Below are 54,990 nucleotides of genomic sequence, written 5' to 3'. Positions count from 1 at the left end.
TCCGTGGATCCGGATCTATCTTACTCGGACCTCTCAGGGGTTCGCATCGGCCCGCAGTCGGTGAATCAGGACACTGCTCAGGCATCGATTACTCAGACTGTCGCCGACGACTAACCCGCTGGCCACTCTCACGAGAAGCATACCCGGATTGATAGATTCACTGACGGAATGGTGGCCAGTGTTCCAACCACAGATTCACTGTGGCAGCCAGTTCATTGTCCTGTCACGACTGAGGATATCGAGAAAAATATATTTCTAATTTGACCGGAACATCCCCGGAAGCAAATATTCTATCTGAGAACTGGCAGCATAATCTTATGCTATCTAGTAACTGTGATTTATATATGGGTCATCTGTCGGATATACGCGTTCTGCATGTCGATGACGAGCCGGATTTCGCTGATTTAGTAGTTGACTTTCTCGAGCGGGAGGACGACGCACTTACTGTCGAAACTGCGACGAGCGCCAGCAGGGGGCTAGAGCGACTTGCTGACGAGGACTTCGACTGCATAATTTCTGACTACGATATGCCGGGCCAGAACGGTATCGAGTTCCTTGAAACCCTCCGTGAGACGAGGCCTGACCTGCCGTTTATACTGTTCACTGGCAAGGGCTCCGAAGAAGTCGCTGGCAATGCAATCTCCGCTGGTGTCACTGACTATCTACAAAAAGAGCCCGGTACTGACCAGTACACCGTGCTCGCAAATCGAGTGCGAAACGCCGTTGAGCGATACCGTGCCGAGCATGCACGCGAGCGTCAGCGTAAAGCCAGCGATACCGCACATGAAGGGATTAGCATCCTCAACGAGGACGGCGAGTACATTTACGTCAACCAAGCGTACGCGACTCTCTATGGCTATGCCACAGAGGAACTAATTGGCGAACACTGGGAATTGGTGTACCCTGACGACGAGGTCGCAGTCGTCCGGAACGACATTTTGCCGACGGTCGCTGATGCGGGTTCATGGAGCGGTGAAACAGTTGGGCTCCGAGCTGATGGCACTACCTTTCTCGAAGACCACCGCGTCGTCCAGACGGATTCTGGAGAGCTGATCTGCTCTGTTCGAGACCTCTCCGCGGAACAAGAGCTAGAGAACGAACTAACTCGACTTTCGACGCTCGTGGGGACGCTTAGCGACCCCGTCTACGTTCTCGATGAGACGGGTCGGTTCAAATATGTAAACGACGCGTTCATCGAGATGGTTGGGTACAACCGCGAGACGATTCTCGGAGCGACACCAGCACTGATTAAATCAGCGGACGCAGTCAAACGAGCAGAAACCTATCTCGGTCGGATTCTCTCATCGGACGGACCCGACAGTGTGCAGTTCGAGATTGAGATTCAGCCCAAAGACGGAGAGCCGATTCCCTGCGAGGACCACATGGGTGTCTTGCCCTACGAAGGCGATTGCTTCGAGGGGTCAGTCGGGATGTTGCGTGACATCTCCGAGCGTAAAGAGCGTGAACGGGAATTGAAACAGCGGAACCAACGCCTTGATGGGTTCGCCAGTGTTGTTTCCCACGATCTCCGGAATCCGCTCAACGTTGCTATCGGTGGAATAAATCTCGCACAGGCGGAGTGTGACAGCGAGCATTTAGAACGCGCCGAACGCGGTCTGAATCGAATGGAGGTCTTGATCGACGACCTCCTGACGCTGGCTCGTGGAGACGAGACGGTAACTGAACACGAACCGGTTGCCATCGCACAAATCCTCGAGGAGTGTTGGTCGAACGTCGAGACGGAGGACGCCACGCTCGTCGCCGATGTTGACTGTACAATTGAGGCGGACGAGAGTCGGCTAAAGCAGGTGTGTGAAAATCTTGTCCGTAATGCCATTGAACATGGTGGGGACGATGTGACCGTGACCGTCGGCGAGTTTGAGGAGGGAATCTATATCGAAGATGATGGACCGGGTATCCCAGAGGATGAATACGATGACGTATTCACTGCGGGATATTCAACGAGCGACGAGGGCACTGGATTCGGGTTGAGCATCGTCAAGCAAATTATTGATGCCCACGATTGGGAGCTACGACTCACAGACGGCTCCGACGGCGGTGCGCGTTTCGAAATCATCCCCAGTGAGTCCGTTCCTGAGTAGCTTGCTTGGAATCTACCATTGAGTCGGGTCTCTGATGCGTGACGCGTTCCATAATTCTCTGCAGTCGAAATAATCGAACTCACCAAGCCAGCCTATTATTTTCTGGCGCCCCTCTCTGTATCCACCACGCTGGTAGTATCCGTTTCTGAGGGTGTCACCAGATTCAACTGAGCTGGTATTGCTCTTGAATCGTCGGCGAGACCAGCTCGTAGTCGATATACTCGCCCGTAAACTCGGCGTTCCAGACGAACTGGTTGTTGATGGCATACTTATTCCTGATATCGGCTGGCAAGCACCACTGGAGACCGGTCTGGACGTCGACGATATCGATATCGTATGCGCCCGGCCCAGTATCGTTTCACAATAGTCCTGGTCGATGTGGAGCCACCCTGTCATAATTCAGAACTGGAGGCCTCTCAACGAGAGCTATCCCATACTATCTCTTTCAGCCGACCGCGCAGTGGTTTCGTTGGCTCTTTGACCTGCTCTTCCACCGCATCAGCCTGTTTTGCCTGTCCTTTCCACCAGTGCTTCTTTCCAACTATGACACATTCTCCTGTTCCCATCCGTGTCAGCTCACCGGCGGTGATCGGACGGCGATCCTCGGTCCGGGTGGTGTGACTCTGTGTCGTCTGGTATGAACCGCCGTTCTGGTTTTTCGACCGCGAGCGTGACTGCGATACTGTCTGTTCTCGCTCTTTCCCGATTTCTGATTGGATATACCGCGTCGTCTGTTCATCACCAGGTTGGAAGTACAGGCCCTGTGGGCAGTTTCCTAATACTGCTGCCGACTCCTCTCCATAGACGGCCTCGAGCTGGCCGACCGTCTGTGCCCCGACCATGACTCGTGCATCCTCACTTCGCCCCCGGGCTGCAAGGCCTGGTAACCCTTCTATCGGCGGAAGGGAGTCAATCTCGTCCAAAATAAAGTTCGTCGGTGTTGCCGAGGACCGCGCGATCCGAATCGTCCAATCCAGCATCACTTGATACATCGGAGCAGCTTTCCTCGCCATCGGTCCAGAGCGAATCAACAGCACTCGGCCGTTGGGATTTTCGACATACTCTCGAATGGAAAAATCACCATCAGTCTTGAATTGACCAGTAAATACATCCTCGACATTTTGTGTGAGTTCTGTATAGACGCTCTCTGGGCCGCCGTCATCTCCTGGCCTAATTCGCTGCGCTTCAGTACGAAGGTCATCGTACTTATTCAGCCGATTATATATTTCGTCTTTGGGCTCGTGCACCAGATCGTAGATATCGTCATGGCCGAGTTGGTCAATCGCATCTTGTTTTTCAGCTTCGCGATGGAGATATTTCAGACAGGCAGTAAACACGCTCTTTGCCTTGCGATGGAACGGATTCCTTCCATCTGGCTCTCCGAACACAGACTCGGCTACCTCTTGATAATCCTCCTCTTTTTCAACATCCCGAAAGAGGCTCCAGCGGACATCCGTCTCTTCTACCCCGACTCGAAGTACCTCAAATCCACGTTCTCGATAGAATTGTTCGAAGTCGGTTCCGGATTCGTGTATGATGACTGCTGTCTCCTCATCGTGGGGATACTGTTGTGCAAGGAGTTGCATCCCAGTCGTCTTTCCACTCCCCGTCTCACCGAGAACTGCTGTCGAAAGATCTTGGCGGAGTCTGGGCAGTGCCGGGATATCGCTTCTGATTGTATACTCACCCGAAGAGGCAGCTTTCTCTTCCATTGGAACGACAAATTCGTCGGATTCTCTGATATACTTGGGTTCTTTCAGATCAAAGATGTTGTCGCCCCAGCGTCGAGTGAGTGGTAGGCACGCTATCGCGACGCTGAATGCAGCATATGGCCCTAAAAAGAGGATATCAGGAATGCCCGCGAAACCGACGCCAGAGATAGATAGTCCGAGGACCTCGCCAAGGAATACCAGCGGGGCCATCACGTGTGCAAATAGCATTACAAGGATCGGCCAGACTTCTCCTTGCAATAACGCACCGACGAAGACGACACTCCCCAGCAGCGCATAACAGGGATAGATCCACCACCAGAGCCGAAACCGACGTAATTTCGGCTGGTCCCATTCGACGTACCACCATGGAATCAGCAACCGCGGCAGCACCTTTGTCAACAGAGTCTCGATGAACATCTCCCCAGGACTCTCTTGCCGTTTGCTAGTCCCAGTCTCAGATGTCATCGTAGTCCTCCTGTGCTTCAGTCACTTCGCGCTCTTGCTCCGCTGTAGCACTCCGTTCTTGAACACGCTCCCTGCTTCTGAGCCGTGTCTGCTCCCGAAACTGCTCTCGTGCCCGTTCTCGAAGGGCGGTTAAATCGTCTGTCTCCATGTGTAGGTCCCGCTTTTTGCCGATCGCAGCGGCGTGGGCGTGTGACTTCCCTGATTCTGGACGAGCGTGGACTCCGTAGACGTACTCGGCAGAGGGTTTCTCTGCTTTCCACTCGTTGAGCGTGGACCGAGTACACTGGTCAATTTCTGCTGCAGTGTAGCCTGCATCCGGATCAGGCGCAATGATGAACTGGCGCTGCATATCCGCCGTCTCAGACCGCCCGACGAACGCTTCAATTTCTTTTTTGCTCAGCTTGCGACCAGTCGAATCTCGAATCTCGACTGTCCGCTCTGCATCTTCACTGATGTAGGTGATGAGATTGCCGGCGCTCCCTGTCTGGAAGTCCGATTTTACGATCATTCGAAATCCCAATCCCGGTCATCAGATTCTGCTGCAGTACTGTCAGTGGCCTCAGATGGTGTGGTACTCTGTGTCTGGGCGCTTTCGATATCTCCGTCAAGTGCATCCATGTCCTCTCGGAGCCGTTCAGTACCGACATCGAGGGCGTGCTGTCGGCGCGGGTCGTCATACTCGTCTTTGACGAGTTCCCAGACTGCTATCGAGTAGACACCTGATTTTGCGACGAGGTCTTCCAATCCCTCTGTCGCTTCACTGACTTCATCACGTGCCTCGGCAACGAGCTCCTGAATGCGTTGTTCGGCCCGATGTTCACGCGCTTGTTCCTCGACAGCTTCGTCGTGGATGTGTTGATCGAGAACCTGTGCAATGTAGGTCGAGGCAGAGACATCTTCAGCCTCCGCTCGCCGCTCGATTTCACGCGCCACCTCGGCGTCAACGTAGGTCGTGAGCTGCTCATCTCGTCCCATCGCGTTACCACCTCCTGTCTTCTCGGAGGCTGTGGTTTTGACCAATGGGCAAGTTAAAGGTCTGCAGCACACCTCTTCTACCCACTCTCCGTCTGGCGGTTTTGTATGCAGTAGATAGGGGAAGTGCTGCAGATCGTGCAGTACGAGAATACAGTCCTTGGAGGGCTGCAAAGCGCGGTAAAGTCCAGCGCATACTCCCGGCTTTTCACCCTGATATGAAAGGCGTTATTGGACCACGGTGAAAGTGAACGACTCTTTGAGCGTGATATCCTACCCTCGACTTCCGCCACCAGCCCCGACCTGCACACCGGTTTCGGGCGTGTCGCCACTGTACCAGGAATCGTCGACACAGGAGTCATCGAGCACAGAGATTCGCCACTCGCCGGGTCGCTCCATCTTGATGAGGAACTGAACCTCGGTATCCGGATCACCATCCTCGTCCAGAAGGCCACACATCTCGAGTTCGTCTTTTGGAAGCGTTACCATTCCAGAGCCGCCGCGGACAGAGAGCTTGTTAATGCTTGGCATTAGTCTTTCACGGCCATCACCAGTGGATAGCCACACTCCTGCTGTTCGGTGGAGACTAGGGTAAAAACCACTCCCATTTTGACACCAATTAGTTGACAACTGTCAAAATGGGCTTGTGCTTTACTAGCCGTGCCAGCCGATACCGTGCTATGGTAACGTCCGTGACCTGCCTGAATTGTGGCGAGCCAGTCAATGCACAGTACGCACGCGTGTTCGGGAACGATGATGACGAGGTTCATGCTTGTCGGAACTGTGCGACACAGGGCGCTATCGCGAACGGCGCCGCCGTCGACGCCGATCGAGACGGCACGCGGTTGGTCCATCGACCTGGCGTCGACGAGCCCGTCGAAGCTACCTTCCACGAGACAGATTCGGAGGCGGACTGCACTGCTGAGGATCGCGTCACCCTCGCGGAGTTGCGGGAGCGGTCGGTGACCATGCAGGATTCGACAACTGAGCATACCGAAGACGACGCATTTGCCGCACTGATCGCTGAGTAGCCATCCCTGATGCATGATCTGACTATGAGTTCTCCACAACACAACGACGAATCTGACTACACGGAGAGTCCCACGGAGAGCAACGGAACTGCTCCGCCTGGAAACGACTGGGGGGAGCGGACCAAACAGAGTTGTCGGAACTACAGCGCACCGGGTCACTGGAAGACAGACGCGTACGAGATGCGGCGCTGTTTCGGCGTTCCTGAACTCGATGAGGAATCCGAGTACAAAGACAACCCGAAGGCGCGGATGTGCTATCCAAATCTGCTGCTTCACGAACGGGACCCGACCCGCTCGACGAACGACCCGGGCGGGGAGGTCGCCGTAATCCGGGGTCGGCGAGGGTCTGGCAAGTCGACGTTGCTGCGTGAGGCGAACATCCGAATCCTGAATGAAAATACAACGGAAAACGACGGTGGCGAGGTCACAGGCGAGTTCTCAGTCTGGCGCGGGACGCCGGAGCGGTCTGAGTGGTTAGACCTCCGGAAGTGGACGACGCTGTACCTCCCGAAACACGCCTCGATTGCGGCCTACTGGATGGATGAAGACCAGGACTTCGAGAGTGGTGAGCCGATTACCGAGGTTGACGACCTCGAGGATCTCGTCCGGGATGTCGTCTACTATGACAGCGTCCTGGATCTGCTCGAACAACTCGCGAGCGGGCCCGCAGGCACGTTTAACGTCGTCTATCCCGACCCATCATTCCAGGGCTGCACGGAACTCTCCCGGGAAACGTCTCGAGGGCAGTTCGACGAACTGCCGTACGTTCCAGAGTGGGAAGCCCGCGGGCAGGACGGCGTGACGCCGACCCCGACATCTCACTGGTGGTTTATGTTCCTCGTCGCGGCTGTGGACTACTCGGCGTACTACAAGTTCATGACGTTCTCGTTCGACGAGGGCGGGGACCTGATGCCACAGCGGGCCCGACAGGACCAGCATCGGCTGTACGACAAGGTCGAAGTCGCCCGGAGCTGCATCGCTGACTCACGGCGTGCTGGCCTGACCATTTTGATGGGAATCCATCGGAAAGAGAACGTGAAAGCCGATATCCTCAAGGAATTTGGACGATGGATTTGGATGCCTGACGGGAAACCAAACCCGAAATCGGGCGTCCGCTCAACGTATCCTCCCGGATTTGATGGGGTTGACATGCCGAGAGACACCGATCTAATGTCTTACCGGGATGTTGAGGACGGCATCGGGCTGTGTTTCACTGAGAATGAGAACACGCTCTTCCGGTGGGATAATGTCTCTACGGGCGAGTTTGGCGGGAAGAAACTCGTCATCCGACTCGGTGAGCCTGACGAGAAGCCAACATCCGAGGCGGCCGACGAGCCCGAGCCCGAGCTCGAGTACGATGATAGCATTTTCGGCGAGTGGGAGAATCAGACAGCCCACCGTTTGTACGTCAAAGACCCGGGCGATGGCTATGTCAACGTTGAAGCCGCCGAGATTGGGGAGGAACTGACCTCCCCGGTTGCGGATCTCAAGTTCGTCGAGGACTTCGTCGACGGAGATCGTCACCGGGAGGTCCGGATGCGAGACGAGAATGGCGACGAACTGGTTGTTGCTCGAATCCCAGCTGATTCGCTTCCAGACACCTCAGGTAGCAGACAGGAGGGGTCGGCGCGTGACCCGTAATCTCGGCAAACTGGTCAGAAAGCTAACGCCATTCGCACGCGTGCATAACTCTAGCTCAGACTACACACCCCCCGCGATGAGAGGGGGGCCCGGCCGGTACCCCTCTCCCCGCTGCTACCACTAATTTTTCTAACTGATGAGGACTATGTGGCGAAGATGTTGAGCAGACCGATCAAGAATACTGCAACGAGGTTCGTGAGTTCATGGAGTGATTCAAATCATTGCGGATACGAATCTCACTCTGTCCATAGAAACCCAGCAGCAATACCTGCGCGCGTGTGTACCAGGCCCCCCTCCCCCCAGTGGATAGGTGATGTCCGGTCGAATTGCATTTCTTTGGTGAGACACGCACAGGTAGTACAGAGCGGGGCGGCCCCGAGAGCATACGCGAGGCTGTTGATCTGGTAGACCGTGACTACAAGCAAATTCACCGGAATCTCTCTGAACTGGAAGACATCGGCGTCATCGAGTTCGAAGGCGGCGGATCGGGACAGGCGAAAAAGCCACTGTTAGCCTACGCCGGCCTCGAGATCGATATCCCGTTTACTGGTTCGAACAGAACCATTAGTACTGCTGTGCCATAGCGCTCCGCTGATGTCTCTCGTCAGTCACAGTTCGATTTGGGCCAGTAGTTTACCTTTGACGGGATGGGCGTCGCGTATCTAGACACGAGAGCGAAGGGGGTGTCCTACTCATTACCGACGTTGTTGAGCGCGCTGTTCAGCTCAAAGAGTTCTCGAACGACATCGCTGTCCGCAACTCGGTATCGACGTGGGGACGTGTCTGGAACCACTTCGATGAGTTCGACCTCGAGTAAGAGGTCGGTATAGTTGCCGACCGTCTGGCGCGTAACGCCTGCATGCTCTGCGAGTTCGGTTTTGTTGAACTCACGGTTCGGCGGGAGATCAAGCAACGCGTCGACGAGAATCGGGATGGCATCGTGCTGCGTGAGGTAGAGCCATCCGCTGGGGTGTTCCTTCCGGAGTTCTTTCTTTTCCCCGCGGTCGGCTGCGTGGTCCATACTGCTCATACAGGATAACTGGTCTACGCGTGTATAAGTATTTCCACTAGCGTTAATCACCATTAACAGGTGTTATATACGAGTGGCTTCATCGCTCGATTATGGAGAAGCCGTCGGTGAAATGTGCTCTCTTGGCTACGATGATTGCCAAACACAAATGGGGCACACCGATTACAGAGGACGCTCTGCTGAATCTCTCGGCTATTGGCGACGAGTATCCAACAGCGCGCGAGGTCTACGCAGACCTCCGGAGTGAGCCGTATATCATCTATCGCGGCAATCGTGGTATCGAACTCGACAAGAGCAACTTCGACAGCCTCGCTGATGTCTTGTACCACGAGTGTGGCTGGGAAGCCTGGGAAATTGAGAGTCGCCTGAAACACTACGAGGGTATCGACGATCACGACTGGTCGTAACAACCAATCTGGGTTCTCCTTCGTAGCTGTATCCTCTGGGGTCTCGGTGAATCTTCTAAGTGGTCATCGCTCGTGGTGTCAAGCGTTCACAGGTAGTCTGAGAACCAATCCGGAGCGCCGGTGTACTCGGCCCAGCAGCGCTTGTGACAGGGCTCTCCTCGGGCATTCGGTATCGCGCGGTCAAGATCGACCATCTCTCCGCACAGATCACACTCGGCGCGGTGGCCCATTTGTCGCTGTTCAACCGAGAGGTCTTTTGTCTCGATATGAAGCTCGTGCAACGCCCTTGGCGTGAGCCGGACCAACACTTTCTCGCGGTCGTCTTCGTCTTGCTTCTCCGGCGTGTATGTCAGCACCCAGTCCTGGCCTTCCTCACCATCGCCGGCCGGGCCCAGGGAGATCGTCTGTGCCAGTTCATCCGGAACGTAGTGCCATTCGTTGTCGGCGAACCGTGGGTAGTGGCCCGTCGGTCGCGGGTCCTCGGGGTCGACGTCGTCTTCGGTCATAGCTCGGCCTCCTGGAACGCCTCGTCGATGACGTCCTCGCTGGGGGCGTTCAGATATGGTTCGATGGCGGCGAAGGAGTCCCACCCACCGACGGCCATCACCACTCGGGGATTCATCTGTTCGTCGACGAGGAGTCGCTGTGCGAACCGACGTCGGAGGTCGTGCGTACTCACCTTCTCGAAGTCCTCGTCGCCAGTTGCTTCAGCAGCTCGCGCAGCTGTCCGTCGAACCACAGCACGGACACCGGGTTGGGTTAGATCGATAAAGGAGTCCTTGGGTGCGATGTTGTGTTCGTTCTGGAAGCGCTGGAGATCGCGCTCAACGTCGGCGGGGAGGAAGGCATCGCGAGGCTTCCCGCCGTTGCCGCTGGTATCTTTCCCGGCTTGGACGCGAAGCCGGTACTGTCCGCTCTGAGTCTGCTTGACGTCAACGGGTCGGATCTGTGGGATTTCGAATGCCCGGAGGCCAACGAACGCTCCGAGCTGAATGATAAGATCGTCGCGCTGACTGTTGGTGGCGCGGCGGAGGTCCTCGATTTCAGCGTCGTTCAACCATACTTTGTACTCGTTGCCCTCGGTCGCTTCAATACGCATTACGATTCTTTTAGTTTCCGTCACTAAAGTATCTAGCGGCTGGTAGGAGCGGGGTGAGACACCCCGTGTACCGAGTGAAAATCGGGGAGTCTGTTACGACTAATATAACAAGTCGTTACTACAGACGTATCTTCATCTCAGCCGACATAGAGCGAATACGCCGCTCAGTAAGCGTGCGTAGTTATCAAACAACATCGGGAGTAGACGTAGGCAGAACCCAAGTGATTTATGCAGTGTACTCGGCCTTGTTGAAACCCTCATTCGGTGATAGTTCCCCCAAACCCTTGCTGACGACAGAGCGTAGATCAGCAGTGGCCCGGTATCGCTTCACGCGAGCTGCGAGGGAACCGCCGGGAGGCGTATAAGCAGGGTTATCGCGCTGGTGGTGGTCGGTAGGTAATTGTCTCGGTTCGTTCGTCGAACGTGACGACTCCGCTCTCAGCGAGCGTCGGGAGACACGCATGTACCACTTCGTAGGTGACCGTCTCTCTGTCGGGCGCGACTGCATTCGTCTCTTGGTCGATGATGTGCTCGATCAGGGCATCGAGCGATGCAGTTCTGTCGTCGGCGTCCGTCAGGTAGTCGATGATCGTCTGCGACCATTCATCTGCATGGAACTCGGGCATTGGTGGGTGGTGGCTGTTGCGGAACGCGTGTGCTGTGTGATGCGTCCCGCGTGCCGGCCACGCGAGGAGAACGAGGAGACTGCCTGTTCGTCCGGTATCCCGGCTCAAACGCCCCCTTCAGAATCAGGGCACGAACGCATAATGTGCAGTCGGGGTTCCGTACCTCACCATCGCGCCAGAGACGCATAAACCCGTGTGACTTTCCACTGAGTGATGAATTGCCTCACTCTGGGTACCGAATTCCGCCGCGTTCTCAGCCTCCCGGTGACATCACTGGTCGAGACCGTCGGAAACGACGACTCATTCGAGCGGTCAGTAAGTGGAGAGTACGAAACCACAAATCGGACGTATTAAGCATTGAAAGCCTCGCTTTGCCCAGCCTGAGGGAAATCGTTTTGTACACGCACCGTTTCTCTATCGCATGGCTGGCGAACCCAACTCGGATGAGCAAGCAACAGCCGACGTGTTCGCGTCACCCGAAACGCAACTGCCGCCGCCGGACATTCTGGAGATAGAGCCAGTGTACGAGGCGTTGGGGCACTCCCGACGACGGTACCTGTGCTACACGCTTCTCGAAGCCACCGAGTGGTCGCTGACTGACTTGGCGACGAAAATCGCCGCGTGGGAGAACGACGTTCCCGACCACGCCGTCACGGACGACCAGCGTGAAGAGGTGTACGTCGCGCTGTACCACGCCCACGTCCCGAAACTGGTTGACGAAGGCGTGATTACGTTCGATGAAGCGACCGAGACGATTACGACCGCCGAACACGCCGACCAGGTGTTGGCCGCCCTCGAAGGGATGGGTGCCAGCCTCGACTCGAAGCAAGAAACGCACGCCCGGAGTGACATGGATGAGCAAGAGGGATGACGATAGACCGATGGCTGAAGATGACCCGACCAGCAGTGCCAATACGCACGGGACGCAGGTAGCACAGCGACACTACGAACCCAACGGACAGGGTGAACTCACGACCGCAATCATCTACGCCATCGCAGAGGCTGACGGCGTCTCTCCGAGGGAGGTGAAGTCGCCACCGCTGTACGATTCCGTGGACGTACCAGCGATCGAAAAGGCGTTTTTCAGGCCGAACGTTGGGGCGGGGTCTCGGCAGGGCGTCGGGACTGTCGAGTTTCAGTACACCGACTACCTCGTGAAAGTCCAGAGCGACGGATGGGTACGGGTGTACGATCCGACCGAGGCCGACCACTCGTAGCAGTCACGTCGGAGCCACTGCGTCCTCACACGCCGGATACTCGGCCGGCCACGGTGTTTGCGAAGCACTCGGTTGCTCGTCGCCGTTCTTCGGTGGCTTCGTTCGCGGATGCTCGCGCGGTCAGCACTTGGCCGGTACTGACCGAATCACGACTTGTGTTAGAAGTCGGTACTTCCATTTCAATCACAGATACTGCTATCCCGAGTACTATTACACCCATTACAGCTATTATACTCCGTTACAAACTATTACGTATGCCAATCGATATTGACCGCTTCGAAAAGGGGTCCAGCGAGGATCTCCGTTCGAGTGGCCGGACGAATGCTGAGGAAATCCTCTCGTTCCTTGCGACCCATCCTGAGCAAGCGTACACACCCAAGGAAATCCACGACGCAACAGACGTTGCCCGTGGAAGCGTCGGCGTCGTTCTGTCACGGCTTGAAGACCGTGACCTCGTGCGACATCGTGGTGAGTATTGGGCCATCAGCGATGCTGCGGACGTCGAGAAGACACTCAGTGCGATGGCCACGGCCCGCGCAGCGACTGACCGCCTCGGCTCTGAAGACCCTGCTGAGTGGGGCTCTGGTATCGACGAATCAGGAGACCAGGAGTGATGCCCTACGAACAGGGTGACGTCTGGTGGGGGCCTGCGCCACACAAATCGGGGCCATCGTACCGACCGTGGGTCATCGTCAGCGACAGCTCGCATCCGTTCGCACACACGGAATGTATCGCCCTCGCGATGACAACCCAGCAGCACTCCGGCGCAATCGCCGTCCCAGACGACGCATGGCTCGAGGGCGGTTCAGACGCAGATGCCTACATTTCGCCGTGGTATACGACGACAATCAAGCACCGCGACTTCGACCGCCAGCAAGGGACGCTTGTCCCGTCGCTTGTTGCTGAAGCAGTGGCGGAACTCCATCAATACACACCGGCACCCGACACCTGACGCTTCCTGTCGGATACCGGTGCGGATTCGAACCCGCTACAACACTTGTCCGATGCTTGCTCACTATTCTTAGGATTCGAATATATGGCCGGTCTCAGAATCGGTCGGTAGCGGCTTCGAACTGCTGACTCCCAATTGTGCCCCCCACACGCGCGGGTATTAAATTGAGTGAAGGGGGGAGGGGATGGATGACTGCATTTCTTGCCGCTATTTTGCTGGTGCTCACTCGGCCTGATTTCGCCGAAACACTCTAGGAAATCCGGCTAGTCAACTTGACATATACGGCTATGACGACCCCCGATTCACAGCCCACGATGCACGACCGCCAGGCCGCCCTCGTCGCCGCACTTGACCTGGATGAGTTCTCGCCAGACGCCTACACGTCGGCACCGTATCTCGAAGCGGCCCTCGCGGCTGGCTTCACCGTTGTCGATCTTGCCACCGCACACGATGTCTCGAAGCGCTCCATCTACCGGGTGCTGGACCGCCACGACATCGACTACGAAACGCCACCGAAGAACGGCCCCGCCCGCCGGCTCTGGAACGCCCATCCCGACACGGTGCCCGGTGATGACTGATGGGCGCGACTGACGCAACTGCGCCCGTCGACGCTGGCGTGGACTCGGCGCTTGTGGAAACGATTCAAGCCATCGAGGCGGGTGATGTCCTCGTCGTCAACGGCGACTCCCGAACCTGGGATGTCACGGATGTCGTCGACCGGTCCATCGACGACACGAGCGACGCTCGTGAGTCCAAGCGCGTGTGCCGACTGTCCTGTGGCGCGTCGGTGTTCGGCCTGGAACTCGTCGCGTATCCGGACCGCTACACAGCGTCGCTGCATGTGCTTGCGACGGAGGACTGGACCGAGGACGGCCAGGTGTTCGACGTTCACGACGTCGAGATACTCACACAGGACATCCCGTGGGTGGTCGTGACCGGCGGCGCAGACCGCTACCATTTCCCGGACCCACAGGCAGCTGCCTTCGGTGAAGCGCGGCCGGCCTGTGGCGGCGGCAACTCTGAAGCTTCGTATCGGATTGTCCGCTCCAACACTGTCCGGCCCACATACTCGGGCTGCAAGGACTGTCTCCGCTACGAGAAACCCGTTGCGCTCGAGTCGGTCACGTGCCCGTCGTGTTCCAAAGCGATCTGTCACGGGACTGTCCAGGGCGGTGCAGTGGATGCCGTCAACGGACTGTCGATCACGTGCCCACACTGTGACTTTGACGGCGTTGTCGAAGTCACTCCCGAACGCTGACTCTCGGGGTGTGGTAGCTGATATGGCGTTCCAGTAGTTAAGACTACGGTAGCTTTAGCGGGGCTGTGAAGCGTGAAATTGACCGATTTGGTCCGCGAAAACCATCTCAAATCACTCTCCAAGCAACTATTATCGACACACCCAATCATATAGCCGACTTTTCGAGACTTCCAGCGGCGTAGCCACTCAGACGGTATGCTAACTCAACCAGAGTGCCTCACTACTCGATTCCAGTTTCCTTTTTCAGGAGCGTCAGCGTGTTGTCACTGTAATTCGCGGCGAGTGTTCATATTCTCGAATCACTACGACCTGCTCCGCTCCCAATCTCCCTCCTGTGGCCACACTCGGTAAGTTGGAAATTTCTGTAATTTGTCATGAGCACCGAGAACTGCCGGTGGTAGTCATGTTCAGCGTCTTTTTTCGTCAGTAGACCAGCATCGTCTCGTGCCATTCATTTTTCCCGAGATGAGTTTGTTTAATACTCTCCGACCGCAGACTCATCACCATTCGGGTGTTAGTTTCGGTACGAGTGCTGCTACTGGCTTATTGATGGTGTGCGACAAAAATTAAGGTTCAAATTACAACGGAGCATTTCTCACTTATCAACCATACAGTACCCCACCACGTTCAGTGAAGTGCATGGGAAATACACTTCACCCTTCCCAATAAATCAGATCACTATGCATGATCTGAAGGGACGCCGATGTACGTCGTAATTATTGGGGCAGGCGAGGTCGGGTCAGCTATCGCTACCAGCCTTGCTGATAGTCACCATGTCACCGTTATCGATATCGATGGCACTCACGTGGAGAATCTGATGTACGATACCGACATTTTGGGTATTGAAGGCGATGGAACAGACTTGGAGATTCTCGAAGAAGCCAACATCGACGAGGCTGATATCCTCATCGCCTGCACAGACGACGACGAAACCAATATCGTCACTTGTAGCACCGCAATGACAATCACTGAAGCGTTCATTATTTCGCGGATCAGGAGTGCGAAATACATGCGGACGTGGCAGCGATCGGATCGTGCATTCGGAATCGATCACATGGCCGCGACAAATCTCCTGACTGCCGAGACCATTGCACGAGTTGTCGGTTTACCGGCGGCACAAGACGTCGAGATATTCGCAGACGGACTCGTTCAGATGGCTCAGTTCAGGATTTCGGAGTCCAGCCCGATCGCCAATGTAACTGTACAAGATGCCGATCGCTACGAATCGCTCACATTCGCGGCCGTGTTACGTGAAGATACTGTTGTCATTCCCCGTGGGGGAACGGTTTTAGAACCAGGTGATGAAGTCATCGTTATTGGAAGTCCCGAGAATATCCAAACCTTTGCTCATGAACTCGAACCAGACACCGACGGGAAACCTAACATCCTCGTCGTTGGCGGCAGTGATATCGGCTACCATACCGCTCGTCTGTTACAAGAACGCGGACTGAAGCCCAAACTCGTTGAGCAAGATCACGACAGAGCACGAGAAATCGCTGAGTCGCTCAGTGAAACCACAGTACTAGAAAGTGACGTGACCAACCGTGCCTTCCTTGAACAGGAACATATCGATGACGTCGATATTGTCATTGCCTCACTCGATAGCGATGAAAAGAACTTGCTCGTTAGTTTGCTCACTAAACGGCTCGGGTCTGAGCGTGCGGTCGCCGTCGTCGAGTCGGGAGAGTACGTCGACTTGTTTGAGGAGGTTGGAATTGATGTGGCCGTCAACCCACGCGAAGCGACCGCTGAGGAGATAACGCGCTTCACTCGTGAACACAAAGCTGAATACGTCGCAATCATCGAATCCGACCGTGCGGAAGTTCTTGAAATTGAAGTCGACGAAGAGAGTGTTCTTGTGAACAGGCCAATCCGTGAATCAGTCGATGATCTCCCGGATGGCGTGGTCATCGGAGCGATTACCCGCGACGGTGAATTGGTCATTCCTCGGGGTGATACCGTTGTCAAGCATGGGGACCACGTGATTGTATTCGTCAAAATTGAATCACAAAAAGAAGCCAGCCGAAAAATATAAAATAAGTTACTGAATTGTATTTTGACATATGTGGCGAGAACGGGTAATCTTTTCAGGGTACGAGGGAAGACCATATTTAATGAATAGAGGCCGGTGATGTCGGTTCGAGTCAACTGGCGACAGAGCATCGCTTTCACTGGTACGGTGATCAAATATCTCGCCGTCGCTATGCTCGTCCCGCTGGCCATCAGTCTTCTTTATCGAGGCGATATCGTTGTTTTTCTCTTGTCTATCGGTATCACGGTCATCATCGGTGCCGGGCTGGAGCGACTTCACGACGATCCGCAACTCGGCGCTCGCGAAGCGCTTCTTTTTGTGGCATTAGCCTGGGGAGGCGTCGCAGTCATTGGGGCGATTCCGTATATCGTTGCAGGGTACGGTACCGAATCGGCACTCCGCTATCCAATCAACGCGCTGTTCGAGTCAATGTCAGGATTCACCACAACTGGCGCCACTGTTACAGCTGAAATATCCTTCGAGCAGCATTCTCATGCACTCCTGATGTGGAGACAACTCACTCAGTGGCTCGGTGGTATGGGAATTATCGTCTTGATGGTCGCTATTCTCCCTGAAGCCGCAGTAAACGGTGCGCAACTAATCGAATCAGAAGCGCCTGGCCCAGAACTCCAGAAATTAACTCCGAAAATCGCTGAAACTGCACGTCTGCTCTGGCTGTTCTATCTTGGATTCACCGTTCTGTACGTCGGCATACTCATTGGGCTACACTATGCTGGGATGGCACCGAACATGGATGTCTACAACGCCGTCGCACACGGTTTCACAACGTTACCAACAGGTGGATTCTCCCCACAGGCCGACAGTATCGCAGCATTCTCGCCAGTCGTTCAGTGGGTTGTCATTCCGTTCATGCTCATTGCGGGGATGAATTTTGCACTGTTTTATTTGCTTGTGCAGGACAATTATGCCGAGTTCCTCCGTGACCGGGAGTTACAAGCCTATCTCGGTGCAAACGCTGGATTGGTCGTTGTCCTGTGGGGATTTCTCTTTACCGGGTCGGCACCAGCTTTAGAACTTGGGGGCGTCACGCAAGGAGCACTCGAGAATTCACTTCGGCAAGCCACGTTCCAGGTCGCCTCACTACTGAACTCGACAGGATACGCAACAAGTGATTTCGCACAGTGGGGAACGACTTCACAGGGCCTTCTGTTGTTCGCGATGTTCATCGGCGGTTCGGCCGGATCGACCGGCGGTGGCGTTAAAGTCGTTCGGTGGCTGGTCGTCATCAAAGGAATTCGTCGGCAGCTGTTCACCACGGCACATCCGGACGCGATCAAGCCAGTTCGTCTCGGTGGTCACGTCGTCGATGAGGAAGTCATCAGTGCGATATACGGGTTTACGCTGCTGTACCTACTCACCTTCGGCGTGGCGACAGTACTCCTCTTACTTGACGCGGGCCGTGTCGGCCTCGAGATGACAATTCTGGAAGCGATCAGTGCGAGTCTAGCAACAATCGGGAATATCGGGCCAGGGTTCGGGTTTCTGGGACCGTTCGGGAGTTATCTTGAGTTCCCAGCCACCAGCAAGCTACTGATGATACTCCTGATGTGGATCGGTCGGCTGGAGATTATCCCTGTATTCGTGATATTCACCGGCGCATTCTGGAACGAGTAAGGGGCCTCTGTCTCGCCTGTTCTGGTTCGGCGACGCTCTTTGTTGTGTCATGTATTATATGAATCCGATATAAATCACTCTTTATGACTGATTCTTCGAATGCACCGACACCTCCAGAAGGGATTCCCGACCACCTCGTTGCAGAATTAAATAAACTCTCTCCCGAGGAACTCCGTAACACAATCATTCACGCACAGGAACTCCTCCAGTTTCAAGAGGAGACTGGTTCTCCAATCGAACCAGGGCCGGGAGAAGACATCATTCGCGCAACCGAACACGAGGGATACACCGAGGTCGTGAAGCAGTATTCGTGTGCTGAGGGCTGCGACAACTGCCCGCACGGGCCCGATCTCTATCACGTCCGAGAAGAATCGCGTCCTGAGGGTGGAACACATCTCCACTGGACTTTCTTGGGGAAGGTGCTTTCCGACGATGAGTAAGCTGTCATCTTATCACCAGCGTCAACAAAGGTTGTAAGCGGTTCTCACCGCGTTCTTTGGCAATTCGTTCGGGAGAGAATCCCGTCAGGTTGAGATCAATCCCCAGTAAACGCTTCGAGCGTCGGTTCGGTGACGCCTGACCGGGAGTGAATAGTGACGAAATCATTCTCCTTGATCAGCGTTTCTCCGGTTGGCGTTATCGTACCCTCGTCACGGTTGATTCGGACGACTAGTACGTCGGAGGGAACAAGCCCTGTCTCGTTTGCTTCCTGAAGTGTTTTCCCGGCGATTGGAGCCTCTTCTCTGACGATAACCTCGACGACATCCGCGTCGCCAGCTAACCCGGCGACGCCAGTGACTGGTGAAGCCACCTCCTCGTCTCGGGGTCCGAACGAGGCATAGGGGTGGAAATATTCCCGATGGATCAGGTCTTCGTCGTCGATTTCGATGCCAAGCGAGATGATCCCCTGGGCGATCCGTGTGAGGTCGTCGGTGTCTATCCCCACGACCGTAATTCGGAGGTCGCCTTTGCCGGACATAATTTCCCGGACGTTTATGACGCCCGGAACATCGAGCACGCGCTGGGCCATCTCTTCTCGGTCACGGTTTCCCGTGCTACAGACGTAATGGTTAGTTAACCGTCCGCCGACTTTCTGATAGTCAATATCGACATGGTATCCCCGAATCACTCCCTCTTCTTCGAGTCGCCGAATCCGATTTCTCACAGTTGGTGCCGAGACGTCAACCTTCTCTGCGATATCGGGCGCAGACGTGTGCCGGGCCTCCTGGGACAGGTAATACAAGATCTGTTCGTCGATTGTATCGATTTGAATAGACATATTTATATAAGAATATTGTCTCCGTAGGGGATTTTAAATCGTCGTTAGGTATTTGTTTGTGTTCTGGGTTGATTGTCTCAGCTAAACGGCAGCCAAATTGCTGAAACGCCGATCAATCCGCTTTAGACACGACCACAGAAAGTTAGAACGAAAGGAAGAAAATTCGGGTTGAAATAACTGAAACGTTTGGTGATGCGGTGGATATTTATCGTTCCGTAGTATGAGTCGGTATATGATGTTCAGTCTCGTTGCACCAACGACCAACCCGGAGAACGCGATAGACAACCGGCTTGCTCCCTTCAGATTGCCCATCTCTGAGCAGACTCCGTTACACTTCTCGAATGGAGAGCGTCGCGAACCGGATGAGTTCAATGCTTCATTTAGACGGAGGTGAGATCATGGGTGATGCTGATGGAGGTCCAACCCCACCGGATGACCTCCCCGAAATGCTGATTCAGCGGATCGATGCGTTGGAGCTCCCCGAGTTGAAATCGCTCCTTTCGTATATTGAGCGGCGCATCAAAGCACTTCGAACACCAATCGAAACAGAAATCAAAGCGAACACTGAGGGTGAGATCATCAAGATTGAGAACCACGGGGCCTACGCACTCGTATTAAAACATCCGCCGGATCCGGATGGCTCTGGTGTGGATACAGATATCACCTCGCTTTACCATGTTCGTCATGAATCCCAGCCTGATGGAACAGAATCACTACATTGGGCGTATCTTGGGGACGTTCATAACACGGCGGAGACTCGCTGTAAAACCTGTGGGCAGACGTTTGACCGTGAGGTAGATGTCTGCCCCGAATGTGATAGTGACGACGTCAATACTGAAATGAAAGAATAAACCATGTCTCAATCACTAACAGGCCATCTCGTTGTCCCGGTTGCCAACGAGGAAGATGCGCGAGTGACAGCGCGTATCCTCGATGGCTACGAATACGACCATGTAACTGTCGTTCACGTCATCGAAAAGGGTGAAGGAGTTCCTGACAAGTTGCCAGTTGAGCAGGCTGAAAAACGCGCTTCGGATGCGTTTGCTGCGTTTCGAGGCTTCATCCCGGAGGCTGATGATGAAGTCGCCTATCGGAGAGATGTGGTTGAGGCTATCATTAATATTGCAGCAGACGTGAACGCCAGTGCAATCGCGTTTCGCCCCCGGGGCGGGAACCGACTCGTCCAGTTCCTGTCTGGAGATACGGCCCTCAAGTTGGTTACAGAGGCGGACCGTCCGGTCATCTCACTTCCAGAAGAGGACGGAAACGAATGATCGTCGATTTGATTCGAAAATGCACACACGAGGCGACGCCCACAACGACAACGGTGTTCGACAATGAGTGAAACGGATCAAGAATTAGCTCGTGACCTCGGTTTTCTTGAAGCCTATACAATTGGCCTGGGAACGATGATCGGAGCGGGGATTTTCGTTCTCCCGAGCATCGCTGCCCAGCAAGCTGGCCCCGCCAGTATGATCTCGTTTTTTGCTGGCGGGATCGTCTCGTTGTTGGCTGCGCTCTCCCTCTCGGAGCTGGCGACAGGGATGCCGAAGGCCGGCGGCAGCTACTACTACGTCAATCGCGCGCTCGGGCCGTTCTTCGGGAGTATCGTCGGCTGGGGGATGTGGGCCGGACTCACCTTTGCGTCGGCGTTCTATATGATCGGCTTCGGTCAGTATCTCCTTCCTGGGCTCGGCCAGTACATCGGCTTCCTCGCCGGCTGGGGCCAGCTCGGGATTACTGTCGCCGCACTCGTGATGGCGGCACTACTGACCGCGGTCAACTACTACGGCGTCAAGGAGACCGGCTCGCTACAGAACGTCATCGTCCTCACGCTGGTCGGCCTCATCGTGGCCTTCCTCGCGCTGGGGTTCATCAGTGGCCCGACCATCGGTGAGTTCAATCCCGAGGGCTGGCCGGCGGTCGCAGCGACGATCGGGACGGTGTACGTGACGTTCATCGGATTCGAGGTGATCGCGACCAGCGCCGAGGAGATCAAGAACCCGAGTCGAAACCTCCCGCTCGCGATGATCGCGTCGGTGGTGACGCCGACGCTGATGTACGTCGGTGTGATGTTCGTCTCGACGGGCACGCTGTCGATTGATGCGCTCGCGACTTCCGAGGTCCCAGTGGCCGACGTTGCAACCGAATTCATGGGATCGCTCGGCGCGCTCGCAATGATCGTCGGTGCGGTCCTCGCGACTGTCTCGAGTGCGAACGCGAGTATCCTGTCGGCTGCCCGGGTCAACTTCGCGATGGGGCGAGACCGAATTCTCATCAACTGGCTCAACGAGGTCCACGAACGGTTCCGGACGCCCTACCGAGCTATCACGGCGACGGGGATTATTACGCTCGTCCTGATCGCCATCGGTGTCGGCATCGGGACGCTCGCCGAGGTGGCGAGTTTCATGTACCTCGTCACGTACGCGCTGGTCCACGTCACCGTCGTCGTGTTGCGCCGGGCGAAGCCTGAGGCGTACGATCCGGCGTTCCAGATTCCGTCAATCCTGTATCCAGTTGTCCCGGTCGTGGGTATGCTGGCGTGTTTGGCGGTTCTCTTCCAGATGTCAGTCGAGTTCGTCCCCGCTGTCGTCACCTTGGGGCCGGTTGAATTCGCCCTGCCCGTCACGCCGACGCCGGTCGGTGCGATTGGGACGGTGCTCGTCGCCTTCGGCATCGGCTGGTACTATCTCTACGCGCGAGACCGCGCCCTGAGTGAGAGTCTCGTCGGCGAGGCGATTGCTCCCGAGCCAACGGTGGTGGCAAACGGTGACGACCGTTACCGTGTTGTGGTACCGGTTGCGAACCCGGAGACGGAGCAGGATCTCCTCCGAATGGCGGCGGCCAGCGCGCACGCCCACGAAGACGAGAACGCCGAGGTCATCGCCGTGAACGTCATCGAGGTTCCCCGGCAGACGTCGCTCTCGCAGGACCTCGAATTCGAGGAGGAACGCGTCGAACGACAACAGCAACTGCTGGACTCCGCTCGCGATATCGCCGCTGATCTCGATATCGGTCTGCGGACACGGGCGATCGTCGGTCGCAATGCTGGCTCAGTCATTTTGGACGTCATCGAAGAGGAGCACGCGGATCACGTTCTCCTCGGCTGGCAGGGGACCCGAAGTCGACGAGAGCACGTCCTCGGATCCACGATCGATCCCGTCATCGGGCGCGCACCCTGTGACGCGACGCTCGTGAAGCTCGGCACCGAAGGTGGTCGTGGCGAGGGTGACATCATGGTTCTCGCCGGACGGGGTCCACACGCGCCGATTGCGGCCAGGCGAGCGTCGGAATTCGTCGCCGCGGCCGACGACGCCTCGCTGACGCTGCTCAACGTACAGTCGCCGGAAACTGATACTGACGATGAGAGCTCCCCTACCGAGCGCGGTGAAGCGGTGATCGAGGAGCTAGCTGAACGCGCAGGAATCCAATATATGTCATACGAGACCGAAATTAGAGTTGCTGAGGACACCGAACAGACGATTCTGGAGGCCGCAGCCGAATACGATACGATCTGCGTTGGGGCAACTCGCTCCGGCGCGATTTCGCAGGCGGTGTTCGGGTCACTCCCGGAGACCATCGGCGAAGAAGTGGACAAGACGGTCGTGATGGCCCGCGGGCCGGAGGAGTCCGCGATGTCGGTCCGTGAAGCGCTCCTGCGGCGACTGGAGGTGTAATCGATATGTACATCATCATCATCGGCGCCGGCGACATCGGCACGCCGCTCATCGATATTGCGACCAAATCCGGGAACGAGGTCGTCGTCATCGAACGCGACGAGACTAGAGCGAATCGAGCCGCCGACGAGTTCGACTGTCTCGTCTTGAACGCCGATGCGACGACGAAAGATACGTTAGAGGATGCTGGCGCCGACCAGGCTGACGCCCTCATCTCGACGACAGACCAGGACGCGACGAACGTGATGACCTGCCTTCTCGCGAAGGAGTTCGAGGTGCCCGCGATCCTCTCGGTCGTCCACAATCCCGAGCACATGGGGCTGTTCGAGCAGATTGGCGTGAACACGATGCAGAACCCCCAGCAACTCATCGCCGAATATCTGTACCGTGCCGTGGCACGGCCGGCGATTGTCGACTATATGCGGATCGGGGACGATGCTGAAGTATTCGAGATCATGGTTACTGACGAGGCCCCAATCGCGGGCAAGACGCTCAATGAAGCTGCTCAATCGGGGCTGCTCACCGACAAGATGCTCGTCGTGGCAATCGAACGGGACGAAAATGACCACCCGATAACCCCGCGCGGTGAGACGACGATTCAGGCGGGCGATCTACTAACCGTCTACTCCGGCGTCGGTGCTGACCCGGCGATCACGGATATCTTTGGCCACTATGAGGACCAGGGGGAGTGAGGTGACCATGATTTCGTCCTGGCACCGCGCGAGTCAGCTACCAGTCACCACAAGGAACGTATGAACGGGGCTGTCGCGACCGTCGGCCGGGACCTCGGACGCATCCTGGAAGCACTCGGTGGGTTGATGCTCATCTCGCTCGTCCTGCCGATCGTCTGGGGTGAGTACTTCGCCCTCCCGGCGCTCCTCGTCTCCGCCTTCGTTCCGCTCGGCATTGGGTGGGTACTCTATCGGCGATTCGAAGGTGCGGAAGCTCCCGGTCGGTTCCACGGGATGATCGTCGCCGCGTCGGGATGGTTTTCCGTGGGCATCTTCGGTTCACTTCCATTCCTGTTGATTGCCTGGAGCGTCCAGCTCGGCGTCCCGGGGTTCACGACGCCGGCGCAGACGGCGACCCTCGCGGCATTCACCGAGCCGTTGAACGCCATCTTCGAGAGTATGAGTGGCTTCACCGGGACGGGTCTCACGATGACCGACAACGAGGAGGTGCTGCCGCGGACGCTGCAGTGGTGGCGAACGTTCACTGAATGGATCGGCGGCGTTGGCGTGATCGTTCTGACAACGGCCATCCTCTCACGCCCCGGGAGCGGCTCGTTGACGCTCTACGAGAGCGAGGCTCGCTCAAAGAAAATCCACCCGAGCATCGTCTCGACGGTTCGGACGATCTGGTGGATCTTCATCCTGTTCACGTTCGGCTCGATCCTCGCCCTATGGCTTGCGGGGATGCCGATCTGGGGGGCTATCAACCACGGAATGACTGGGCTCGCGACCGGCGGCTTCTCGATTACGGACAACTCGATTGCGACCTACGACAGCGTCGCGATCGACTTCGTGTTGATCCCGATCATGCTGCTGGGGAGCATCGCGTTCCCCGTCCACTACCTCATCCTCCAGGGCGACCTGCGAAACTTCTACTCGGATTTACAAACACGGTGGGTGTTCGGCTACATGGGTGTCGGGTCAGCGTTGCTGTGGGCGTTCCTCTACTTCGCCGGTCCTTACGAAACGCCGTTCGCGGCCCTCCGGTACGGGCTATTCCAGTTCGTCTCGGCGGCGACCTGTACTGGGTTCCAGACCGCCGTCGACGCGACGAACATCGCGCTCGGCCGGTGGCCATCGTACGCCCAGCTCACAGTCGCCTTCGGGATGTTCGTCGGCGGCGCAGCCGGATCGACCGCGGGCGGCATCAAACTAATTCGGGGACTGACGCTCGTGAAGGGGATTCGCTACCAGATTGCGGATGTCTTCTACCCCGAGAGCGCCGTCCGGCGACTGGAAATCAACGGCCGGCGACTGAACGAGAAAGAGGCGAGCCGCGAATTCATGGAGGCCGCGATTATCGTCGTCCTCTGGAGCACGTTCCTTGTCGTGGGGACGTTCCTCCTGTTGCTCACGCTGCCGTCGGGGGAGTACTCGCTCGCGAACGTAGTGTTCGAGGTTGCGAGTGCCCAAGGAAACGTGGGCCTCTCGTCGGGGATTACCGGTCCTGAGTCGCTCCCAGCGATTGGGAAAATCGCATTCCTCTTCCACATGTGGATCGGACGGCTAGAGATCATTCCGGTGCTCGTGATGCTCCGGACGATCTTCAAGCGTGGAGGGCTCTACCAATGAAACTGGGCGACATCCCAATTGTCTCGACTGTGTTCGAGGCAGGGGCTGACGACCGGGTCTTCGACTCACTGCTGCTGCTTGGTCCGCTCGTTATCGGTCTGGTTATTGTTCTGAATCGATCTTTAGTTACCGAGACACTCGCAATCGTATATCTCGGTGTGTTCGTCACGTACGTCCTCTATCGAGGGATTCGGTGAAAAACAAGCACTCCGCCGTGCTTGCTTCTCGGAAACACCTCACTGAGGGTGGCATTGCTGAATCGCGCTGTGAACGGCGTCCCGCCGTCCGACGAACGTCAGGTGATCACCGTGCTGAAGCGTCAGATCCGGTTCGGGAATCTGCGAGTCCCCATTACGGCTGACGAGTGCAATCAAAACGCCATCCGGGAGGTAATCGTCGAGCTCTCGGATGGACTTGCCAATCAGCTTATCGGCCGTCACTTCGATTTCTTGGACGTCACCACTTCGACCGAGCTCAGTCATCCATTCTGAGAGTGCCGGCCGCTCGAGCGCGTTATCCATCTCGTGAGCGATTGCATCGTTGGCCGAAATCGCACTGACCCCGAGTTCCTCGAATGCTTCGACGTTACCCGGCGTGTTCACCCGAGCAATGACGGTCTCGACATCGAACTTCGAATTCGTAAGCTGTGCGATGAGCAGGTTCGCATCGTCGTTAGCCGTTGCTGCAGCGACGATTTTAGTATTCTCGACCCCGGCGCTCTGCAGAACACTCGTATCGGTCCCATCACCGTGATGGGCGGTGAATCCAGCACTCCGTGCTGTTTCAACGGCTTGCTGGTCGATATCGACGATGACGACGTTTTCGCCCCTGTCCTCCAATCGTTCGGCGAGGCCGCGACCGACCCGGCCAGCGCCAACTATGATGACTCGCATGGGTATTACGTTGAGTGCTTGTGCGATATGTCGGGCAAAGCCACCTTCGACAACGACCGTCGCGAGGATGACCAGAAAGACCGTGCCGACGAGAACCGTCGCCTGTTGGGGATTCGTCGCTTGCAGCTCAAGTGCGAAGAGCGTTGCCACACTCGCAGGGATGATCCCGCGCGGCCCGATCGCGCTCATGAACAGCTGTTCACGGAACGTGAACCGCGTTCCGTAGGTACAGGCCAGGACAGCTATTGGTCGAATCAATAGCATCACCGCGACGACAACGACGAGGCCGCCTATCCCAAGCGAAGCAAGCTCGTCGAACGTCAACAGGGTCGCCAGCGAAATGAACACGAACGAGAGGACGATCAGCGTGATGTCTCCCTTGAACGCTTCAATCTCAGCTTCGTATGGCAGATCTGCATTTCCGAGGAGAACACCGGAAGTCGCGACGGCGGCGATTCCCGCTTCTGGTGCAAGGGCTTCGGCGATGCCAAACGTCGCAATCGCGCCGATCAACACCACCAACCGCGCATTCTGTACCGCATTGGACGGCGTTAGGTCGACGTATTTGAGCAGATACCAAATTATTGCTGCTGTGACGACCCCCACGAGGAGACCTATTCCGAGCCGGGAAACAAACGACCCGAGAAGCTGCGGAAGGCTGCTCCCACCGGCGACAACTAAATCAAAAATAACTACGGCGAGAATCGCAGCCGTAACGTCATTGACGATCCCCTCTGTCTCAAGCGCAGCTCCGACTTGATCCCGGACCGAAATAACATTCAAAATTGGTGTAATCACCGTCGGACCAGTTGCGATGAGGAGAGCACCGACCAGAAAGGACAGCGACCATGGGACATCGAGGGCGAATCGAACAACAGCAGCGGTACCAATGAGTGTGAACATTGCCCCGAGTGTCACCAGTCGAAAAGCTTCGCGGGGGGCCTGACGTAGCTTATCAAGTTTCAGATGAAACGCCCCCTCGAAAATGATGATCGCGACAGAGAGCCCAACGATGGCTGAGAGTGATTCGGATCCGCCGAATGATTCCAAGCCGACGAGATCGAATCCTTCTGGACCGACAGCGATCCCAGCCAGAATCAGGAACAACACGCTCGGTATCTCAAGGCGGTCCGAGAGGATCTGGGCCAGAACACCAAGTCCTAAAATGATTACGACAAGAGAGAGCAATTCCGTTCCAGCAGTCAAAACTCAAACACCAAACTGTCATACAGGGGCTTGATATAAATATAGGATGGAGACCTACGGGAAGCACCCAATATTAAATACTGTTTGCACAAAGACAGATACTGACCCTTCGCTGATTATGGGATTCGATTGAAGATGGGCAGGTCAACCGCAAAAATAAATCAAACAAGTAAGTTGATCTATGAGTCCACCATCTAGTTCTGATGAATTCACTTCGCCGAAACGCTCGGCCAGTGCTCGGGTTGCGGAATTTATTGAACGGGTCTGTCTAATCGGAATCCAGCTATCATTTCCGATGACACTAGTCGTAATGAGTGTGTTTTTTCTCTATCTCATCGGAGGATTTGTTCTCCTACAATTGGGCTTTTGGTCGCCATCATATCCGTTTCTATCGATAACTGGAGACGTGTATTTTGCATGGCTCGGATTTCTCACTGGTGGAACCATTTGCCTCGGGACAGGCTGCTTAATTGGATTAGCCCTTCTCACCGATGGAGAGGGGGAGATTCATAATGACGTTTCTATTCTGGCTTCATTCATCGGCTTCGGATTTGGTGCGGGCGTTATGAGAATGACCTACGAGGTGGTACTCGCATCAGTACTGTCGCTATAGACCAATTCGTGGAAGGCTGTGTTCCTTCCTGGGCTTAAATAAACCATATCTGGATATATGAAATCTCTCGAGGGCCTACAGCAATCGCTATAGGATATTATACAGTAATTTCTACAGCATTTCCTATAGGGAACGCTATAGGCCCTTCGTCGCTTGCTTTCGCACCGCCTCGCGGACGGCTTCGAACTGCTCTGGGGCTGCCTCCTGGAAGCCTACCCGCAGCGCCAGCCGAAGAACCGAGCTTCGATCAGTTTCGGTCTTCTGGATATCGAGTTGTTCCTGGAGGCCGTTGCCGACCGCATCCAGATGTTCGGGGTTGGCCTCGAGCGCTCGAATGAACGCGGCGAGTTGGCCATCCCACACACTGACAGTCTTCTGCTGGTCGCCGGCGTCGATGGCCTCGAGTTCGTCGACGATATCGTCGACGAGGTCCTGTCGGTCCATCTCTTTCGCTGCAGAGTCCAGCCGGTCGCCCTGTGACGTCTGTGCTTTGAGGTCCTCGAGGTCGGGGTCGTCACTCATCGGTCTCACCCTCCAGTTGTTCGACGAGGGCACTTGCGGCGTCCAGATAGGCGTCACGGGCCCGGCCGGCTGTGGTCGATGGCTCGGCTATCGCGAAGGCCGTCTCGCCACTCTCGGCAGCATTGCGGATATCCTGTGAGTATGGGACGTAGGCCGGCGCAATCGCGTCGGGATACGCTTCCTGGAACGATTCGAGATACTCTTCGGCGAGATTCGTTCTCGTGTCGACCTTGTTCGGGAGAACCAGCGAGAGCTCAATGTCAACTTCGAAGTTCTCCGCGATTTTCTCGAGGTCCTCGCGGAGAGCGTTCGCCTGCTCGGCTTCAAACGGCCCCATCTCGACCGGCGTGATGACGTGCCGTGCCGCCCAGAGGCCGTTGTAGGAGACGTTGTTGGTCATACCCGGCAGGTCGATGAGGACGACATCGTACGAGAGCGGATCGACATACTCGTCGAGGAACTGTTCGAGCCGACTGTAGCGCTCGCGAGCGTCGTCGATGTTCCCGAGTTCGGCATCCAGCGTGTCCAGCCCTGGGTGGGCGGGGATGAGGTCCGGTCCCTCATCGGTTGCGATAACCAGATCAGCGACGGCGTCGTCACCGAGCTTCCCGGCGATGGTGTCCCAGGCATCGTCGAAGACCGTGCTGATGTTCGGCCATGCCTCATCAGCGTCAATCTGGTCTCGGTACTGCCCCCAGACGCCGAAGTGCTTCGCGAGGTCGCCTTGCTTCCCGGCGAGATCGATGAGGAGAACCTCGTGGCCCTGTTCGCTAAGTGCGACGCCGAGATGGGCCGTTGTGGTTGTCTTCCCAGTGCCGCCCTTATCGAGGAACGCGGCGGCGCGTAGTGTCGCTGTCATGTGGCTATAGTAGTTCCTATAGGATACTCTGTAGGCATAAATCTACGTCAGACACCTGTTGAGAATGGGATATAGCAAAGCCTATAGGATTCTCTATAGGGAGAGGGTTCGGTGTGGCTGGCGATCCGAGTTCACCGCCACAGACCTGACTGACACCGTCGATGAATCCCTATTGGGACTCGCTGAACTGGCGACTTAGAAGAGTAGCACTACTCTGGCGCAACGACGTCCTCACACGTTGGACACTCCGCCCAGATTCCGTCTGTCCCATCGTCTCGCTCGTATTCGACCAGCACCCACGGACTCGTGATGCGCTCATCGCAGTTTGGACAGCGACCGAGACTGTGTGTGTCGTCGGGCATGGGAAGGGGATGGAAGGAGCGCGTGACAGTGTTCCTTCCGTGCAGAACTCGACCGGCGTCGAGGATAAGTGTTTGCCAGACTACAGCATGAATATATACTGGAACCGGACGCTATACTGCATCTCTTGGGTGCTGGCGCTGCTGTCACAAGTGAGGAACAGCACCCCAGAGGACCGGTTTCGTTAGTTGTCCAAACAATCAGCACACCGGCCAGCGCCCGGGAACGATGGGTCCCCACATTCTATGCACGCATCAACTGCGGCGTGGTTCTCCGAATCCGACTCAAAGTACTGTTTGACCGTTTCCCACACCCGCTGAATCATATCTAGAATACCGTTCTCAAGGCGTATAAACCTACTAATCGAGACATTAGTGTATAGCGCTATGGAATACTATGTACCACACCTGCCCCTGTGAGCCCAGCTGTGGGAGAGTCAGTTCCTGGTGAGTTTGTGTGTCGCTATTGTGGCTCTTGTAACCGCTCTCAGAGGCAGTGGGCCGTTCTGGGAGAGGCAGTTCGGTGACTGGAGCACGACGACGACAGTCGCGAAAGTATGAACCGAAGCCGGGACTGATGGAACGGAGCAACCGATATGAGGCGTCGCCTAGAGGCTCCAACGAGAGCGCTGGACCAAGTCATAGACCATAGACTCAAATGCTGCTGAAGACGTACACTGCGTACGATATGACGATGGATATTCCGCCTCAACTACGCTGTTTGTTTGCTGGTACTGTCGAAGAGCGCAACGACTCTTATGTGATTGAAGTGCCCAAACAGGAACTACAGACTGGTTCTCTGCAGGCCGGTGCAATGTATCGCGTTGCACTGCTCTCGTACTCGACAGATAGTGACTCCACACAGAACAGGACACAGTCGGAAAGCAAACCCAGGTCACAGACACCGCCGGTCAACGAAGGTGAACAGCGCACCGTCGATATCGAAGATCTCGGCGACCAGGGTGACGGACTCGCGCGTGTTGAGCGAGGGTTCGTAGTAATCGTTCCTGACACTGAGGTTGGAGAGCGCGTTACTGTGGAGATTACCGACGTTGGAGAAAACGTTGCCTTCGCTGAGGTTGTTGCACGGGGCAGTTCGTACGAATAAGCTTTGTCGGGGCGCTATTCCTCGCTAGCGTAGACGAACTGCAGTGCTTCAGGACAGTGGTAAAGCATTTCGTCATCATCTGTCAGCTGGTGGGTGTGCCGGATGCGCTTTTCCACGGGGTCGTCGGTTTCCGTTTCGACGCTTTCGGCTGGCACACGTGCGACATCATCGTACCGGCTTGCTTAGCGGCGTTGAGACACTGGTGAAAGTTCACGCCATAGGGATTGTGGCTCGCAGCCTTGTCGCCAGCCGACCGCCTACCTGGCCACTTTTGTCTCAGGGTGGGTTGGAATCGACGAACTCGACACCGCTGACCTCGAACCGTGCCCCGCCCGTCGTTGATTCGGTGGCGGCGATTTCCCACTCGTGTGCTGAAGCGATGTTCTCGACGATGTTCAGGCCGAACCCAGTGCCATCGTTTTGTGTCGTGTAGCCCGGTTCAAAAACCTGCTCGTACTCTCCTGTGGGGATTCCATGGCCATCATCTGCGATATAGAACCCGGGCTTGTCGTCTAGAAGCCCGACTTCAATCTCTCCCACTGTTTCACCGTGTTCAGTTGCATTCCGAAAGAGGTTCTCGAAGATCTGTTGCAGACGCGGCGGGTCGGCAAAAATAGCTGTATCGCCGGCTGCAACAGTGATCTCAATGTCGTTGGTTTCGACGTGATTCCACGATGTCCGTGCTACCTGGGATAACTGGACTGCTGATGTCTCCTTGACCTTCTGTCCATCACGTGCCAGTGTGAGCAGGTCATCGATCAGTTCTTCCATCGTATAGAGCGAGTCCTCTATCGATGGTAGGTGTTCACTGTCCGTGTCCTCTTGCAGTAACTCGATGCGGGCGGTGGCCGTATTCAGTGGGTTTCGGAGGTCATGAGAAACCACCTGTGCGAACTCATCAAGGCGATCACGCTCCCGTATGAGCTGTTCTCTAGCCTGCTTCCGTTCGAGTTCGTATCCGAGCCATCGTGTGAGTAGTTCGACGAAGGTCCGCTGTGTATCTGTAAACCCGCTTGGATGAGAGCTCGTATCCGCAAAGCAAAGCGTCCCGTATAGCTCATCGTTGATGGAAAGTCGACCACCGATGTACGTCTCGAACTCGAACCGGTCGTACGCCGGATCGTCTTTCCAGCCTTCGTCAGAGGCGTTGACGACAGTCATCAATGTATCGAGTTCGATTGTACGCTTGCAGTAGGCTTCGTCAAGTGGACAAGAACTGCCTTCCTGTACTTCGGGGTGCGTTGCCGATGAGTGGACGACGTACTGTTCTCCCTGTTCGATCCTCGTCATAAATCCATTCGGGAGCCCGAGATACTCACTTCCCAATGCGAGCAACTCCCTCGTCTTCGTGGTGAAATCCTTCGACCCATCGGATGAGATAGAATAGAGTTGCTGGAGCGCATAGAGGCTATCCTGTCGTTTTTGTGCTAACTCCTTGTAATCGGATATATCACGGAAATAGATCGATAGACCGGATTCTGAGGGAAATACTCGAACCTCGAACCACGCATCGACGGGTGCATAGTGTGCTTCGAACGCGGCTGGCTCTTGTGTTGCCATCGCTTCGGTGAATTCGTCGAAAAAGACCGACTCTCGTGAATCTGGAATCGAGTCCCAAAGATTCCGCCCCTCAATGGTCTCAAGGTCGTCACGCATGCTCGTCTGGAGAATGTCCTGCCCTTCAGCGTTCGCGTACGTAATCCGCCAAGAACTATCAAGCGCAAAGAAGCCATCACCCGTCCGGTTAAGGATGGTCTGTGGATCTGCATGGTCTGCTTGTATTGGTGCCCGCTCGGTCATGATAGATTAATGTGGCCACAATGTATATTAATGGCGATATAATTCTCCCGTTAAGATACTATACTCTCAAATTTCCAGTAAAAACTGGAAATTATAAATAGTCAATTCGGTTTGCCAGCGAGTGATCGATTGAGATTGGACTTGCGCGCAGTTGGAATTTTTCGCTCGCTACTGATTGGCGTGTAAGACGCACTTTTAATCAATTTTTATTTGTATATTATTTATGCAAATATAAGTTACAGTTATGCTGTTCTGCTCAATGGCTCAACTATGAATCGACAACCCGGACTGGTGGGGTCTGATGACTTCTTCAGAGCATTGGGTAATGTCGAGCGGCGGCGCATACTGGTCGCGCTATTAACCCAAGAGTCGATACAAGTGCCAGAGCTAACTGCGAGAGATGACTCGTCTTCTGAGCAGGCCCGTATAGTGGAATTATACCACCACCACCTACCAAAGTTGGTCAACATTGGTGTGATCGAATGGGATATCCAGAATTGGGAAGTCCGCCGGGGATCCAGTTTCGACCAAATACGTCCCACGCTGGACCTCCTTGCAACGAACGATAGCGTCTTGCCCGGCGACTGGCTATGATAAGTGGGAACCAGAGAAGAGGCGTATGACGGGAAATAATAGTTCTCACAAGCTCAGCCGCGCGGTACTAAGAGCCATCTCGGATGCAACGGGTGTTCCGATTCCTGAACTAAACGAGACACTCTATGCAGCTGTCGATCCAGATGCGCTGGACCGCCTGTTTCGAGACACAGACGGGTTTGTGACGTTCGAGTTCGCTGGATATCTTATCACAGTCGATAGCAGTGGTACGGTCGAGGTAGAGGAACTATCCTGACACCAACCGCCCGCCAAACACGTCTACTTGAACCTCTCTCCGAACGCCTCGAAAGGCGTCTCGGCTAACACACTACCTCAGTGTCACGTCAGTTGCAACAACAGCCACGGCAAACCCGCGGTTGTCCCAGCAATGTGTCGCCCCTCACCGTCGACGCCAAGAAAAAGCGGTCAGCCTTGAGTGTGGAACCTCGCGGCCGGGACAGTCTGGAATTTATATCATGGACTAGATTTATGATGACGTGGCTGATAATTTTATGCGAAATGGTAGCATGCAGAGAAACCAGAATCCAGACAACGACGTAGCCCGATCTGAATGGATTTCAGATGAGCAAGAGGTTGCCAGACTTGTTGAAGATTTTGTTTCTTCTGATATGTTCCCGCCTGAAATCGTAGATGAGGCGAAGACACTACACGACTCCGGACACCCCTACCAAGCACTTAGAGTATTCCTCGATTCGCTAGATTGATTGCTCAACACGGAACGAGGAGAACGTGGTCTCACTGTGAAACTTTCCAAGCACTATTCCAGTTCGTCACCCACTCTCTACCAGTTCCTTTCACCAGACCCAGTGTGAGCCCCCGTAATATTAATGGCAGCAGGCTGAATTCCCGATTGATGGAAGTGAAAAACAGACTACAGGAAGCAAATAAGCAGGTTCGGCTTGCCAAGGAAGAAGTGGACCAATCCGACGTTTCCCAAGAGCTTGATCAGTGTCTTGAGGCACTGCAAAACGCGTTGGAGGCACTCGACGATGATTGATATCCGTCCCAGTACCCCCCACGGGTAGGCAACGTATTGCGGCATCGTCCTGGAGTTCAATCTCACTCATCAACAGAGGCTTGTACTTCTGAGAGAGCGGTGCTAAGATGGAGAATAAAGCGGTCTCTGAGACGCGCTCCGAGCCAGAACGCATCGCGTTGGGACATATTCCCAGCTGAACCGGACAGGCAGATACTAGACTGTGACCGTGAAGCATGGACCGAGAGTCCGGTCTGGCCCCCTCTCATTGGAGTTGGACGTGGGGCCCCATTCGTCTTGGTACAACTCATGCATAACGGCTTTAAGTAGACCGTTCGTCGCCCTGACAATGCCGGGCAACACGCTGAGATGCCCAAATTGTGAGCGGTTGTATGAGAGGGTTGTCAACGAACACTGTCCGTACTGTGCTGTCCACGGTGGGTGAAGACTCGGACTAAGCAGATGTTTCGGGGGGACACAACTGCATTACAGACGACGGTCAGAACGCAGATTGAGAGTTGGCTATTCAACAGTCTTGGGGAGTCTTCCTCGTTTGTTGGTTAGCGCTCTATCCCACACCGTCGCCGTCGACGCCCAGGAAGAGCGGGCGGCCTTGGGTGAGTAGTTCATGAGCGGGACGGTCAGTACAGGGGATGTATTCAGCAGTCGATTCCTCCCCGTGCGAGTTTCTCTTCTCGCTAGTGTAGTCGCATGAGTGGAGTGGGGTGGATGCAGATACCACCAAGTTCATTACCCATGCTACTCTGTATCATATACGGAACGCTTATTACGCACTGTGTGTCCGCGCCCCAATCATTGAGGGCCGCTTGAACCGGGTTCCCCGGTCAGCGTCATGGCACTTTGTTCTCTTCGCGTAGCCGTTACGCGGGACGCATCACAGAGTAACGATGCACTCCGCAACAAGTTACGTGACTCATGGCTACCAATCCTGGCGGGGACGGCACCCCGTACGAAATCGAAGTCAGCCTGGATAACGGCGCAGACCTCGAACTCACCCACGTTAACGTAGATACAGATGGCGAGACGCCGCTGTCATTCGAGGTGAAAGGAGTGATCACAGAGGAGAACGGCACCCTCGATTCGCTACGCGGGATGTCACTCTCTCCGAAAGCCGTGCGATTCGAAGTGACCGACCAATAATTGAGATGAAACATGGATACCAGAAACGACGATACAGAACCTGAGGACGACTCTGAACACGAAGGTGTGTATACGCGATTCTCCGCTACTGACACACCCTCGGAGGAAACAGTTCGAGCAATTGCGGAATTCAGAGAGGTGGAACCGACAGCGTTAGAACCGCTTTATAATTCGGTGGATCCTGATGCGCTCGACGCGCTATTCGCTGAACCGTGTGCATGCAACGAAAATCCCATTCTCACCAGATTTACCGCCTCTGGCTGCCATGTAGTCATTCAAAACGATGGGACACTCGCGATCCTTGGCACAGAGTCGTCCGAATAATTTCGTAGCCTCATTGCGACTTGTTTCAAAAATCGATGTCCGGTCGGTACGCACACCTACTGAGCGAGTATTTCTTGTACAAGCGTGAGAAGTAAACATTGGTCAGAAGCCAATCGGTTCTCTGCTAACCAACAGTCAGGAGTATTGGTGAGCTATTGTTGGTTAGAAGCTTTTAGACCGTTCCCGCCACGTGCTGATACTCCGCTTGGGACGGCGTCGGCTGCAACGTCAATCCCTCGGACCCTGACGCGGTGCCTGATAGGCAGTCAGATGAGATGCTCTATGGACTCACCGTCCCGGGCTAACTCGGATTGTTCTGGCGGTGTGTCTGGCGCACGGTCAGAGAACGACTCTGGTGAGACGGCCTGTTGCATCGCGTTGAGCTTCGACCGCAGTTGGCCGCTCGTCGAGCGCACCAGCTCATCATCAGGCCAGGAATGCACTTCGAGGCCGTCGAAGCGCGTTGCGACCTGCTGGACTGTGTTCAACTGTTCGAAGGCGTACTCAACCCAGTACTGATGACTGTCTTGCATCTGCTGGAGTTCGGTGACAACGTCGTCGTAGCCGGCTTCTTTGGCGGCAGTGAGACACTGCTGGAAGTTCTGGCCCCTCGGGTTGATTGGTTCGTGGAAGACGACAGCCTCACCGAGCGCTCTAAAGTAGCTGAGTAGCTCGTGAACGTCGTCTTCACCCATCGTCGGGTATGTGCGGCGACATCGAGACGAACACCGACACACCGGCCTGCTGGAGTTCGTCTACCGCCTGCCAGCGAGTCATCGACAGAACATCGCAATTCGAACGAAACGATCACCGCGACATCCACGCCATCGTCGAGACCGTCGAGAAGCCGATCGTCGCGACAACCAGAACCCCGAGGAGGTCGGCCTTCGGCAGGTCGTACAGCTGAGTCAGGACGACAACAGCGCCGAGCAGATTCGCGACGACGAGCGTGGTCTTCGCGAGGAGTTCGTACTGGTCGCTGTTCATGTTCCCTCCATGGTGTTGACGACGGATTGAGCGGGCGATGCGAGCGACGTGGTGGTCGTAGCGTAGCGCATAGCTGTAGCTGATGGTACCGATCTCCCGCACTAACGGCGACACAGAACTGCAGGTCGTATGATCCTGTGTCCGGTGGCGGGATACCCCAGTGGCTGACGGGTGCGCCAGTGTCTGGGTTGGTCGCGGGCACACTGGGTGACGCTCACGAGTGATAGCGATGACTCTCCAGGGGTTGCTCGAGTAGGAGAGTGTCGCTGGCGGGCGTCAGCCCGTCTTTCGCGTGAACGTATCTCAGATGTGCGTGTGATTGGTACTAAAAGTATGCCCCATAGACGGTCAAGCGCCGCCGTCTGCGGGTTTGAGTATAGCACACTCAGGATCTGGTAGCTGGCGCGATACAATTGCTCTTCTGAAATTGGCGGGTAAACCGTCTATACAGGCAGTTTTGCTGTAGCCAAGACACCTTTCAGGAGGACTGGATTCTCTCGAAAATTGTTTCGTCATAAACTTTGGCCCATGCGAGAGTACTTCTTCGAGCTGGGATGAGTGGACATCCACAGCGTAGTGAGCAGAATCCTCTCACGACTCGCAGCGGCGGCAAAGATTTCGACATGAGCAGAGCTAACCAACACTTCGCGGGATACCGGACCGCTGTTGGTTAGTCGCCGACACCTGCCCGACAGCATCGGCTTTGCAGCGCCGCTTCCATCTACTGCTTGTCAGTTTTTGCCGGAGGGCGGCACCGTTCGCTTCCCCTAGGTTCTTTAGCGTACCTGCTACCGTCTAGAGTATTCACCTATGAGTCAGGCCACACTCGGGTCCCCCTACCGGAATTCTGACCTCTTTGCGGGCTACTATCTCGACGAACGGGTCGCTGATCTGGACGACTGGGAGTGCGACGCCGAAGCGGCGCAAGCCTTCGAAGACCTCCAGGCGCTCTGGGAAGCCGAAGGCGACCTGCTACCGTCGTACAACGAAGACGAACTGCTGGGCGCATGGATCGACGAAGTACTCGATATCCTTGGCTTCGATACACTGCAGGAGACGACACTCCCGGACAGCGGCGGGTACAACGACCGCTTGCTCTTCGAGTCTGCTGACGCCCGCCGGGATGCGGCGCGTCAGAAACGTGACGGCAACACCGAGGGCATGTACGGGCTGTCGGCAGCTGTGCTTGAGGCCAAGCAGTGGGACGCCGATTTCACGGAGCGGTTTAGCGAACAGCGCTCCTATCGCGATGCCTCACACCAGATCAAATACTATCTGGAGCACACGCCCGAGCGGGTTGCCTGGGGCGTCCTGACCAACGGCAAACAGTGGCGGCTCTATGGGACCAAAGACTACGCGACCGAGACCTACTACGAAGTGAACCTCCCGGAACTGCTGGAGGAGGGTGACCTGGAGGCGTTCAAGTACTTTTATGCGTTCTTCCGGCCCGAAGCGTTCCGTGAGACGGCAGGCACGTCGTTTCTGGATACGGTCTGGAACGAGAGCGAAACGGCCGCCCAGGAACTCGGGGAGGACCTGCAGGACAACGTCTTCACCGCGCTACGGGTGCTTGGCGAAGGGTTCATCCACACGAACGATCTCGATATCGATCCCGACGACGAGGACGCACGGGCGGAGCTGAAAGAGCAGTCGCTGGTGTTGTTGTATCGGCTGATGTTCGTGCTGTACGCCGAGTCACGGGGGTTGATTCATCCCGACGATCCCGATGCCCAAGACGAGTACGAGGAACACTTCAGCCTCGACCAGCTGCGGGCCGACATTCACGAGGATATCCAGTCCGGCGATAGCTTCGAGGACTACAGCGGCCACGCAACGCGGATGTGGAATCGCTTGGAGAACCTATTCGGGTTGGTCGACGCAGGCGAGGAGTCACTGGGGATTCCACCCTACAACGGCGGGCTCTTCGACGACGACAGTCACGCATTCCTCGCCGAAAACGAGGTGTCGGATCGGCACATCGCCGAAGTGATCTATCGGCTCGGGACGACCGAGGGCGACGACGGCGAATTCGTGCTCGCTGACTACGCCGACCTGGACACGCGACACCTGGGGAGTATCTACGAGGGGCTGCTTGAACACGAGTTCCGGATTGCGCCGGAGCAGTACGCAGCGGTCGCCGAAGACGGTGGGCAGGTGTGGAAGCCAGCGACGGAAGTGAGCGTGGCTGACGCTGTCGAGACGGTCGACCAAGGCGAACTGTACGTGGTGAACGACGACGGCGAGCGGAAAGCGACCGGGGCGTACTACACGCCCGACTATGTGGTGAGCTATATCGTCGAGGAAACGGTCGACCCGCTGCTGGACGATATCAAATCGGAGCTGGAAGCCGACGGGCTGGAGCCGAGTGAAACCGAGTACTTCCGGCGGTTCTGGCAGCAAGTGCTGGATCTGAAGATTCTGGACCCGGCGATGGGGTCGGCGCATTTCCTCACGAGTGCGACCGGGTATCTGACCGAGCAGGTGATGGAGGTCGTTCGCGAACAGGAGATCCAGGGCTACGACGAACAGGAGTTGCGCCGCGAGATTGCGAAGGAATGTATCTACGGCGTCGACGTGAACGGCATGGCGGTCGAGCTGGGGAAGCTCTCGATGTGGCTGGAGACGCTGGCCGCTGACAAGCCACTCGCGTTCCTAGATCATCATTTGAAGACCGGGAACTCGCTGGTGGGCTCGGATATTACGGAGGTGTTGAGTGACGATATCGAAGAGAACGGCGGCCAGCTAACGCTCGGGCAGGCGTTTGCTCGGGCCCGACAGCAGACTCTTGAGCATGTGATGGACCTGATGCAGGACCTGCTGGCTATCGACAACGACGAGCTGGCAGACATCAAGTCCATGGAAGAATTGTATGGTGAGATTCGGGAGGACCCGCTGTATCAGCGACTGTTCGAGGTCGCAAACGTGCACACGGCCGAGCAATTCGGGCTGGACGTGCCCAACGGCGTGTACGAGGATATGGCCGGGGCGATTGAGGACGAAGCTGAGTGGGCTGAGATTCGTGGCGAAGATTGGTTTGGGACGGCGCAGGCGATGGCTGCTGACGAGGATTTCTTCCACTGGGAACTGGAGTTCCCCGAGGTGTTCTTCGGGGAAGATGGGTCGAAGTTGGACGGGGCTGGGTTTGATGCGGTGGTCGGGAATCCTCCATATGTTAAGATTCAGAATATACGACGGAATAATGAACGGTTAGCCGAATACGCTGGTGAACAATATCAGTCTGCTACAGGTAGATTCGATCTTTATGCTCTCTTTGTTGAGAGAGGATCTGTCCTCGCTGAAGGGAACCGGTTAGGGTACATCCTTCCGAACAAATTCTTTGATTCGCAAGCAGGCAAGGGACTTCGAGAGTTCTTGATTCATCGGGACGGTATTGAAGAAATTGTAGACTTTAGTCAGCAACAAGTGTTTGATGGAGCAACTACTTACACTTGTCTCCTGTTTTTGGGAACCAGCGACACTCTCAGCTACAGGGAAGTCCGTGACCTGGATTCTGGAAAGGAATCGATCGAAAAATTTGAATCCAGTCAAATCCCCGTGAGTGAACTTAATGAGGACGGGTGGGTTCTCACCGGCCCCATGGAACGACAAGCAATGTCAAAAATGCGTAAGAATGGGGTGCCTTTGGAAGAGCATACAAAACATATCTCGGAAGGTATTGTTTCAGGCGATAATGAAGTGATGTTTGTAGAAATTCAGAGCCGAGGTGAGGATCAACTTGTAGTCCAATCTCCTGCTAATGGAGAGACATATCAAGTTGAATCCGAAATTGTGCACCCACTGATTGATGGTGATGAAATTCAGAGATATGTGTCTCCAAATTCAGATGTAGCCGTCATTTACCCATATCGAACTACTGACGATGGTACCCAGGAAATCCCAGAACCGGTTCTGAAAACAAACGCACCATCAGTATTTAAATACCTTTCTGAATTCCGAGATAGGTTAGCTAATCGAGGTACTGCCTCAATGAATTACCCGAAGTGGTACTCATTGTGGTGTCCAAGAAATAAGCGAGTATTTGAATCGCCAAAAATTGTTGTACCTGATGTCTGCCAGCAATCAGAATTTACTATAGATAAATTTGGAGGAATTTATGTACGAGACACTGGCTATTCAATCGTTCCAACGGATAATTCCAGTCAGAAGCGTAATTTCTTGACGGCTATACTAAACAGTTCTACAACTTGGTTCTATATCTACCATACAAGTTCAATTTTGAGAGGGGATTTTAGAAGGTTTAAGACATCATATTTAGAGCCTATCCCAATACCGGATTGTGACATTTCCTCTCTCCAACAAAAAGGAGATAGAGGATATCTTGAAGAGCAATATAATAACTATATTGAAAATAAATCTGAGTTCTCTTTTAACAATCCACCTCGTGCTCTCTCTTTCTTATCAAAAAAGATGACTGAACATCATGATGAGCTAGATAGTCTCAACCTATCTCTTCTTGATTTTTTCGGCTCCTACTCTGATGGCTCCATTCTCGCTGATGTGGGCTTTACCCAACCGCCGGAAGACTCTGCTGACTCAATCCTTCAGGAAACCTCCGAACAGAAGCCGAACCTCCAGATTGGCGAGGCTACCGTCGTTCGTGAGTCCGACAGCACAGTCGAAATCCAACTCACAGCACGGTACAAGCCTGATCCGAGTAAGAAGGGTAGAGATGCGTACACGGAGACCGAACCACAGCCAGCGCTGCGGATTACAGACCTCACCGAAACGGAGGCCGATCTGATTGAGGCGTTTGTGCCGGTCGCCGTCGACGAGGCCGGTGGCTTCGCCGGCTTCCGTGAAACGGCGACGAAGACGAACTCGCTGGTAGATCGGCTGCGGAAGTTGACGTTGCCCGCCGTTGATGACGTTCGCGATGGACTGGTGAGTTACATGGAAACGGTTGAGCGGGCCGACGAATTGGAGGCGAAGATCGAGCGGACTGACGAGCTGATCGATGAGATCGTCTACGAGCTGTATGGGTTGACCGACGAGGAAATCGAGATTGTGGAAGAGGCGGTTGGGGAGCAGTAGAATTAGTCGCTACTACGATTAAGAACGATGTCTGATGATGAGCCGCAGCGTGGAACGAAAGCATGGGTACGATATCATTGGGATGAGGAACATAATACTGCCCCCAAGCAGGTGCTCTTGATCAAGCTTCTACATGAATACCATATCATCATTCCAGGATTGGTCGCGGGTGCCCTTTCCGCCACGGCCTTCTGGCAGGCCGGTGCCAGCCAGCTACAGATTTTATCAGCCCTCTTTACCCCAATCGGTGGAGGTTACGCGCTGTTTTTTCAGATGTGGTGGTGTTCGACCCTTGTTGAATAGGTGCCTACAGGCCCATGCGTCGCTTGGCCCCACGGAAAGGGTGCTGCGTGACCTCATCAACGCCAGCCGATTTCAACCAATTGAGAACCATCTTGACCGGAGTCAGTAGGCCACTGAGCAACCCAAACAGCAGTCCAAATACGAACCCGATCACAGCGGCTAGACCAGTCATAACCAACGCAACAGGGATGATGAGAAGGTAAGTCGCCATGAGCAGTATTGCTGACGGTGTTACTGGGTAGTCAACGCGGAGTGATGCGGACCAGTCTACTATCGGATACAGGAATGCAACGGCTGGCGCAAGCCCTGGTGACACGTATGTTTCGACCGCCATTGCGGCAACACTCGCCAATCCGACCATTATAAAAACATACGCAATAGCAGACAGACTCCCAATAAGTTCCCAGAATTCTTCGACGACGTCCATCTCATCTGATTCACCACCTTCTTGGCCACTCTCATCACTCTCAGTGGTCTGCGCAGATCCGATGTTTTGAGATGACAAATATAGCGAGAGCCCAAGCCAGGAACTCAAGAGATATGGCCACAGTAGATTCGTGCTGAGGCGGGTTTCAATCAGTGGAATCACTCCTATAGCATTGAGTACTGGGATGAAAATCAGTGCTGCAATAAAAGCTGTAAAGCCAACCGAAAACATCGCCCGCCAGAGGACGTCACCGAACTCGGAAAGCTGAGCTTCGGCGGTTTGTGAGGCGGGTTCTGGAGCCATGCTACAAACGACTACACTGTGGAGCGATGTAAACTCCAGTGTTTGATGTGAGAGTCTTACTGTCTCACATAGCATCGCCGATAAGCGGCCCGCCGACGTGTGGCCCAACATCCCAGACACGCTCCGAACTCACGCAATCGGGCCAATCAGTTCGGGTATTTCAAGTGCTTAACCCAGTCTTATAATTACACAGCTGCCTAACTATCCACCGTTATTTTCCAAGCTTTCTGATGACCTCAACCAATGGTGTTTGACCGTTGGTCAGGGGCGTGTCCTGATTATTGGCCGCTTCGTCCTGTATATTCTCTTGGGGGTTAGAATAGATTTTATCCATAGTATCAATGATGAATTCTACAATCATTTCATTGTTCTCTTCGCCAGTTTCCTCTTCCAGTACCTCTCTGAAACCCGTCAGTGAGAGCGCCATTCGGGCTTTGAACTCGTACTCTTCCATCAATCGCTTCTGTCTATTGTAGTTAGAGACAGAGAACCAAACTGCAACAGAGATCGGGAGAATAAGCGCAATCTTAGAGACATTTGACAAGGGATTTGCTCCGGAGTTTATAATATTAAAATACAGTACAACCGCTGATGTCAGCAATATACCGATTGATAAAGCCGATGCAGCTTTCCAGTATCCCAAGTTTTCCTCTAATTCTGACTTTCTATCAGCAAACTGCTTTCCCAGTGCTGCACTAGTTGACCGTTCTAATAAGCCTCTGGCCGTATCCTCTAGCTCATCAAGGTCTTCCTGCTTGTCATCTATCTGTTCAATTCTCTCGTTAATTAGCTCTATCTTATGCTGTACATTTTCGTATTCTCCCTCTAATTGTGTTATCAAAGAATCTGCTTCTTCTACTACATCCGACAAATCGTTTTCAGTTTCGTCATCCCCTCTTAATCTAGATATCTGTTCTTCATTCGCTGTAATTGCCTCATTTATATTGGTAAGTTCTTCTTCTAACTCACGCTTTTGCCGTATCAGATTGCCATGATCATCGGCATCTGCATTATTAATATCAGATTCAACGTCATTCAATTGAGTAACAATCCTATCTTTACGGGCTCGAAGCTCCTCTAGCTCACTTTGTATGCTTGATATTTTTTCTGGGACATTTGACATTATTACTTATGAATGTGCTACGTTTCTTAGTGGTTATCATCTCAAACACTATATTACCAAATTCAGATGATTTCTAATGCCCCATCCGGACTGTCTATTGACCGAAGGAATCACGAAAGCCAACCAATACACAGAATTGTCTACCCGTTTGTTGGTTAGCACCCCGCTACTCCACACCGTTGCCAATATATGGTCACACCCGACCTGCGGCGGCGTGACCCCAACGCTACCCCAGTCAGTGCTGCTCCCGAAGGATCTCAGAAGTCACATCCTCACAGTTCTGAAGCACGGCATTAACCGTACACGCGTCAAACCGCTTCGCATTCGACCCAAGCGCATTAACCGTCAGCACTGAACCACTCGCTCACTGAGTCCAAGAATAGGAGGCTAAATCTTACTTGTCTTCCTTTTAATCAGTTACTGGAATGGCTACAGACTTGAATTCGCTCCTTCTGCCAATCATCCTCCTCGTTGTCGTCGAATTGAGTGGTGTCGCCCGTGATGTCGACCTAGAAGAAGCAGTTACCAAAGACTATCCACCAATCTTCCTACCGAGTGGGGAGTCTAGCATCATTCCCCATTTCGGTCGCTTCAATTTCATCCATGGACTCAATACAACACTCATTCTCTTTGGAGCCCTTCTCCTCTCAGGTCCAAATTCCCGGCTACCGGTTATTTCGGGGCTAATTTTCTCTGTTGTTTGGATCGCGCTCCCTTTGCTCGAAGTCGAAGAATACGATGATATCTTATTGGAGGGCAAATCGGCGTCATCGATTCACTGGCACACTGGAGCAGGAATCATCGCGATTACATATGCCGCTGTCTATGACCCTTTCCTGGAGAACACTCAATACTTAGGAGTCGAATGGCCGCGGTTTCTCTTGGTGTTTCTTTTTATTTTTGCTGTAGGGATACTACTCGTCAAGCTAGAGTCAGAGCTCGAAGCAGTATATGTGGATGAGGTACCAGAGGACTGGCCGTAACCCGATGGACAGTCGCATCTCCCATCTAGCTATCTGAAGTCTGCTTGTGATACTCTCCGACCAATGACCGACGATTCATCCACCTCTGAAACTCATCTCGATCAGCCTGGCATACAAATACGAAATTGACCGAACAGGTTGCCTGTTTGAGTGACTGGGTGCCGTCAACCTCCTCAGTTATTAGTCTATCTTGGAAGTCTCGAACTTGTATAATACCGTCCAGAGGAAATGGAAGTTCATTCTCGACCATCATGAGAGTGTCACTCAATGAGCTCCAGTTCTCCAGAGATGTCATCCCCCGAAACTCAATGCTTCCTTCTTTGCCGACGATCTCTACAAGTTTTGAGTCCTCATTCCTTCCATCGTCCGTTGGAAGAATCTGACATTCACATGAGAACCGATAAAGTGTGGAAAGGTCATCTATGTCGAGATCTTTGATTCGCGGGATACTCTCATCTTCCAGGAGATGGTTTACGACCCGCTTAGTCTGTATGTACTCCTCGCTTTGATTAACCGACTCCATGACCTGCTCGCGGTCTCCCTTTTCACCACCAAGATTACCCGGCAAAAAGGCACTTAATCCAGCTTTTAGCGAACTCCACGACTCTTCTTGTCTCGCAACTTGCGTGTTCTCGTCTATTCGATCAAAAAACAGTTGGCGGATATGTGATGGAGAGTAGTATAGGATATGCTGGTACGGTTCTTCCATACAAAGAACCACGTCTCGGATTATATCATTGTTACTGCAGTAATCACATGAGAATGTAGGATGGATAGCAGTACTACATCGTTGCTGCGACGTGCTGATACTCGGCCTGCGACGGCGTCGGCTGCAGCGTCAACCCAGCAAGCGCCAACTCTCGTAGCACCTCTGGCGGCACACCCTCAACATCCCGAAGCACGGCATCAAGCGTCCATTCACCGTACTGACTCGCACTCGGCGCGAGCACATCAACCGATTCAGTAGCTACCTCCTCTTGAATCGCTCTCGCAGCACGCCGAACACGTCGCCGTTCTTCCACAGTGCAGCTCATGCTTCCACCGCCCGAACAAGATCGCCGACGAGCGAGCCACCAACGTGCGGGCCGATATCCCACCCACGCTCACGCCGAGTATATTCACACCACTCCGAAAGCGTCTCGAAGGGCGTATTCGCCAACACAACTTTCTCGGCGTCCCCACCAGCGGCGACAACAGCCACGGCGAACTCATAGCTGTCCCAGTAATGCGCGGCACCCTCGCCGTCGACGCCGAGAAACAGCGGGCGGCCCTGGGTGAGTAGTTCGCGTGCGGTACGTTCTTGTGGATTGGATTGCGTAGTTGCCATTGGTTCTTCCTGGAACCACGCGCCTCGGTGTACTAGCACCGGGGCGATTTCGTAAGAAATCGACCAGCAGCGCGTGTGTTCCTATCTAATACTGTTGTTCCGGGCAACCAAAAAAATATTGCTTCGGAGCAAGATAGTTGCAAACACAACCAATGTCGACTCGTGGACCGGATCCCAAGGCTACTGATGAGGAAATTATGCAAATCATTGAATCAGTAGAGCCCCCGTTCGTGACGACTGGAGACATCGCAGATGCTGTTTCACTATCTACAGAGAGAGCGAGACAACGACTCAACCAACTCGATAACCAAGGACAGCTCCATCGTACAAAAGTTGGGAGTAGTGCCGTCGTCTACTGGATCCCAGAGTCTTCCTCAGGATCGAGATAGACCCGCCCCTTGTTCGTGATCCACCACACACGGGCGCGTCCAATCTTTCGCGTATCGACAAGTCCATCTTCCTCCATTCTCCGCAACCGCTGATCGACAGCTTGGCGGCTCACACCAGTCCTTTCAGCAATATCACTAGTCCCAAGCACCGGAGAATGTGCTAAGACTATTGCCTCCAGTATAGATTTCCTGTCGGCCGTCGGGTCTGGACCCGGCTTCTCTGTCACTGTACTAGCGATACATCCGCCCCTGTCATTAGTTATGATGAGTGTATCTCTTGCTACGGGGCAAAGACTAAAACCCACCACTCCGAAGCAAGAGATAGGCGACGCCCACAGCAATCAACGGCGTCCCGTCGAACCCATGACAACCGGCAAGCCCACCCACGAAGAGTCGCATCGCTCGCCAGCGCACTTTCGCCCACATATTCGCCCATCGAAAACCACCAGACGGCAGCCCGGTCGCTCACATTCGCCCATCATTCGCCCATCGCCTGAGCGGCCCACGAACACGCCACAGCAGCCCGCAGACGAAAATCGGCGCGCGAAAATCGACTTTCGCCCACGCGGTCGCCCCAGCCTTATCAGCCAACTGCCCAACCCAGCAGCCATGCCCACGCAGGGAGGCAACCAATGACCGCCTGGCACGACTGCACCGCCCTCCAGCGGGATCTCCTGAAAGCGATTGCCGACCACGACCACTACGACCGTGAGGCCACCGCCGATGCCCTCCAGATCGCCGTCGAAACCCGACGCGAAGCCACGCTCGATGACGCCCGCGTCACGGACGCCCTCGCCGAGCTCGAAGCCAACGATCTGGTCACCACCGACGGAACCTACGCCCTGACTGACCGCGGCCAGGACGCCATCACCCAGGCCGCCCGCTCGCTGGCTATCGTCACCGGCCACGACCTGGTCACCACCGACGGCGGCACCACCATCCCCTCACACACGGCGGCGGCCACCCGACTCGACACCGTCCTGCAGGCCGCCGAACCTGCCCTCGCTGACGAGGAACTCGAACTGCTGGACGCTGTCAGCACCTACCTCCGGAACACGGACGGCTTCGTCGTCCAGACCCACGCCGAGCCCGCAATCCGCAGCCACGCGCTTGAGGTTATCGCCACCCGCGAGGACGGCCACGGCGCACCCGCCGGCGATGTACTGGACACGCTCGCCCGGGAGTACGGAGCCCAGCGGGCGATGACGGCGCTGCTGGATTTGCTCGTGCAGGGCGACTGTTACCAGCCACAACCAGCGACGCTCCGGCGCGTCGACACCGACACCAGCGAGCCGGGAGGCGACCGATGACGACCTACCACGAACTCACCGGCTTCCAGCGCGACCTCCTGGAGGCCATCGCCGCCGTCGACGACGACCCCTACGGCCTCGCGCTCAAAGACTACCTCGACGAGCGCTACGCCGACCCCATCAACCACAGCCGCCTCTACCAGAACCTCGACCAGCTCGTCGAGAAGGGCCTGGTCAACCGGGACGAACTCGACGCCCGCACCAACGTGTATACGCTGACTGACACTGGCAGACAGGCACTCCAACACCAGGCGGAAACACTCGCAGGCCTGTGTGATCTGCCTCGACCTGCCGCCGATGGAGGTGCGCAGTAATGCCCCAGAAACCCACGCAGTCCCGTCGCTCAGCGATCAAGAACGGGAACACAGTCGGCCGGTGTTGTCAGAGGCACGTGATCATCGGGGAAGTGATGGCCGACTGGTACCCTTCTAGAACAAACGTAGAACTTGTAAATAATCGTTACTGTCAGGAAGCCTCTCACAGTTCAACCCACGGAACAGTCCGCCGCCGCCCGCGACGGCGGACTGTCTCGTGTGCCTCTGACAATTTCCCAGGACAAAGTGGACAACTTTGTGCTGGCATTGTCAGATTAGTTAGCCATCATAATTGTAATTTTCGCCTCGTTATAGATTCTGAATACACTGCGAAGCACCCCGAAAACTGGGGTCCGGCCCCGAAACGACCGATAGGATGGGTGGTGTCTCTGGGAACTGACAGGGCACGGAACCCACCTGGAACCGATACGAGAGGTTATAAAAACGCTTGTGATATCCCGTCGCTGTCTGGTGGTTTTCCACGCTATCCCAACTCGCTCGACCCACACGGCCAACGGCCCGAGGCCAGCGTGCAGACACAACTCTCGGATTCCGAACAGCAGAATGGTGGGCAGCCGGGGGAAATCGGCATGCCACGCACCACCCACAGTCGCCGTTGCCGGCGACAGGTCCTGCACCCAACACATTCGATAGGACAACTGGCTATCAGGGGAACATGGAGCGGGGGACAGAACCTAACCGACTGGTATACAGTTGGTATCAAAAACAGTTGTGATAGTCGCTTGCTGTCAGTCGGTTCTGTCACAACTGCCAGCTACACCACCATTTCTCACACGCGTAGCACGACCATGCGATGCTCAAAGTCACGGCACCAAAGGAATGGGGATGGTGGGTTGCTGGGGGGAAGCCGCGTGCAACCCACGGTGTGGGGTCGCCATCCACGACGATGGGTTCCGGCCCCGGGCCAATCGATGAATCGGGGGGGATTCAAGGGAGAGTGGAGCGGGGACCAGAACCCAACCGATTGGTATGTAGTTAGTACACAAAACAATTATGATACTATAGTTCAGTTTATTGGTTCTGCGACTGCCCCAAAACTCCAGACCTGCCACCGGGAGGTGGCCCGATGACCGCCCACCCGACCGTCGGCGAGATCGTCGCCATCACAACCACTGACAGCGAGCCGCTAGTGCTGGTTTGTCACGTCGACGACGACCACGTCACGGGTGTATTGCTGGCAGACCTCGCAACAGAAACACTCCATCGGCTGCGGGCGTCCGAACCCGACGCAACCACACGCCGGCAGCTAGCCGACGCAATCGGTCGGACTGATGACCTCATGTCGTTCACGGTCCCGACCGGAGACTGCGCACTGGTTGAACGCGACAGCAGCCGTCCTGGCCCCTTCGAAGGAGGGGATGCCTGATGGCCCGCGCCGACCCCTCGCCGGGCACTGCGACCGACACAGCGACCACAGACACCGATCAGTGGCGACTCAGCTACATGGTCGGCGATCTGGAACACTACACCGAGTGGACGGCCGACTTCCCCACCATCGAGAACTACTACGACCAGTACCGCCGTGGTGACTACGCCCACGATGTCGTCATCGAACGCCGGGCGGTGGTCGAAGGATGACCGGGCACGGGAATCACTACGGCGTCGACCACGACGATGGCGAAGCTGACCGTCCGTGGGGACAGGATTTTGCTACCGATGAGAGCGGGACCACGCTGGTCCAGGGAGCGGCGTCCGATGAGTGCTGATGGTCGCTTCCAGTCCGTTGTCACGAGGCAAATCCGCCGGACAGCCCGGCATTGCCATGTCCCAACTACCGCGTCCAGAGAGCGCCCGCTACGTCACCGATAGCCCGTGCCGTGGTCGGCACTGCCCGGTTCGATTCCGGGGACGGGCACTGTGGTCACGATGCCACGACAAACGACCCCCAACGACGACAGCGGAACCGACAGCACAGCCACCGATCAGGCGCTCGCCGACGAACTCGACATGGACATCGGCCAAGAGGAAACGGACATCGACGCCCTCCAGTCACTCGTCAGTGAACTCGGCGACGAGATGTCTCCCCCCGTTTCGAGTGTTCTTGAGCTGCTGGTCGCGACCATCGATGACCTCCAAGAGCGGGTCAAGGAACTAGAGGATGACGTCGAACAGACCCACGACGTTGCCACCACGGCAGTCGGGGACGCCGCCACGAACGACCAGCGCCTCGACGACCTCGAAACCCAGCAAGAGGCGACCCACGATGTCGCCAAGAGTGCCATCGCCAAAGCCCAGCAACTCGAAGCCGATAGCGACCACCAGGAAGACGCCGAGCAGTTGCCCGAGGGGATCGAACCCAGCAGTTCGCCGCTGGATTTCTTCGCGAACTGCCGGCAGTCGAAGGTGAAGACGATGTTCGTGGAGCGGTCGAACCGCCAGAACACCTACCGAGCAATTAGCATCGCCAAGCGCTGGCCGGAGTTTGCCACGAAGCGAACCGACGGCAGCGGCGTGTTCATGACCAAAGCCGACCTGCAGACCGCCCTCACCGCCGAACTCGGGAAGGAACCCCACCGACAGACGGTCAAGCGCGTCTGGGAGAAACTCATCGAGATCGGCGGTGGCGACATCGTCGAGAAAACTCGGCAGGTCGGACGGGATCAGACCAAAACCGAGATCCTCGCGATGGATATGGCAACAGCCGACGGACTGCTTGAGAAACGCTACGTCGGCCTCGACCTGTTGGAGAACAGCGACCACAAAGCCACGATGGGTGGCGTCACACCCGTTGTGGTGGAGTCTTCGGCCTAACCCTGTGACACGCACCGAATAGGACGGAAATCGGTACGAACCCGACGCTGTCGGACGCGGTGGCACGTGCCCTGCCGCCGCCGACGCCGCTGTTCGCTAGCTGCAGAACCCGGGAGCGACCCCCTGTTTTCAGGAGTGTAGTGAGTGGTCGTAACACGAACGGAGCGACCAGCGCAATCATCGCTTACACAACGGGTGTGACGGAACACTCTCGATTGGGGTTTGCACTCCCGATCCGTTGATTGAGCCGATTCTGTGAACAGTCAAATCGTATGCACAACGACAGCAATGAAACAGTGCACCCCACATCTAACAGCGGAACCGGTGGGGTGGCCCTCTGTCGAGTGCGCTTACGGATTCGTTTTGAGGAGCTCCGAAAGGCCCGTTTTGATCGAACTAATGGATTGCTCTAACTCAAATTCCTTGTACTTCCCCCCACCCTTCCCTCGGTTGTACTCAGTTGAAGAGACAATGCCGAGTTGCGTGAGTTCACCAAGATAATCACGGACCGACCGCTCTGAAACCGGCTCCAAACCTTCTCCACGGGCTAACTCCTGATACGCACCCAGGATATCTCGCGTCCGGGCAGGTGTGTCACCGTCTTCAGCAAGTCCAGTGAGCGCATAGAGAACCAGTTGACCATGCTCAGAGTAGTTGCGGATACCCTCAACGACCTGATCAGTCTGGAGTCGTTGTCGGGCTTCGCTTACGTGGTGTTCGGTCACGAGCTCATCATCATACTCTCGGGCAAGATCACCCGCCTCAAGCAAGAGATCTAGCGCTTGGCGGGCGTCTCCAGAGTCCTTGGCTCCGTAGGCAGCACACATTTCGATGACACCATCATCGATGACATCGTCTTTGAACGCGACAGCCTCACGCTGTTTCAACACGAGTTGAAGCTCATTGGCGTTGTATGCTGAAAATGAGACTTCCTTTTCACACAGACTGGATCGGACTTTCGATGAAAGTTGGTTGCGGAAATCAAGATCGTTCGAGATACCGATGACACCTAATTTCGCATCGGAGATATCGCCATTCGACCTCGCGCGTGGCAGTTTGTATAGCAGTGAATCGTCCTCAATGTGATCAACCTCGTCAAGAACAATGAGTACCGTGCCACCCAGATCATCGAGCGCCTCGAAGAGGAACTGATACACTGAGGCCTGTGGATATCCGGTGTTGGAGATCTGGTTAGCAGGATCACGCAGTGTGTTTACAATGGCGACCGCAGCCTGATAGCTCGAATTGAGCCCGTCACAATTGACTTCAACCGTACTGAGGTCCAGTCCGTCGACGTCGCTCGCATCACGTTCCAGAGCGGATAGAAGATATCGGGTGGCAGCAGTCTTGCCGACCCCGCTTTTTCCATACAGGAAGATGTTTGAAGGGGTCTCATTATTGATGACTGGCTGGAGAGCAGCGTGATACTTCTGGAGTTCTTCGTCACGCCCTACAAGCTCATCTGGGGTCCACTCTTCGAGCAGTGCCTCACGTTGCTCGAATATCGTGGACGTCGGCGAAAACGTGATATCACTCATTTGTCTGTGGTTGCGACACGAAGTGTCTTAACCTTTGGTTCCGCTGCTTCCGCTGTTCGGATTGGTATATAAATAACGAACCCCACCGCTTCCGCTGTTAGATGGAGAACACAGTGGTCACCACACTGCTTTTACTATTGATTGGTTAGGCAATCGGTCTTGAGGGGGAGACCGGATCGAGATGAGAGTGCGAGGATGAAAACACCCACCCCACTGGTTCCGCTGTTAGCTGTGCAAGGTGCTGCCGCCGTTATTGACAGAGCTGTCGCAAGCCTATTTCAATTACTTCCGTCGCAACTACCCGAAATCAGACTGTTTGAGACGTGGGGTGGGGATACCCCCACCCCACTGGTTCCGCTGTTAGCAATGACGCTTGTAGGGAGTGACATTGAGATCAGCCGTAATATTTCTAGAGCTAGTGAATAAGTTCAAGTACCTGAATAAAAAAACATACCCGCAGGACGTTATCACCAGAATAGCAAAGCACCCCCTCCCATGGGGGTGATGCCGTCTATTCATCCTCTAACAGCGGAACCAGTGGGGTGGGAGTGTAGGACTACCTCTTCCCATATTCATTGCACTCCCGGCCTCCATGCTGGGCCCAATCTGGATGGGTCCCGAAGAAGCCCAGCGAGCTCAAACCATGTCCTACGTCTAAGGAACACTTGGGCTAACCAACAACTGCGTGATAACTACTGCTTGTTGGTTAGCTCTTGGTGAACCCGTAGCCAGTAAGACTTCTATGGTGCTCGTCCCGTCCAGTCGACAGGAAGTCGTCAGCCTATGTTGCTGGCAGCCTGTCCAATTGATGTTACGAATGCGGTGGTGACCCGTCAAGATAGCCGTGTACCTCGCAATCGAAATTAATCGGTTTGAACCGGTTGTAAAATCTCTAAAGAGTTGTGAGCACGTTTCAACATAGGTTCTCCACGCCGTGAAAGGTGCTAAAATCTCTGGTAGACCGTGAAGCGAATCAAATACGCACTGACGGTCTGCGCTTTATATGGGGGTGCCAGTGTATTAGCCGAGTAAGCGTAGTATCAATGTCAACCTCCGACTTCTCTATCCCACGCCCTCCGGCTGCTGAATCGAACCTCCAATCGTTGCTCGCGATGGTCGTCGAAACAATCCTCTCCGTCTTCCAGGGAGTCGCCTTCTGGGCGAGCATCCCCCTCCCAGTTGTTATCGCGGGCACGCTCGCGACCAACGTTGTTGCAGCAGAGCCCCTGCTGGTTAGTGGCCTCGTCGTCCTGAACATCGTCTGTGCCGTCCTCGGGCACAACTACTCCCCAAGCGCATGACTGTCTCGGTGCCCACCGCCAACGATCCCGCCCAGCAGTTTTCAAAAACAGCGCTGTTCTGCCCAACCTGCGAGCACGCCAGCCCGATCGACGGCGACTGGATCATGGACGATTCAGTTCCCCGCGACCGCCTGCTCTGTCCCCACTGTGGTACCGTCGTCATTGACCAGCCCCAACTATAGTGCCGGTGGCGTCAGTTGTGGACGAAATCAATGTGTATTTTGTCGTCCATTGACACCGGACACACAAGGAAGAGGCGTGAAACGGCGAGTCGCAATCAAGACTAATAGCCGGACCCAACCGTATTCTCACTAGAGAAAAATCCCCAGTCATATGATAAAAGAGAAAGCCGTTGAAACTGTCGTCAAGCAGATTCTGAAGAAACTCCTGAACCCAATCTTCGACTATGGGTCCAGAGAAACGTGCCCTCACGACCAGTGTGACCACGTCATAATCGCTCAGTCGATGTGGAAGGACCACAAGAAGAACACGATTGAAGAACTGATCAGGTTGTATCGGGAGGAAGGCGAGATCCCCCATTACGATGCTGAGATGCATCAGAAAATCGTTGAGCCGCTCGGGGTCGACGTTAGCGGAACGATGGTCTGCTGTGAGGAGTGCCGGGGCTACATCGAGTTCGACGCCAATGGAGTCCCGTCTATCACCAAGGACCGCCAAGGGAACATCAAGGAAGTCACGTTCAAGCCCTGGTAGCGCCGCTGAGGACCGTAGTTCCAGTAGTTAGCCGGTGGCGACCGACCCGTGCCACGAGACGAACCATCGCTGGGAGTCCCGGCAGGGAACCCGTCGCATATCCTGCTGGGCCCGGTCTATGACTTCGGGCTGCTGGACATCCCGCCCGATGAATACGCCGACCTCGGATATCTCGATTATCAAGAGCTTCTCGATGAGCTGGGTCTCTCGCGATGGCGGCCCATCCTTGAGGCGTTCTGTAGCGATTGCCACCAGGCAACTGCCCCATCGCAT

General features: G+C 55.3%; 61 protein-coding genes and 2 pseudogenes. 38 read left to right on the top strand and 25 right to left on the bottom strand.

What is annotated here, in order from left to right; genetic code table 11:
- The first annotated feature begins 260 nt into the window (after positions 1–260).
- Entirely contained in the window at positions 261–2,102 is a 1,842-nt protein-coding gene (locus ACOZ4H_RS20450) for a PAS domain S-box protein (RefSeq protein WP_424331104.1), read from the top strand.
- Between the two features lie 416 nt (positions 2,103–2,518).
- On the opposite strand, the gene ACOZ4H_RS20445 is transcribed toward ACOZ4H_RS20450, so the two are convergent.
- The 4 genes from ACOZ4H_RS20445 to ACOZ4H_RS20430 form a co-directional block, all read right to left on the bottom strand.
- Positions 2,519–4,279, bottom strand: coding sequence for a type IV secretion system DNA-binding domain-containing protein (locus ACOZ4H_RS20445; RefSeq protein WP_424331103.1), 1,761 nt, complete (start codon positions 4,277–4,279; stop codon positions 2,519–2,521).
- Positions 4,269–4,787 carry a hypothetical protein gene (locus tag ACOZ4H_RS20440; RefSeq protein WP_424331102.1) on the bottom strand — a complete coding sequence of 173 codons (519 nt, stop codon included), beginning with the start codon at positions 4,785–4,787 and terminating at the stop codon, positions 4,269–4,271. The genes ACOZ4H_RS20445 and ACOZ4H_RS20440 overlap by 11 nt, the downstream gene beginning before the upstream one ends.
- Positions 4,784–5,254 (bottom strand): hypothetical protein, encoded by a 471-nt coding sequence (locus tag ACOZ4H_RS20435; RefSeq protein ID WP_424331101.1) that lies wholly within the window; start codon positions 5,252–5,254, stop codon positions 4,784–4,786. The genes ACOZ4H_RS20440 and ACOZ4H_RS20435 overlap by 4 nt, the downstream gene beginning before the upstream one ends.
- A gap of 270 nt (positions 5,255–5,524) precedes the next feature.
- Positions 5,525–5,782 carry a hypothetical protein gene (locus tag ACOZ4H_RS20430; protein WP_424331100.1) on the bottom strand — a complete coding sequence of 86 codons (258 nt, stop codon included), beginning with the start codon at positions 5,780–5,782 and terminating at the stop codon, positions 5,525–5,527.
- Between the two features lie 149 nt (positions 5,783–5,931).
- Between ACOZ4H_RS20430 and ACOZ4H_RS20425 the strand changes: the two genes are divergently transcribed.
- The 3 genes and pseudogenes from ACOZ4H_RS20425 to ACOZ4H_RS20415 form a co-directional block, all read left to right on the top strand.
- Complete coding sequence (locus tag ACOZ4H_RS20425) at positions 5,932–6,282, top strand: DUF7563 family protein (protein WP_424331099.1); 351 nt, start codon at positions 5,932–5,934, stop codon at positions 6,280–6,282.
- Between the two features lie 24 nt (positions 6,283–6,306).
- Entirely contained in the window at positions 6,307–7,923 is a 1,617-nt protein-coding gene (locus ACOZ4H_RS20420; protein WP_424331098.1) for a hypothetical protein, read from the top strand.
- Between the two features lie 374 nt (positions 7,924–8,297).
- Positions 8,298–8,507: pseudogene (locus ACOZ4H_RS20415) on the top strand (transcriptional regulator); the annotation flags it as partial.
- Positions 8,508–8,611: 104 nt separating this feature from the next.
- Here ACOZ4H_RS20415 and ACOZ4H_RS20410 read toward each other — a convergent pair.
- On the bottom strand, positions 8,612–8,953 hold the full coding sequence (locus tag ACOZ4H_RS20410; RefSeq protein WP_424331097.1) for a hypothetical protein: 342 nt from the start codon (positions 8,951–8,953) through the stop codon (positions 8,612–8,614).
- Between the two features lie 92 nt (positions 8,954–9,045).
- On the opposite strand from ACOZ4H_RS20410, the gene ACOZ4H_RS20405 reads away from it, so the two are divergent.
- Complete coding sequence (locus tag ACOZ4H_RS20405) at positions 9,046–9,360, top strand: hypothetical protein (RefSeq protein WP_424331096.1); 315 nt, start codon at positions 9,046–9,048, stop codon at positions 9,358–9,360.
- 86 nt (positions 9,361–9,446) lie between these two features.
- Here the strand turns inward: ACOZ4H_RS20405 and ACOZ4H_RS20400 are convergent, their stop codons facing one another.
- The 3 genes from ACOZ4H_RS20400 to ACOZ4H_RS20390 form a co-directional block, all read right to left on the bottom strand.
- Complete coding sequence (locus ACOZ4H_RS20400) at positions 9,447–9,866, bottom strand: hypothetical protein (RefSeq protein ID WP_424331095.1); 420 nt, start codon at positions 9,864–9,866, stop codon at positions 9,447–9,449.
- Entirely contained in the window at positions 9,863–10,459 is a 597-nt protein-coding gene (locus tag ACOZ4H_RS20395) for a site-specific integrase (RefSeq protein ID WP_424331094.1), read from the bottom strand. The genes ACOZ4H_RS20400 and ACOZ4H_RS20395 overlap by 4 nt, the downstream gene beginning before the upstream one ends.
- 371 nt (positions 10,460–10,830) lie before the next feature.
- Entirely contained in the window at positions 10,831–11,085 is a 255-nt protein-coding gene (locus ACOZ4H_RS20390) for a DUF7344 domain-containing protein (RefSeq protein ID WP_064287491.1), read from the bottom strand.
- A 421-nt stretch (positions 11,086–11,506) separates the two neighbouring features.
- On the opposite strand from ACOZ4H_RS20390, the gene ACOZ4H_RS20385 reads away from it, so the two are divergent.
- The 9 genes from ACOZ4H_RS20385 to ACOZ4H_RS20345 all read left to right on the top strand — a co-directional run bounded on the left by ACOZ4H_RS20385 (position 11,507) and on the right by ACOZ4H_RS20345 (position 18,619).
- Positions 11,507–11,956 (top strand): DUF7344 domain-containing protein, encoded by a 450-nt coding sequence (locus ACOZ4H_RS20385; RefSeq protein ID WP_064287490.1) that lies wholly within the window; start codon positions 11,507–11,509, stop codon positions 11,954–11,956.
- Complete coding sequence (locus ACOZ4H_RS20380; protein ID WP_155120717.1) at positions 11,940–12,302, top strand: HalOD1 output domain-containing protein; 363 nt, start codon at positions 11,940–11,942, stop codon at positions 12,300–12,302. The genes ACOZ4H_RS20385 and ACOZ4H_RS20380 overlap by 17 nt, the downstream gene beginning before the upstream one ends.
- Positions 12,303–12,556: 254 nt before the next feature.
- Positions 12,557–12,916 (top strand): MarR family transcriptional regulator, encoded by a 360-nt coding sequence (locus ACOZ4H_RS20375; RefSeq protein ID WP_424331093.1) that lies wholly within the window; start codon positions 12,557–12,559, stop codon positions 12,914–12,916.
- Positions 12,916–13,254 carry a type II toxin-antitoxin system PemK/MazF family toxin gene (locus ACOZ4H_RS20370; protein WP_424331092.1) on the top strand — a complete coding sequence of 113 codons (339 nt, stop codon included), beginning with the start codon at positions 12,916–12,918 and terminating at the stop codon, positions 13,252–13,254. Before ACOZ4H_RS20375 ends, ACOZ4H_RS20370 begins: the two co-directional genes overlap by 1 nt.
- A gap of 314 nt (positions 13,255–13,568) precedes the next feature.
- Positions 13,569–13,832: a hypothetical protein gene (locus ACOZ4H_RS20365; protein WP_424331091.1), complete on the top strand. Its 264-nt coding sequence runs from the start codon at positions 13,569–13,571 to the stop codon at positions 13,830–13,832.
- Positions 13,832–14,512: a hypothetical protein gene (locus ACOZ4H_RS20360; protein ID WP_424331090.1), complete on the top strand. Its 681-nt coding sequence runs from the start codon at positions 13,832–13,834 to the stop codon at positions 14,510–14,512. Before ACOZ4H_RS20365 ends, ACOZ4H_RS20360 begins: the two co-directional genes overlap by 1 nt.
- 703 nt (positions 14,513–15,215) lie before the next feature.
- Positions 15,216–16,547, top strand: coding sequence for a Trk system potassium transporter TrkA (gene trkA, locus ACOZ4H_RS20355; RefSeq protein WP_424331089.1), 1,332 nt, complete (start codon positions 15,216–15,218; stop codon positions 16,545–16,547).
- 96 nt (positions 16,548–16,643) lie between these two features.
- On the top strand, positions 16,644–18,179 hold the full coding sequence (locus tag ACOZ4H_RS20350) for a TrkH family potassium uptake protein (protein ID WP_424331088.1): 1,536 nt from the start codon (positions 16,644–16,646) through the stop codon (positions 18,177–18,179).
- Positions 18,180–18,262: 83 nt separating this feature from the next.
- Entirely contained in the window at positions 18,263–18,619 is a 357-nt protein-coding gene (locus ACOZ4H_RS20345; protein ID WP_424331087.1) for a hypothetical protein, read from the top strand.
- Positions 18,620–18,714: 95 nt separating this feature from the next.
- On the opposite strand, the gene ACOZ4H_RS20340 is transcribed toward ACOZ4H_RS20345, so the two are convergent.
- Positions 18,715–19,458 carry a winged helix-turn-helix transcriptional regulator gene (locus ACOZ4H_RS20340; protein WP_424331086.1) on the bottom strand — a complete coding sequence of 248 codons (744 nt, stop codon included), beginning with the start codon at positions 19,456–19,458 and terminating at the stop codon, positions 18,715–18,717.
- A 398-nt stretch (positions 19,459–19,856) separates the two neighbouring features.
- Between ACOZ4H_RS20340 and ACOZ4H_RS20335 the strand changes: the two genes are divergently transcribed.
- The 6 genes from ACOZ4H_RS20335 (at position 19,857) to ACOZ4H_RS20310 (ending at position 25,635) form a co-directional block, all read left to right on the top strand.
- Entirely contained in the window at positions 19,857–20,309 is a 453-nt protein-coding gene (locus ACOZ4H_RS20335; protein ID WP_424331085.1) for a zinc ribbon domain-containing protein, read from the top strand.
- 3 nt (positions 20,310–20,312) lie between these two features.
- Positions 20,313–20,732 (top strand): universal stress protein, encoded by a 420-nt coding sequence (locus ACOZ4H_RS20330; protein ID WP_424331084.1) that lies wholly within the window; start codon positions 20,313–20,315, stop codon positions 20,730–20,732.
- Between the two features lie 63 nt (positions 20,733–20,795).
- Positions 20,796–23,135, top strand: a complete 2,340-nt coding sequence (locus ACOZ4H_RS20325; protein ID WP_424331083.1) for an amino acid permease — start codon at positions 20,796–20,798, stop codon at positions 23,133–23,135.
- Between the two features lie 5 nt (positions 23,136–23,140).
- Positions 23,141–23,827 carry a potassium channel family protein gene (locus ACOZ4H_RS20320; protein WP_424331082.1) on the top strand — a complete coding sequence of 229 codons (687 nt, stop codon included), beginning with the start codon at positions 23,141–23,143 and terminating at the stop codon, positions 23,825–23,827.
- Between the two features lie 60 nt (positions 23,828–23,887).
- Positions 23,888–25,438, top strand: a complete 1,551-nt coding sequence (locus tag ACOZ4H_RS20315) for a TrkH family potassium uptake protein (RefSeq protein ID WP_424331081.1) — start codon at positions 23,888–23,890, stop codon at positions 25,436–25,438.
- The gene (locus ACOZ4H_RS20310) at positions 25,435–25,635 is read left to right on the top strand and encodes a hypothetical protein (RefSeq protein ID WP_424331080.1); all 201 of its coding nucleotides are present in this window, start codon (positions 25,435–25,437) and stop codon (positions 25,633–25,635) included. Before ACOZ4H_RS20315 ends, ACOZ4H_RS20310 begins: the two co-directional genes overlap by 4 nt.
- Before the next feature lie 39 nt (positions 25,636–25,674).
- Here ACOZ4H_RS20310 and ACOZ4H_RS20305 read toward each other — a convergent pair whose 3' ends face one another.
- The 4 genes from ACOZ4H_RS20305 to ACOZ4H_RS20290 all read right to left on the bottom strand — a co-directional run bounded on the left by ACOZ4H_RS20305 (position 25,675) and on the right by ACOZ4H_RS20290 (position 29,893).
- On the bottom strand, positions 25,675–27,537 hold the full coding sequence (locus ACOZ4H_RS20305) for a cation:proton antiporter (protein ID WP_424331079.1): 1,863 nt from the start codon (positions 27,535–27,537) through the stop codon (positions 25,675–25,677).
- 748 nt (positions 27,538–28,285) lie between these two features.
- Positions 28,286–28,672: a hypothetical protein gene (locus ACOZ4H_RS20300; protein ID WP_424331078.1), complete on the bottom strand. Its 387-nt coding sequence runs from the start codon at positions 28,670–28,672 to the stop codon at positions 28,286–28,288.
- Positions 28,665–29,531 carry a ParA family protein gene (locus ACOZ4H_RS20295; protein WP_424331077.1) on the bottom strand — a complete coding sequence of 289 codons (867 nt, stop codon included), beginning with the start codon at positions 29,529–29,531 and terminating at the stop codon, positions 28,665–28,667. Before ACOZ4H_RS20295 ends, ACOZ4H_RS20300 begins: the two co-directional genes overlap by 8 nt.
- A gap of 209 nt (positions 29,532–29,740) precedes the next feature.
- Positions 29,741–29,893, bottom strand: a complete 153-nt coding sequence (locus ACOZ4H_RS20290; protein WP_424331076.1) for a hypothetical protein — start codon at positions 29,891–29,893, stop codon at positions 29,741–29,743.
- A gap of 691 nt (positions 29,894–30,584) precedes the next feature.
- Here ACOZ4H_RS20290 and ACOZ4H_RS20285 point away from each other — a divergent pair.
- On the top strand, positions 30,585–30,998 hold the full coding sequence (locus ACOZ4H_RS20285; RefSeq protein WP_424331105.1) for a TRAM domain-containing protein: 414 nt from the start codon (positions 30,585–30,587) through the stop codon (positions 30,996–30,998).
- A gap of 14 nt (positions 30,999–31,012) precedes the next feature.
- Here the strand turns inward: ACOZ4H_RS20285 and ACOZ4H_RS20280 are convergent, their stop codons facing one another.
- The gene (locus ACOZ4H_RS20280; protein WP_424331075.1) at positions 31,013–31,153 is read right to left on the bottom strand and encodes a hypothetical protein; all 141 of its coding nucleotides are present in this window, start codon (positions 31,151–31,153) and stop codon (positions 31,013–31,015) included.
- A gap of 121 nt (positions 31,154–31,274) precedes the next feature.
- Positions 31,275–32,798, bottom strand: coding sequence for an ATP-binding protein (locus ACOZ4H_RS20275; protein WP_424331074.1), 1,524 nt, complete (start codon positions 32,796–32,798; stop codon positions 31,275–31,277).
- 270 nt (positions 32,799–33,068) lie between these two features.
- On the opposite strand from ACOZ4H_RS20275, the gene ACOZ4H_RS20270 reads away from it, so the two are divergent.
- The 5 genes from ACOZ4H_RS20270 to ACOZ4H_RS20250 all read left to right on the top strand — a co-directional run bounded on the left by ACOZ4H_RS20270 (position 33,069) and on the right by ACOZ4H_RS20250 (position 35,874).
- Positions 33,069–33,392: a DUF7344 domain-containing protein gene (locus ACOZ4H_RS20270; RefSeq protein WP_424331073.1), complete on the top strand. Its 324-nt coding sequence runs from the start codon at positions 33,069–33,071 to the stop codon at positions 33,390–33,392.
- Between the two features lie 25 nt (positions 33,393–33,417).
- A complete protein-coding gene (locus ACOZ4H_RS20265) occupies positions 33,418–33,648 on the top strand; it encodes a HalOD1 output domain-containing protein (RefSeq protein WP_424331072.1) in 231 nt (76 codons plus the stop codon).
- A 271-nt stretch (positions 33,649–33,919) separates the two neighbouring features.
- Positions 33,920–34,117: a hypothetical protein gene (locus ACOZ4H_RS20260; protein WP_424331071.1), complete on the top strand. Its 198-nt coding sequence runs from the start codon at positions 33,920–33,922 to the stop codon at positions 34,115–34,117.
- 1,208 nt (positions 34,118–35,325) lie between these two features.
- Positions 35,326–35,550, top strand: coding sequence for a hypothetical protein (locus ACOZ4H_RS20255; RefSeq protein ID WP_424331070.1), 225 nt, complete (start codon positions 35,326–35,328; stop codon positions 35,548–35,550).
- A gap of 12 nt (positions 35,551–35,562) precedes the next feature.
- Positions 35,563–35,874, top strand: coding sequence for a HalOD1 output domain-containing protein (locus ACOZ4H_RS20250; protein ID WP_424331069.1), 312 nt, complete (start codon positions 35,563–35,565; stop codon positions 35,872–35,874).
- Between the two features lie 266 nt (positions 35,875–36,140).
- On the opposite strand, the pseudogene ACOZ4H_RS20245 reads toward ACOZ4H_RS20250, so the two are convergent.
- Together ACOZ4H_RS20245 and ACOZ4H_RS20240 are read right to left on the bottom strand one after the other, a co-directional pair.
- A pseudogene (locus ACOZ4H_RS20245) lies at positions 36,141–36,651 on the bottom strand (radical SAM domain-containing protein).
- 30 nt (positions 36,652–36,681) lie between these two features.
- Positions 36,682–36,861 (bottom strand): hypothetical protein, encoded by a 180-nt coding sequence (locus ACOZ4H_RS20240; protein ID WP_424331068.1) that lies wholly within the window; start codon positions 36,859–36,861, stop codon positions 36,682–36,684.
- 810 nt (positions 36,862–37,671) lie between these two features.
- On the opposite strand from ACOZ4H_RS20240, the gene ACOZ4H_RS20235 reads away from it, so the two are divergent.
- Both ACOZ4H_RS20235 and ACOZ4H_RS20230 read left to right on the top strand, forming a co-directional pair.
- The gene (locus ACOZ4H_RS20235) at positions 37,672–41,913 is read left to right on the top strand and encodes an Eco57I restriction-modification methylase domain-containing protein (RefSeq protein WP_424331067.1); all 4,242 of its coding nucleotides are present in this window, start codon (positions 37,672–37,674) and stop codon (positions 41,911–41,913) included.
- A 27-nt stretch (positions 41,914–41,940) separates the two neighbouring features.
- Positions 41,941–42,216, top strand: coding sequence for a hypothetical protein (locus ACOZ4H_RS20230; protein ID WP_424331066.1), 276 nt, complete (start codon positions 41,941–41,943; stop codon positions 42,214–42,216).
- 4 nt (positions 42,217–42,220) lie between these two features.
- Here ACOZ4H_RS20230 and ACOZ4H_RS20225 read toward each other — a convergent pair whose 3' ends face one another.
- Together ACOZ4H_RS20225 and ACOZ4H_RS20220 are read right to left on the bottom strand one after the other, a co-directional pair.
- The gene (locus ACOZ4H_RS20225) at positions 42,221–42,946 is read right to left on the bottom strand and encodes a hypothetical protein (RefSeq protein ID WP_424331065.1); all 726 of its coding nucleotides are present in this window, start codon (positions 42,944–42,946) and stop codon (positions 42,221–42,223) included.
- A 211-nt stretch (positions 42,947–43,157) separates the two neighbouring features.
- Positions 43,158–44,069 carry a hypothetical protein gene (locus tag ACOZ4H_RS20220; RefSeq protein ID WP_424331064.1) on the bottom strand — a complete coding sequence of 304 codons (912 nt, stop codon included), beginning with the start codon at positions 44,067–44,069 and terminating at the stop codon, positions 43,158–43,160.
- Positions 44,070–44,494: 425 nt separating this feature from the next.
- On the opposite strand from ACOZ4H_RS20220, the gene ACOZ4H_RS20215 reads away from it, so the two are divergent.
- Positions 44,495–45,052: a hypothetical protein gene (locus tag ACOZ4H_RS20215; protein ID WP_424331063.1), complete on the top strand. Its 558-nt coding sequence runs from the start codon at positions 44,495–44,497 to the stop codon at positions 45,050–45,052.
- 25 nt (positions 45,053–45,077) lie between these two features.
- Here the strand turns inward: ACOZ4H_RS20215 and ACOZ4H_RS20210 are convergent, their stop codons facing one another.
- The 3 genes from ACOZ4H_RS20210 to ACOZ4H_RS20200 all read right to left on the bottom strand — a co-directional run bounded on the left by ACOZ4H_RS20210 (position 45,078) and on the right by ACOZ4H_RS20200 (position 46,379).
- Entirely contained in the window at positions 45,078–45,761 is a 684-nt protein-coding gene (locus ACOZ4H_RS20210) for a hypothetical protein (protein WP_424331062.1), read from the bottom strand.
- 73 nt (positions 45,762–45,834) lie between these two features.
- Positions 45,835–46,086, bottom strand: a complete 252-nt coding sequence (locus ACOZ4H_RS20205) for a hypothetical protein (RefSeq protein WP_424331061.1) — start codon at positions 46,084–46,086, stop codon at positions 45,835–45,837.
- Complete coding sequence (locus tag ACOZ4H_RS20200) at positions 46,083–46,379, bottom strand: hypothetical protein (RefSeq protein WP_424331060.1); 297 nt, start codon at positions 46,377–46,379, stop codon at positions 46,083–46,085. The genes ACOZ4H_RS20205 and ACOZ4H_RS20200 overlap by 4 nt, the downstream gene beginning before the upstream one ends.
- 152 nt (positions 46,380–46,531) lie before the next feature.
- On the opposite strand from ACOZ4H_RS20200, the gene ACOZ4H_RS20195 reads away from it, so the two are divergent.
- The gene (locus ACOZ4H_RS20195; protein ID WP_121513189.1) at positions 46,532–46,768 is read left to right on the top strand and encodes a FaeA/PapI family transcriptional regulator; all 237 of its coding nucleotides are present in this window, start codon (positions 46,532–46,534) and stop codon (positions 46,766–46,768) included.
- Here ACOZ4H_RS20195 and ACOZ4H_RS20190 read toward each other — a convergent pair.
- Positions 46,732–46,995 carry a winged helix-turn-helix domain-containing protein gene (locus ACOZ4H_RS20190; RefSeq protein ID WP_121513190.1) on the bottom strand — a complete coding sequence of 88 codons (264 nt, stop codon included), beginning with the start codon at positions 46,993–46,995 and terminating at the stop codon, positions 46,732–46,734. The two genes, ACOZ4H_RS20195 and ACOZ4H_RS20190, sit on opposite strands and share 37 nt — an antisense overlap.
- Before the next feature lie 405 nt (positions 46,996–47,400).
- Here ACOZ4H_RS20190 and ACOZ4H_RS20185 point away from each other — a divergent pair, with 405 nt between their 5' ends.
- From ACOZ4H_RS20185 to ACOZ4H_RS20160, 6 genes are all read left to right on the top strand, one after another.
- Positions 47,401–48,078 (top strand): transcriptional regulator, encoded by a 678-nt coding sequence (locus ACOZ4H_RS20185; RefSeq protein ID WP_424331059.1) that lies wholly within the window; start codon positions 47,401–47,403, stop codon positions 48,076–48,078.
- Complete coding sequence (locus ACOZ4H_RS20180) at positions 48,075–48,392, top strand: PadR family transcriptional regulator (protein ID WP_424331058.1); 318 nt, start codon at positions 48,075–48,077, stop codon at positions 48,390–48,392. Before ACOZ4H_RS20185 ends, ACOZ4H_RS20180 begins: the two co-directional genes overlap by 4 nt.
- 1,087 nt (positions 48,393–49,479) lie before the next feature.
- Positions 49,480–49,779, top strand: a complete 300-nt coding sequence (locus ACOZ4H_RS20175) for a hypothetical protein (RefSeq protein ID WP_424331057.1) — start codon at positions 49,480–49,482, stop codon at positions 49,777–49,779.
- The gene (locus ACOZ4H_RS20170; RefSeq protein ID WP_424331056.1) at positions 49,779–49,991 is read left to right on the top strand and encodes a hypothetical protein; all 213 of its coding nucleotides are present in this window, start codon (positions 49,779–49,781) and stop codon (positions 49,989–49,991) included. Before ACOZ4H_RS20175 ends, ACOZ4H_RS20170 begins: the two co-directional genes overlap by 1 nt.
- On the top strand, positions 49,988–50,119 hold the full coding sequence (locus ACOZ4H_RS20165; protein WP_424331055.1) for a hypothetical protein: 132 nt from the start codon (positions 49,988–49,990) through the stop codon (positions 50,117–50,119). Before ACOZ4H_RS20170 ends, ACOZ4H_RS20165 begins: the two co-directional genes overlap by 4 nt.
- 160 nt (positions 50,120–50,279) lie before the next feature.
- Positions 50,280–51,164, top strand: coding sequence for a hypothetical protein (locus ACOZ4H_RS20160; RefSeq protein WP_424331054.1), 885 nt, complete (start codon positions 50,280–50,282; stop codon positions 51,162–51,164).
- A gap of 350 nt (positions 51,165–51,514) precedes the next feature.
- Here ACOZ4H_RS20160 and ACOZ4H_RS20155 read toward each other — a convergent pair whose 3' ends face one another.
- Complete coding sequence (locus tag ACOZ4H_RS20155; RefSeq protein WP_424331053.1) at positions 51,515–52,702, bottom strand: orc1/cdc6 family replication initiation protein; 1,188 nt, start codon at positions 52,700–52,702, stop codon at positions 51,515–51,517.
- 1,043 nt (positions 52,703–53,745) lie between these two features.
- On the opposite strand from ACOZ4H_RS20155, the gene ACOZ4H_RS20150 reads away from it, so the two are divergent.
- Both ACOZ4H_RS20150 and ACOZ4H_RS20145 read left to right on the top strand, forming a co-directional pair.
- Positions 53,746–54,003 carry a hypothetical protein gene (locus tag ACOZ4H_RS20150; RefSeq protein ID WP_424331052.1) on the top strand — a complete coding sequence of 86 codons (258 nt, stop codon included), beginning with the start codon at positions 53,746–53,748 and terminating at the stop codon, positions 54,001–54,003.
- A 333-nt stretch (positions 54,004–54,336) separates the two neighbouring features.
- Positions 54,337–54,717: a hypothetical protein gene (locus ACOZ4H_RS20145; protein ID WP_424331051.1), complete on the top strand. Its 381-nt coding sequence runs from the start codon at positions 54,337–54,339 to the stop codon at positions 54,715–54,717.
- A 27-nt stretch (positions 54,718–54,744) separates the two neighbouring features.
- On the opposite strand, the gene ACOZ4H_RS20140 is transcribed toward ACOZ4H_RS20145, so the two are convergent.
- Positions 54,745–54,990, bottom strand: a 246-nt coding sequence (locus ACOZ4H_RS20140) for a hypothetical protein (protein ID WP_424331050.1), incomplete at its 5' end; no start/stop codon positions are given.

The sequence above is a fragment of the Haloarcula amylolytica genome (assembly GCF_049705545.1).
GTDB lineage: Archaea > Halobacteriota > Halobacteria > Halobacteriales > Haloarculaceae > Haloarcula > Haloarcula amylolytica_B.
The sequence above is the reverse complement of the archived record's forward strand: the minus strand, read 5'-3'. Positions and strand labels throughout refer to the sequence as shown.

Bases quoted from the DNA above. Each gene is read 5' to 3' on its own strand.
- ACOZ4H_RS20145 (WP_424331051.1), top strand. From the start codon at position 54,337: ATGATAAAAGAGAAAGCCGTTGAAACTGTCGTCAAGCAGATTCTGAAG.
- ACOZ4H_RS20260 (WP_424331071.1), top strand. From the start codon at position 33,920: ATGCAGAGAAACCAGAATCCAGACAACGACGTAGCCCGATCTGAATGG.
- ACOZ4H_RS20410 (WP_424331097.1), bottom strand. From the start codon at position 8,953: ATGAGCAGTATGGACCACGCAGCCGACCGCGGGGAAAAGAAAGAACTC.
- ACOZ4H_RS20270 (WP_424331073.1), top strand. From the start codon at position 33,069: ATGAATCGACAACCCGGACTGGTGGGGTCTGATGACTTCTTCAGAGCA.
- ACOZ4H_RS20250 (WP_424331069.1), top strand. From the start codon at position 35,563: ATGGATACCAGAAACGACGATACAGAACCTGAGGACGACTCTGAACAC.
- ACOZ4H_RS20220 (WP_424331064.1), bottom strand. From the start codon at position 44,069: ATGTCAAATGTCCCAGAAAAAATATCAAGCATACAAAGTGAGCTAGAG.
- ACOZ4H_RS20300 (WP_424331078.1), bottom strand. From the start codon at position 28,672: ATGAGTGACGACCCCGACCTCGAGGACCTCAAAGCACAGACGTCACAG.
- ACOZ4H_RS20325 (WP_424331083.1), top strand. From the start codon at position 20,796: ATGAGTGAAACGGATCAAGAATTAGCTCGTGACCTCGGTTTTCTTGAA.
- ACOZ4H_RS20295 (WP_424331077.1), bottom strand. From the start codon at position 29,531: ATGACAGCGACACTACGCGCCGCCGCGTTCCTCGATAAGGGCGGCACT.
- ACOZ4H_RS20405 (WP_424331096.1), top strand. From the start codon at position 9,046: ATGGAGAAGCCGTCGGTGAAATGTGCTCTCTTGGCTACGATGATTGCC.
- ACOZ4H_RS20365 (WP_424331091.1), top strand. From the start codon at position 13,569: ATGCACGACCGCCAGGCCGCCCTCGTCGCCGCACTTGACCTGGATGAG.
- ACOZ4H_RS20385 (WP_064287490.1), top strand. From the start codon at position 11,507: ATGGCTGGCGAACCCAACTCGGATGAGCAAGCAACAGCCGACGTGTTC.
- ACOZ4H_RS20155 (WP_424331053.1), bottom strand. From the start codon at position 52,702: ATGAGTGATATCACGTTTTCGCCGACGTCCACGATATTCGAGCAACGT.
- ACOZ4H_RS20345 (WP_424331087.1), top strand. From the start codon at position 18,263: ATGACTGATTCTTCGAATGCACCGACACCTCCAGAAGGGATTCCCGAC.
- ACOZ4H_RS20330 (WP_424331084.1), top strand. From the start codon at position 20,313: ATGTCTCAATCACTAACAGGCCATCTCGTTGTCCCGGTTGCCAACGAG.
- ACOZ4H_RS20150 (WP_424331052.1), top strand. From the start codon at position 53,746: ATGTCAACCTCCGACTTCTCTATCCCACGCCCTCCGGCTGCTGAATCG.
- ACOZ4H_RS20320 (WP_424331082.1), top strand. From the start codon at position 23,141: ATGTACATCATCATCATCGGCGCCGGCGACATCGGCACGCCGCTCATC.
- ACOZ4H_RS20165 (WP_424331055.1), top strand. From the start codon at position 49,988: ATGACCGGGCACGGGAATCACTACGGCGTCGACCACGACGATGGCGAA.
- ACOZ4H_RS20440 (WP_424331102.1), bottom strand. From the start codon at position 4,787: ATGATCGTAAAATCGGACTTCCAGACAGGGAGCGCCGGCAATCTCATC.
- ACOZ4H_RS20420 (WP_424331098.1), top strand. From the start codon at position 6,307: ATGAGTTCTCCACAACACAACGACGAATCTGACTACACGGAGAGTCCC.
- ACOZ4H_RS20185 (WP_424331059.1), top strand. From the start codon at position 47,401: ATGACCGCCTGGCACGACTGCACCGCCCTCCAGCGGGATCTCCTGAAA.
- ACOZ4H_RS20205 (WP_424331061.1), bottom strand. From the start codon at position 46,086: ATGAGCTGCACTGTGGAAGAACGGCGACGTGTTCGGCGTGCTGCGAGA.
- ACOZ4H_RS20350 (WP_424331088.1), top strand. From the start codon at position 16,644: ATGTCGGTTCGAGTCAACTGGCGACAGAGCATCGCTTTCACTGGTACG.
- ACOZ4H_RS20360 (WP_424331090.1), top strand. From the start codon at position 13,832: ATGGGCGCGACTGACGCAACTGCGCCCGTCGACGCTGGCGTGGACTCG.
- ACOZ4H_RS20195 (WP_121513189.1), top strand. From the start codon at position 46,532: ATGTCGACTCGTGGACCGGATCCCAAGGCTACTGATGAGGAAATTATG.
- ACOZ4H_RS20375 (WP_424331093.1), top strand. From the start codon at position 12,557: ATGCCAATCGATATTGACCGCTTCGAAAAGGGGTCCAGCGAGGATCTC.
- ACOZ4H_RS20210 (WP_424331062.1), bottom strand. From the start codon at position 45,761: ATGGAAGAACCGTACCAGCATATCCTATACTACTCTCCATCACATATC.
- ACOZ4H_RS20445 (WP_424331103.1), bottom strand. From the start codon at position 4,279: ATGACATCTGAGACTGGGACTAGCAAACGGCAAGAGAGTCCTGGGGAG.
- ACOZ4H_RS20340 (WP_424331086.1), bottom strand. From the start codon at position 19,458: ATGTCTATTCAAATCGATACAATCGACGAACAGATCTTGTATTACCTG.
- ACOZ4H_RS20235 (WP_424331067.1), top strand. From the start codon at position 37,672: ATGAGTCAGGCCACACTCGGGTCCCCCTACCGGAATTCTGACCTCTTT.
- ACOZ4H_RS20390 (WP_064287491.1), bottom strand. From the start codon at position 11,085: ATGCCCGAGTTCCATGCAGATGAATGGTCGCAGACGATCATCGACTAC.
- ACOZ4H_RS20425 (WP_424331099.1), top strand. From the start codon at position 5,932: ATGGTAACGTCCGTGACCTGCCTGAATTGTGGCGAGCCAGTCAATGCA.
- ACOZ4H_RS20315 (WP_424331081.1), top strand. From the start codon at position 23,888: ATGAACGGGGCTGTCGCGACCGTCGGCCGGGACCTCGGACGCATCCTG.
- ACOZ4H_RS20215 (WP_424331063.1), top strand. From the start codon at position 44,495: ATGGCTACAGACTTGAATTCGCTCCTTCTGCCAATCATCCTCCTCGTT.
- ACOZ4H_RS20230 (WP_424331066.1), top strand. From the start codon at position 41,941: ATGTCTGATGATGAGCCGCAGCGTGGAACGAAAGCATGGGTACGATAT.
- ACOZ4H_RS20200 (WP_424331060.1), bottom strand. From the start codon at position 46,379: ATGGCAACTACGCAATCCAATCCACAAGAACGTACCGCACGCGAACTA.
- ACOZ4H_RS20275 (WP_424331074.1), bottom strand. From the start codon at position 32,798: ATGACCGAGCGGGCACCAATACAAGCAGACCATGCAGATCCACAGACC.
- ACOZ4H_RS20395 (WP_424331094.1), bottom strand. From the start codon at position 10,459: ATGCGTATTGAAGCGACCGAGGGCAACGAGTACAAAGTATGGTTGAAC.
- ACOZ4H_RS20225 (WP_424331065.1), bottom strand. From the start codon at position 42,946: ATGGCTCCAGAACCCGCCTCACAAACCGCCGAAGCTCAGCTTTCCGAG.
- ACOZ4H_RS20265 (WP_424331072.1), top strand. From the start codon at position 33,418: ATGACGGGAAATAATAGTTCTCACAAGCTCAGCCGCGCGGTACTAAGA.
- ACOZ4H_RS20240 (WP_424331068.1), bottom strand. From the start codon at position 36,861: ATGAACAGCGACCAGTACGAACTCCTCGCGAAGACCACGCTCGTCGTC.
- ACOZ4H_RS20310 (WP_424331080.1), top strand. From the start codon at position 25,435: ATGAAACTGGGCGACATCCCAATTGTCTCGACTGTGTTCGAGGCAGGG.
- ACOZ4H_RS20255 (WP_424331070.1), top strand. From the start codon at position 35,326: ATGGCTACCAATCCTGGCGGGGACGGCACCCCGTACGAAATCGAAGTC.
- ACOZ4H_RS20285 (WP_424331105.1), top strand. From the start codon at position 30,585: ATGGATATTCCGCCTCAACTACGCTGTTTGTTTGCTGGTACTGTCGAA.
- ACOZ4H_RS20435 (WP_424331101.1), bottom strand. From the start codon at position 5,254: ATGGGACGAGATGAGCAGCTCACGACCTACGTTGACGCCGAGGTGGCG.
- ACOZ4H_RS20175 (WP_424331057.1), top strand. From the start codon at position 49,480: ATGACCGCCCACCCGACCGTCGGCGAGATCGTCGCCATCACAACCACT.
- ACOZ4H_RS20170 (WP_424331056.1), top strand. From the start codon at position 49,779: ATGGCCCGCGCCGACCCCTCGCCGGGCACTGCGACCGACACAGCGACC.
- ACOZ4H_RS20180 (WP_424331058.1), top strand. From the start codon at position 48,075: ATGACGACCTACCACGAACTCACCGGCTTCCAGCGCGACCTCCTGGAG.
- ACOZ4H_RS20335 (WP_424331085.1), top strand. From the start codon at position 19,857: ATGGGTGATGCTGATGGAGGTCCAACCCCACCGGATGACCTCCCCGAA.
- trkA (WP_424331089.1), top strand. From the start codon at position 15,216: ATGTACGTCGTAATTATTGGGGCAGGCGAGGTCGGGTCAGCTATCGCT.
- ACOZ4H_RS20380 (WP_155120717.1), top strand. From the start codon at position 11,940: ATGAGCAAGAGGGATGACGATAGACCGATGGCTGAAGATGACCCGACC.
- ACOZ4H_RS20290 (WP_424331076.1), bottom strand. From the start codon at position 29,893: ATGCCCGACGACACACACAGTCTCGGTCGCTGTCCAAACTGCGATGAG.
- ACOZ4H_RS20370 (WP_424331092.1), top strand. From the start codon at position 12,916: ATGCCCTACGAACAGGGTGACGTCTGGTGGGGGCCTGCGCCACACAAA.
- ACOZ4H_RS20160 (WP_424331054.1), top strand. From the start codon at position 50,280: ATGCCACGACAAACGACCCCCAACGACGACAGCGGAACCGACAGCACA.
- ACOZ4H_RS20430 (WP_424331100.1), bottom strand. From the start codon at position 5,782: ATGCCAAGCATTAACAAGCTCTCTGTCCGCGGCGGCTCTGGAATGGTA.
- ACOZ4H_RS20400 (WP_424331095.1), bottom strand. From the start codon at position 9,866: ATGACCGAAGACGACGTCGACCCCGAGGACCCGCGACCGACGGGCCAC.